The sequence below is a fragment of the Alterinioella sp. genome (assembly GCF_058343375.1).
In genome coordinates this window covers 1-55597 of record NZ_JBTUJH010000021.1, presented here as the reverse complement: position 1 = coordinate 55597, position 55597 = coordinate 1, and the positions used below count along the sequence as shown (strand labels likewise).

56 protein-coding genes (1 of these 56 cut by a window edge) are annotated in these 55597 nt (G+C 62.5%); 38 read left to right on the top strand and 18 right to left on the bottom strand.

Features of this window, described 5'->3' with window-relative positions:
• From ACW8PS_RS04175 to rsmD, 5 genes are all read left to right on the top strand, one after another.
• A protein-coding gene (locus ACW8PS_RS04175) for a GNAT family N-acetyltransferase (RefSeq protein ID WP_491526026.1) crosses the window boundary here: on the top strand, positions 1-630 show its 3' portion. It extends 561 nt beyond the left edge of the window; the window shows 630 of its 1191 coding nt (coding positions 562-1191); its start codon lies beyond the left edge, outside the window; the stop codon is at positions 628-630.
• Positions 627-923 (top strand): 4a-hydroxytetrahydrobiopterin dehydratase, encoded by a 297-nt coding sequence (locus ACW8PS_RS04170; RefSeq protein ID WP_491526025.1) that lies wholly within the window; start codon positions 627-629, stop codon positions 921-923. Before ACW8PS_RS04175 ends, ACW8PS_RS04170 begins: the two co-directional genes overlap by 4 nt.
• A gap of 20 nt (positions 924-943) precedes the next feature.
• Positions 944-1735 carry a mechanosensitive ion channel family protein gene (locus tag ACW8PS_RS04165; RefSeq protein ID WP_491526024.1) on the top strand — a complete coding sequence of 264 codons (792 nt, stop codon included), beginning with the start codon at positions 944-946 and terminating at the stop codon, positions 1733-1735.
• Positions 1736-1843: 108 nt separating this feature from the next.
• Positions 1844-3052 (top strand): NAD(P)/FAD-dependent oxidoreductase, encoded by a 1209-nt coding sequence (locus ACW8PS_RS04160; protein WP_491526023.1) that lies wholly within the window; start codon positions 1844-1846, stop codon positions 3050-3052.
• A complete protein-coding gene (rsmD, locus tag ACW8PS_RS04155; protein ID WP_491526022.1) occupies positions 3049-3609 on the top strand; it encodes a 16S rRNA (guanine(966)-N(2))-methyltransferase RsmD in 561 nt (186 codons plus the stop codon). The genes ACW8PS_RS04160 and rsmD overlap by 4 nt, the downstream gene beginning before the upstream one ends.
• Before the next feature lie 71 nt (positions 3610-3680).
• Here the strand turns inward: rsmD and ACW8PS_RS04150 are convergent, their stop codons facing one another.
• Complete coding sequence (locus tag ACW8PS_RS04150; RefSeq protein ID WP_491526021.1) at positions 3681-4721, bottom strand: TRAP transporter substrate-binding protein; 1041 nt, start codon at positions 4719-4721, stop codon at positions 3681-3683.
• A 201-nt stretch (positions 4722-4922) separates the two neighbouring features.
• Between ACW8PS_RS04150 and recQ the strand changes: the two genes are divergently transcribed.
• Both recQ and yaaA read left to right on the top strand, forming a co-directional pair.
• Complete coding sequence (gene recQ / locus ACW8PS_RS04145) at positions 4923-6974, top strand: DNA helicase RecQ (protein ID WP_491526020.1); 2052 nt, start codon at positions 4923-4925, stop codon at positions 6972-6974.
• Positions 6968-7735: a peroxide stress protein YaaA gene (yaaA, locus tag ACW8PS_RS04140; protein ID WP_491526019.1), complete on the top strand. Its 768-nt coding sequence runs from the start codon at positions 6968-6970 to the stop codon at positions 7733-7735. Before recQ ends, yaaA begins: the two co-directional genes overlap by 7 nt.
• A gap of 144 nt (positions 7736-7879) precedes the next feature.
• Here yaaA and ACW8PS_RS04135 read toward each other — a convergent pair whose 3' ends face one another.
• The 3 genes from ACW8PS_RS04135 to ACW8PS_RS04125 all read right to left on the bottom strand — a co-directional run bounded on the left by ACW8PS_RS04135 (position 7880) and on the right by ACW8PS_RS04125 (position 11557).
• A complete protein-coding gene (locus tag ACW8PS_RS04135; protein ID WP_491526018.1) occupies positions 7880-10207 on the bottom strand; it encodes an MAC/perforin domain-containing protein in 2328 nt (775 codons plus the stop codon).
• 258 nt (positions 10208-10465) lie between these two features.
• Entirely contained in the window at positions 10466-10780 is a 315-nt protein-coding gene (locus ACW8PS_RS04130; protein WP_491526017.1) for a DUF1244 domain-containing protein, read from the bottom strand.
• Positions 10781-10801: 21 nt separating this feature from the next.
• Positions 10802-11557 carry an N-formylglutamate amidohydrolase gene (locus tag ACW8PS_RS04125; RefSeq protein WP_491526016.1) on the bottom strand — a complete coding sequence of 252 codons (756 nt, stop codon included), beginning with the start codon at positions 11555-11557 and terminating at the stop codon, positions 10802-10804.
• A gap of 119 nt (positions 11558-11676) precedes the next feature.
• Here ACW8PS_RS04125 and pyk point away from each other — a divergent pair, with 119 nt between their 5' ends.
• From pyk to rplT, 4 genes are all read left to right on the top strand, one after another.
• Positions 11677-13122: a pyruvate kinase gene (gene pyk, locus ACW8PS_RS04120; protein ID WP_491526015.1), complete on the top strand. Its 1446-nt coding sequence runs from the start codon at positions 11677-11679 to the stop codon at positions 13120-13122.
• Positions 13119-13349, top strand: a complete 231-nt coding sequence (locus ACW8PS_RS04115) for a hypothetical protein (RefSeq protein ID WP_491526014.1) — start codon at positions 13119-13121, stop codon at positions 13347-13349. Before pyk ends, ACW8PS_RS04115 begins: the two co-directional genes overlap by 4 nt.
• 111 nt (positions 13350-13460) lie before the next feature.
• The gene (gene rpmI, locus ACW8PS_RS04110; protein WP_491526013.1) at positions 13461-13661 is read left to right on the top strand and encodes a 50S ribosomal protein L35; all 201 of its coding nucleotides are present in this window, start codon (positions 13461-13463) and stop codon (positions 13659-13661) included.
• Positions 13662-13675: 14 nt separating this feature from the next.
• Positions 13676-14038 carry a 50S ribosomal protein L20 gene (gene rplT, locus ACW8PS_RS04105; protein ID WP_491526012.1) on the top strand — a complete coding sequence of 121 codons (363 nt, stop codon included), beginning with the start codon at positions 13676-13678 and terminating at the stop codon, positions 14036-14038.
• 81 nt (positions 14039-14119) lie between these two features.
• Here the strand turns inward: rplT and ACW8PS_RS04100 are convergent, their stop codons facing one another.
• On the bottom strand, positions 14120-15343 hold the full coding sequence (locus tag ACW8PS_RS04100; protein WP_491526011.1) for an NnrS family protein: 1224 nt from the start codon (positions 15341-15343) through the stop codon (positions 14120-14122).
• Positions 15344-15445: 102 nt separating this feature from the next.
• Between ACW8PS_RS04100 and pheS the strand changes: the two genes are divergently transcribed.
• From pheS to ACW8PS_RS04085, 3 genes are all read left to right on the top strand, one after another.
• Complete coding sequence (pheS, locus tag ACW8PS_RS04095) at positions 15446-16516, top strand: phenylalanine--tRNA ligase subunit alpha (RefSeq protein WP_491526010.1); 1071 nt, start codon at positions 15446-15448, stop codon at positions 16514-16516.
• 36 nt (positions 16517-16552) lie between these two features.
• Positions 16553-16873, top strand: a complete 321-nt coding sequence (locus ACW8PS_RS04090; RefSeq protein WP_491526079.1) for a DUF2513 domain-containing protein — start codon at positions 16553-16555, stop codon at positions 16871-16873.
• Between the two features lie 270 nt (positions 16874-17143).
• Positions 17144-17896, top strand: a complete 753-nt coding sequence (locus ACW8PS_RS04085) for a type 1 glutamine amidotransferase (protein WP_491526009.1) — start codon at positions 17144-17146, stop codon at positions 17894-17896.
• A 100-nt stretch (positions 17897-17996) separates the two neighbouring features.
• Here ACW8PS_RS04085 and ACW8PS_RS04080 read toward each other — a convergent pair whose 3' ends face one another.
• Positions 17997-18623 carry an META domain-containing protein gene (locus tag ACW8PS_RS04080; RefSeq protein WP_491526008.1) on the bottom strand — a complete coding sequence of 209 codons (627 nt, stop codon included), beginning with the start codon at positions 18621-18623 and terminating at the stop codon, positions 17997-17999.
• A 209-nt stretch (positions 18624-18832) separates the two neighbouring features.
• Here ACW8PS_RS04080 and pheT point away from each other — a divergent pair, with 209 nt between their 5' ends.
• From pheT to ACW8PS_RS04065, 3 genes are all read left to right on the top strand, one after another.
• Entirely contained in the window at positions 18833-21253 is a 2421-nt protein-coding gene (gene pheT / locus ACW8PS_RS04075) for a phenylalanine--tRNA ligase subunit beta (RefSeq protein WP_491526007.1), read from the top strand.
• A 95-nt stretch (positions 21254-21348) separates the two neighbouring features.
• Positions 21349-21798 (top strand): YtoQ family protein, encoded by a 450-nt coding sequence (locus ACW8PS_RS04070; RefSeq protein WP_491526006.1) that lies wholly within the window; start codon positions 21349-21351, stop codon positions 21796-21798.
• A gap of 154 nt (positions 21799-21952) precedes the next feature.
• Complete coding sequence (locus ACW8PS_RS04065) at positions 21953-22327, top strand: MscL family protein (RefSeq protein ID WP_491526005.1); 375 nt, start codon at positions 21953-21955, stop codon at positions 22325-22327.
• Here ACW8PS_RS04065 and ACW8PS_RS04060 read toward each other — a convergent pair.
• Together ACW8PS_RS04060 and ACW8PS_RS04055 are read right to left on the bottom strand one after the other, a co-directional pair.
• The gene (locus tag ACW8PS_RS04060) at positions 22324-22656 is read right to left on the bottom strand and encodes an AzlD domain-containing protein (RefSeq protein ID WP_491526004.1); all 333 of its coding nucleotides are present in this window, start codon (positions 22654-22656) and stop codon (positions 22324-22326) included. The genes ACW8PS_RS04065 and ACW8PS_RS04060 overlap by 4 nt on opposite strands.
• Complete coding sequence (locus ACW8PS_RS04055; RefSeq protein WP_491526003.1) at positions 22653-23354, bottom strand: AzlC family ABC transporter permease; 702 nt, start codon at positions 23352-23354, stop codon at positions 22653-22655. The genes ACW8PS_RS04060 and ACW8PS_RS04055 overlap by 4 nt, the downstream gene beginning before the upstream one ends.
• 55 nt (positions 23355-23409) lie before the next feature.
• On the opposite strand from ACW8PS_RS04055, the gene ACW8PS_RS04050 reads away from it, so the two are divergent.
• The 4 genes from ACW8PS_RS04050 to ACW8PS_RS04035 are packed head-to-tail and all read left to right on the top strand — an operon-like array spanning position 23410 to position 27519.
• The gene (locus ACW8PS_RS04050) at positions 23410-24300 is read left to right on the top strand and encodes a formate dehydrogenase accessory sulfurtransferase FdhD (RefSeq protein WP_491526002.1); all 891 of its coding nucleotides are present in this window, start codon (positions 23410-23412) and stop codon (positions 24298-24300) included.
• Entirely contained in the window at positions 24300-24911 is a 612-nt protein-coding gene (gene mobA, locus ACW8PS_RS04045) for a molybdenum cofactor guanylyltransferase MobA (protein WP_491526001.1), read from the top strand. The genes ACW8PS_RS04050 and mobA overlap by 1 nt, the downstream gene beginning before the upstream one ends.
• Positions 24908-25399, top strand: a complete 492-nt coding sequence (gene mobB, locus ACW8PS_RS04040; protein ID WP_491526000.1) for a molybdopterin-guanine dinucleotide biosynthesis protein B — start codon at positions 24908-24910, stop codon at positions 25397-25399. Before mobA ends, mobB begins: the two co-directional genes overlap by 4 nt.
• Positions 25396-27519: a molybdopterin-binding protein gene (locus ACW8PS_RS04035; protein ID WP_491525999.1), complete on the top strand. Its 2124-nt coding sequence runs from the start codon at positions 25396-25398 to the stop codon at positions 27517-27519. The genes mobB and ACW8PS_RS04035 overlap by 4 nt, the downstream gene beginning before the upstream one ends.
• Before the next feature lie 109 nt (positions 27520-27628).
• On the opposite strand, the gene typA is transcribed toward ACW8PS_RS04035, so the two are convergent.
• Both typA and irrA read right to left on the bottom strand, forming a co-directional pair.
• Complete coding sequence (gene typA / locus ACW8PS_RS04030) at positions 27629-29449, bottom strand: translational GTPase TypA (protein ID WP_491525997.1); 1821 nt, start codon at positions 29447-29449, stop codon at positions 27629-27631.
• Positions 29450-29570: 121 nt separating this feature from the next.
• Positions 29571-29990, bottom strand: a complete 420-nt coding sequence (gene irrA / locus ACW8PS_RS04025; RefSeq protein ID WP_491526078.1) for an iron response transcriptional regulator IrrA — start codon at positions 29988-29990, stop codon at positions 29571-29573.
• A 189-nt stretch (positions 29991-30179) separates the two neighbouring features.
• Here irrA and fabA point away from each other — a divergent pair, with 189 nt between their 5' ends.
• The 7 genes from fabA to ACW8PS_RS03990 all read left to right on the top strand — a co-directional run bounded on the left by fabA (position 30180) and on the right by ACW8PS_RS03990 (position 36550).
• Positions 30180-30689, top strand: coding sequence for a bifunctional 3-hydroxydecanoyl-ACP dehydratase/trans-2-decenoyl-ACP isomerase (gene fabA, locus ACW8PS_RS04020; RefSeq protein ID WP_491525996.1), 510 nt, complete (start codon positions 30180-30182; stop codon positions 30687-30689).
• A gap of 22 nt (positions 30690-30711) precedes the next feature.
• Complete coding sequence (locus ACW8PS_RS04015; protein ID WP_491525995.1) at positions 30712-31941, top strand: beta-ketoacyl synthase N-terminal-like domain-containing protein; 1230 nt, start codon at positions 30712-30714, stop codon at positions 31939-31941.
• A 4-nt stretch (positions 31942-31945) separates the two neighbouring features.
• Positions 31946-32734: an enoyl-ACP reductase FabI gene (locus ACW8PS_RS04010; RefSeq protein WP_491525994.1), complete on the top strand. Its 789-nt coding sequence runs from the start codon at positions 31946-31948 to the stop codon at positions 32732-32734.
• 111 nt (positions 32735-32845) lie between these two features.
• Entirely contained in the window at positions 32846-33535 is a 690-nt protein-coding gene (locus ACW8PS_RS04005; RefSeq protein WP_491525993.1) for a haloacid dehalogenase type II, read from the top strand.
• Positions 33532-34368: an alpha/beta fold hydrolase gene (locus ACW8PS_RS04000; protein ID WP_491525992.1), complete on the top strand. Its 837-nt coding sequence runs from the start codon at positions 33532-33534 to the stop codon at positions 34366-34368. Before ACW8PS_RS04005 ends, ACW8PS_RS04000 begins: the two co-directional genes overlap by 4 nt.
• The gene (locus ACW8PS_RS03995) at positions 34365-35351 is read left to right on the top strand and encodes a threonine ammonia-lyase (RefSeq protein ID WP_491525990.1); all 987 of its coding nucleotides are present in this window, start codon (positions 34365-34367) and stop codon (positions 35349-35351) included. The genes ACW8PS_RS04000 and ACW8PS_RS03995 overlap by 4 nt, the downstream gene beginning before the upstream one ends.
• Positions 35348-36550 carry an endonuclease/exonuclease/phosphatase family protein gene (locus ACW8PS_RS03990; protein WP_491525989.1) on the top strand — a complete coding sequence of 401 codons (1203 nt, stop codon included), beginning with the start codon at positions 35348-35350 and terminating at the stop codon, positions 36548-36550. Before ACW8PS_RS03995 ends, ACW8PS_RS03990 begins: the two co-directional genes overlap by 4 nt.
• Here the strand turns inward: ACW8PS_RS03990 and ACW8PS_RS03985 are convergent.
• Genes ACW8PS_RS03985 through pcaD form a run of 3 tightly spaced genes read right to left on the bottom strand, consistent with a single transcriptional unit; the run spans position 36547 to position 39867 of the window.
• The gene (locus ACW8PS_RS03985; protein ID WP_491525988.1) at positions 36547-37752 is read right to left on the bottom strand and encodes a TCR/Tet family MFS transporter; all 1206 of its coding nucleotides are present in this window, start codon (positions 37750-37752) and stop codon (positions 36547-36549) included. The two genes, ACW8PS_RS03990 and ACW8PS_RS03985, sit on opposite strands and share 4 nt — an antisense overlap.
• The gene (locus ACW8PS_RS03980) at positions 37745-39073 is read right to left on the bottom strand and encodes a class-II fumarase/aspartase family protein (RefSeq protein ID WP_491525987.1); all 1329 of its coding nucleotides are present in this window, start codon (positions 39071-39073) and stop codon (positions 37745-37747) included. Before ACW8PS_RS03980 ends, ACW8PS_RS03985 begins: the two co-directional genes overlap by 8 nt.
• Positions 39070-39867, bottom strand: coding sequence for a 3-oxoadipate enol-lactonase (gene pcaD / locus ACW8PS_RS03975; RefSeq protein ID WP_491525986.1), 798 nt, complete (start codon positions 39865-39867; stop codon positions 39070-39072). Before pcaD ends, ACW8PS_RS03980 begins: the two co-directional genes overlap by 4 nt.
• Positions 39868-40038: 171 nt before the next feature.
• Here pcaD and ACW8PS_RS03970 point away from each other — a divergent pair, with 171 nt between their 5' ends.
• Together ACW8PS_RS03970 and ACW8PS_RS03965 are read left to right on the top strand one after the other, a co-directional pair.
• On the top strand, positions 40039-41124 hold the full coding sequence (locus ACW8PS_RS03970; protein WP_491525985.1) for a Zn-dependent alcohol dehydrogenase: 1086 nt from the start codon (positions 40039-40041) through the stop codon (positions 41122-41124).
• A complete protein-coding gene (locus ACW8PS_RS03965) occupies positions 41121-42341 on the top strand; it encodes a mandelate racemase/muconate lactonizing enzyme family protein (protein WP_491525984.1) in 1221 nt (406 codons plus the stop codon). Before ACW8PS_RS03970 ends, ACW8PS_RS03965 begins: the two co-directional genes overlap by 4 nt.
• Before the next feature lie 274 nt (positions 42342-42615).
• On the opposite strand, the gene ACW8PS_RS03960 is transcribed toward ACW8PS_RS03965, so the two are convergent.
• The 3 genes from ACW8PS_RS03960 to ACW8PS_RS03950 all read right to left on the bottom strand — a co-directional run bounded on the left by ACW8PS_RS03960 (position 42616) and on the right by ACW8PS_RS03950 (position 45088).
• Complete coding sequence (locus tag ACW8PS_RS03960; RefSeq protein ID WP_491525983.1) at positions 42616-43383, bottom strand: FCD domain-containing protein; 768 nt, start codon at positions 43381-43383, stop codon at positions 42616-42618.
• A 69-nt stretch (positions 43384-43452) separates the two neighbouring features.
• Positions 43453-44115, bottom strand: coding sequence for a YiaD family glycine zipper/OmpA-like lipoprotein (locus ACW8PS_RS03955; RefSeq protein WP_491525982.1), 663 nt, complete (start codon positions 44113-44115; stop codon positions 43453-43455).
• 118 nt (positions 44116-44233) lie between these two features.
• Entirely contained in the window at positions 44234-45088 is an 855-nt protein-coding gene (locus ACW8PS_RS03950; RefSeq protein WP_491525981.1) for a methylated-DNA--[protein]-cysteine S-methyltransferase, read from the bottom strand.
• A 170-nt stretch (positions 45089-45258) separates the two neighbouring features.
• On the opposite strand from ACW8PS_RS03950, the gene nth reads away from it, so the two are divergent.
• Both nth and ACW8PS_RS03940 read left to right on the top strand, forming a co-directional pair.
• Positions 45259-45903: an endonuclease III gene (gene nth / locus ACW8PS_RS03945; protein WP_491525980.1), complete on the top strand. Its 645-nt coding sequence runs from the start codon at positions 45259-45261 to the stop codon at positions 45901-45903.
• Complete coding sequence (locus tag ACW8PS_RS03940; protein ID WP_491525978.1) at positions 45900-46895, top strand: adenosine kinase; 996 nt, start codon at positions 45900-45902, stop codon at positions 46893-46895. The genes nth and ACW8PS_RS03940 overlap by 4 nt, the downstream gene beginning before the upstream one ends.
• A 7-nt stretch (positions 46896-46902) precedes the next feature.
• On the opposite strand, the gene ACW8PS_RS03935 is transcribed toward ACW8PS_RS03940, so the two are convergent.
• Entirely contained in the window at positions 46903-47322 is a 420-nt protein-coding gene (locus tag ACW8PS_RS03935) for an OsmC family protein (protein ID WP_491525977.1), read from the bottom strand.
• Between the two features lie 62 nt (positions 47323-47384).
• Complete coding sequence (locus ACW8PS_RS03930; protein ID WP_491525976.1) at positions 47385-48203, bottom strand: sulfotransferase family protein; 819 nt, start codon at positions 48201-48203, stop codon at positions 47385-47387.
• Between the two features lie 134 nt (positions 48204-48337).
• Between ACW8PS_RS03930 and ACW8PS_RS03925 the strand changes: the two genes are divergently transcribed.
• The 6 genes from ACW8PS_RS03925 (at position 48338) to ACW8PS_RS03900 (ending at position 55561) form a co-directional block, all read left to right on the top strand.
• On the top strand, positions 48338-49915 hold the full coding sequence (locus ACW8PS_RS03925) for a DUF5928 domain-containing protein (protein WP_491525975.1): 1578 nt from the start codon (positions 48338-48340) through the stop codon (positions 49913-49915).
• Between the two features lie 12 nt (positions 49916-49927).
• Entirely contained in the window at positions 49928-50311 is a 384-nt protein-coding gene (locus ACW8PS_RS03920) for an HIT domain-containing protein (protein ID WP_491525974.1), read from the top strand.
• 135 nt (positions 50312-50446) lie between these two features.
• Positions 50447-50632 carry a zinc-finger domain-containing protein gene (locus ACW8PS_RS03915; RefSeq protein ID WP_491525973.1) on the top strand — a complete coding sequence of 62 codons (186 nt, stop codon included), beginning with the start codon at positions 50447-50449 and terminating at the stop codon, positions 50630-50632.
• Between the two features lie 158 nt (positions 50633-50790).
• Complete coding sequence (gene polA / locus ACW8PS_RS03910; protein ID WP_491525972.1) at positions 50791-53586, top strand: DNA polymerase I; 2796 nt, start codon at positions 50791-50793, stop codon at positions 53584-53586.
• A 164-nt stretch (positions 53587-53750) separates the two neighbouring features.
• Complete coding sequence (gene speB, locus ACW8PS_RS03905) at positions 53751-54716, top strand: agmatinase (protein ID WP_491525971.1); 966 nt, start codon at positions 53751-53753, stop codon at positions 54714-54716.
• 47 nt (positions 54717-54763) lie between these two features.
• A complete protein-coding gene (locus tag ACW8PS_RS03900) occupies positions 54764-55561 on the top strand; it encodes a crotonase/enoyl-CoA hydratase family protein (protein ID WP_491525970.1) in 798 nt (265 codons plus the stop codon).
• Positions 55562-55597 lie beyond the last annotated feature (36 nt).

Sequence of the window (55597 nt, the reverse complement as noted above, 5' to 3'; positions counted from 1 at the left end):
GGATATGCCGATTTTGACGCGTTTCTGGCAAGCCTCGCCTCGCGCAAGCGCAAGGCGATCCGGCGCGAGCGCGCCCGCGCGCAGGGCTTTGGCGGCGATATCATCCGCCTGACCGGCAACGCGCTGCGGCCTGAACATTGGGATGCGTTCTGGGTGTTCTATCAGGATACCGGCGCGCGCAAATGGGGCCGCCCCTATCTGACCCGCGCCTTTTTCGACATCGTGCAGGAAAGGATGCGCGGGGATGTGCTGCTGGTGCTGGCAATGCGCGAAGGGCGCGCTGTTGCGGGGGCGCTGAATTTTCTTGGCCGCGATGCGCTGTTCGGGCGCTATTGGGGCTGCTCTGAGCATCACCCCTGCCTGCATTTCGAGCTTTGCTATTATCAGGCCATTGAGGCCGCCATCACCCGTGGGTTGGCCCGGGTCGAGGCGGGCGCGCAGGGGGATCACAAACTGGCGCGCGGTTATCTGCCGGTGGCCACGCATTCGCTGCACTGGATGGCCGATCCCGGCTTTTCCGATGCCGTGGCGCAGTATCTGGAGGCCGAGCGCGACGCGGTGGAAGATGATATCGAGGTGCTGACGGGCTATGGCCCGTTTCGAAAGGCGCAAGCGGAGGAACAGCAATGACCGAGAAACTGACAAGGACCGAACGGGCCGGCGATCTGGCAGAGCTGCTGAGCAACGGATGGGCCATGGTCGAGGGGCGCGACGCGATCACCAGGACCTATATCTTTCGCAATTTCATCGACGCATTCGGCTGGATGACGCGGGCCGCGATCTGGGCCGAGAAGTGGAACCATCACCCGGAATGGTCAAACATCTACAAGAGCGTCGTGGTAACGCTTGCCACGCATGATGTGAACGGGCTAAGCGCGCTGGATATCAAACTGGCGCGCAAGATGGATGCGCTGGCGGGCTGAAAACAGGAAACCAAACCGACATGACCCAGGAATTTTTCATAGATATCGCGGTCAACGCCGTTACCGCCCTGATCATCTTGATCGTGGCGCTGTGGTTCGGTGGCTGGTTCAAGGCGCGCATCATCCGGCTTTCGGATCTGAACGACCGGTTCGACCGCACGCTGGCCGGTTTCCTCGGATCGATGGCGCGCTATGGCATTCTGGCCCTGGCGGTTGTGTTCATCCTGGGCCGGTTCGGCATTCAGACGACATCGCTGGCGGCCATTATCGGTGCCGCCGGGCTGGCCATCGGTCTGGCCTTGCAGGGCTCGCTGGCAAATCTGGCGGCGGGTGTGCTGCTGGTGGCGTTCCGGCCCTTCAAGGCGGGCGATTATATCAACGCCGGCGGGCAATCGGGAACGGTTGACATGATCACGCTGTTTACCACCGAAATGACCACGCCCGACAACGTCAAGATCATCGTGCCCAATGGCGATATCTTCGCCTCCGCCATCACCAATTATTCGCATTACGATACAAGGCGCTGCGATCTGGTGTTTGGCGTGTCCTATGACACCGATCTGAAGGCGGCCGAGACCGCGATCCTCGCCTGCATCACCGCCGACCGGCGCGCCCATGGCGAACCGGAGCCCTTCGTGAAGGTCTCGAATCTCGGCGACTTCTCGGTCGATTTCACGGTGCGGGTCTGGTGCGACGCCAGCGATTACTGGGGCCTCAAGTTCGACCTCACCCGCGCCGTGAAAGAGGCGTTCGATGCGGGCGGTATCGATATTCCCTATCCGACGCAGACGCAGATTACGGTGCAGGGATAGGGCAGGGGCGCGTGGCCGCTGCCCCCCCATGATTTTCCTCTCGCCAATCGGGGTGTTTCGCAGCCATATAGAGACCAACAGAGGCGTGGTCAGCGGAAGGGGGCTGTGATGTCGCATATTGTGGTGATCGGTGCGGGTCAGGCGGGGTCGTCCCTGGTGGCGAAACTGCGCAGCGAAGGATTTGACGGTCAGGTGACCTTGATCGGAGAAGAAGCCGCCCCGCCCTATCAGCGCCCGCCGCTGTCCAAGAAATACCTGATGGGCGAGATGGATCTGGAACGGCTCTATCTCAGGCCCGAAGCCTATTATGGCGATAACGGGATCGAGCTGATCCTGAGTGCTGCCGCGCTGTCGATTGATCGCGCCGCCAAGACCGTCACGGTGGGAGAACGCACCATCGCCTATGATCAGTTGGCGCTGACCACCGGGTCGGTGCCGCGCCGCCTGCCTGCGGCCATTGGCGGCGCGCTTAAGGGCGTGCATGTGGTGCGCAATCTGGCCGATGTCGATGCGATGGCCCCGCAGGTGGCGAGGGACAAGCGGGTGCTGATTGTCGGCGGCGGCTATATCGGGCTCGAGGCGGCCTCGGTCTGCGCCAGGATGGGCATGCAGGTGACGCTGGTGGAAATGGCCGAGCGCATCCTGCAACGTGTCGCCTGCCGCGAAACCTCGGATTATTTCCGCGCCCTGCACCGGGCCCATGGCGTTGATATCCGCGAAGGCATCGGGCTGGACCGGCTGACCGGTGACACCGATGTCACCGGCGCGGTGCTGTCGGATGGCAGCGAACTGGATTTCGACATGGTCATCGTGGGGGTTGGCATCACGCCGGCAACCGCGCTGGCGGAAGCCGCAGGAATTGCGATTGAAAATGGTATCCGAACCGATGCGCAGGGGCGCACCTCTGATCCTGCGATCTGGGCCGCAGGCGATTGCGCCTCGCTGGTCTATAAAGGCAATCGTATCCGGCTGGAATCGGTGCAGAACGCCATTGATCAGGCGGAATGCGTGGCGTTGAACATGTTGGGCGCAGAGAAGGATTATGCGCCTTACCCGTGGTTCTGGTCCGATCAATACGACAGTAAGCTGCAAATCGCCGGGCTGAATACCGGCTATGACCGCGTCGTGGTGCGGCCGGGCGAGGGCGATAGCCTGTCGCATTGGTATTTTGCGGGCGACACGCTGCTGGCGGTTGATGCGATGAACGATCCGCGCGCCTATATGGTCGGCAAACGCCTGCTTGAAGCGGGCAAAAGCCCTGCCGCAGAGGTGGTGGGCGATGTGGGCGTCGACCTGAAAACGCTTCTGCGCGGATGAGGATCATCGCAGGCGCGCAAAAGGGCAGAACGCTGGCATCGGTGGGCAAGGGCGATGCGGGCGCGCATCTCAGGCCGACCTCGGACCGGGTCCGTGAAAGCCTCTTCAACCTTCTGGTCAATGGCGGCTATGGCGACCCGATCACCGGTGCCCGCGTGCTGGATCTTTTTGCAGGCACCGGGGCCTTGGGGCTCGAGGCGCTGTCACGCGGGGCCGGGTTTTGCTGTTTCGTTGATGACGGCATCGCGGCGCGGGCGCTGCTGCGCGAAAATATCGGGCTATGTTCGGCGCAGGGCGCATCGCGGATCTTTCGCCGCGATGCCACCCGTCTGGGCGCGGTTCAAAAGGCCCCGTTCGATCTGATCTTTCTTGATCCGCCCTATGGCAAGGGGCTGGGGGAAAAGGCGCTGGCCTCCGCTCTGGCGGGGGGATGGATCGCGCCGGATGCGCTGATCATCTGGGAGGAAAACACCGCTCCGGTGGTGCCGGATGGCTGCATGATGCAGGACCAGCGCCGCTATGGCGACACGCTGATCACCCTGCTGCGGGCCCCGTGACCCGGGAGGCCCGCGCGGCGTAAAAAATGACCGCCCGGCAAGGGGCGGTCATTCGCTGCCGGCAGGGGGCGTCAGTTGCTGGCACCGCCCCGCGTGGCCGCGACGGCGGCGCGCGCATCGGCCACCAGGCCGTCGCCATCCAGACCGCGCCCATTGGCCTCGATGATCCAATCGGCGATCACCTCATCGCCCAGGGCCCGTATTTCGGCGGTGACCTCGGGCGACAATTCGGCGATCTCATTGCCCGAGGCGGCCATCACTTCACGGCCGACAATATCGCCCTGATCATGGGCGCGCCCGGCCCAGGCCGAGGCCATCATGCCGGAATTGGCGTCGATCACGGCGCGCAGATCCTCGGGCAGACCCTCATAGACATCGCGGTTCATCGCCCAGATGAAATAGAGGTTATAGAGTGAATAATCCCCGGCCACATCGGTATGGCTGTCGGTCAACTCATCCAGCCGCAGCGATGGGGCCATTTCCCAGGTGATGACCCCGCCATCGACAATCCCCCGGCTCAGGGCTTCGGGAAAGGCCGGCACCGGCATTCCAATCGGCGTCGCGCCAAGCCGTTCAAGCAGCAGATTGGCCGGGCGCGAGGGCCCGCGCAGGCGCAGCCCGTCGAAATCATCCACGGTTTCAATTGCCGGGCCGATCTTGTGCACCAGGCCACGGCCATGCATATGCGCGGCGATCACCTGCACATCGGCGAAATCATCCATCAGGTTCTGCTCGGTGAACAGCCACGCCGCGCGGCTGGCCTCCTCGGCCGATTTCGTGGTCATGAAGGGCAGTTCCAGCGCCTCGACCTCGGGGAAGCGACCGGGCTGATAGCCGGGGATCACCCAACCGCCATCAATCACGCCGTCACGGATCAGATCATATTGGCTGGGGGCCGTGCCGCCAAGCTGCATGAAAGGGTAGATCTCTACCGCGATGCGGCCGTTTGACTGTTCTTCGATGGCGCGTGCCCAGGGTTCCATGAAATAGCTCGGATTGGCCGATGCAGGCGAGACGAAATGCTGGAACCGGAGGGTGATTTCCTGCGCCCCGGCGACGGTTGACGTTACGGAAACCACGGCGGATATTGCGAGGGTCTTCAGCAGGGGCATATTCGGCCTCTTGTTTGATTGCAGGGGGAGCCTTCATATGTAGTGCAGCGCGCAAAGAGGTTACAGGCACAGGTGGTCGATAATGCACCGCATTCACAAGACATGATGCCGCAGCGCGCATGCTGTGTTGCTTGTGCCTGCCGCCGCGATATGCGACCGTCCGGGCAATCAGAAAACAACGCATAAATGCATCCACAGGCCATGCCGGACCCCCGTTCCCTTTTGTCTTCCGTCTTCGGATTTTCCGCCTACCGCCCCGGGCAGGAGGAGATCGTGGAGGCCGTGGTTGCAGGCCGCAACGTGTTGGCGATCATGCCCACGGGCGGCGGCAAATCACTGTGTTTTCAACTGCCCGCGCTTTGCCGTGAGGGCGTCACCGTGGTGATCTCGCCCTTGATTGCGCTGATGCGTGATCAGGTGCGCGGGTTGCGCGAAGCGGGGGTCGAGGCGGGGGCGCTGACCTCGGGCAACACCGAAGAAGAAACCGATGCGGTCTGGGCGGGGCTTGAGGCGGGCACGTTGCGGCTGCTTTACATGGCCCCCGAACGGCTGGCCTCGGGCGGCACCGAACGCATGCTGCGGCGCGCCGGCGTGTCGTTGCTGGCGGTCGATGAGGCCCATTGCGTCAGCCAGTGGGGCCATGATTTCCGGCCCGATTACCTGCGCATCGGGGCGCTGCGCCGGGCGCTGGACGTGCCGCTTGCCGCCTTTACCGCAACGGCGGATGCCGAAACCCAGGCCGAGATTGTCGAACGCCTGTTTGATGGTGTCCCACCGGTCCGTTTCCTGCACGGTTTTGACCGGCCCAATCTCAACCTTGCCTTCGAGGTCAAGAACCAGCCGCGCACCCAGATCCTGAGCTTTGCCGCCGCCCGCAAGGGCCAATCCGGCATCGTCTATTGCGGCACCCGTGCCAAGACCGAAACGCTGGCGCAGGGGCTGCGCGAGGCCGGGCATAATGCCTGCCATTATCATGGCGGGATGCAGGCCGAGGACCGCCGCATCGTCGAGCGTCGCTTCGCGGTCGAGGATGGCTTGATCGTGGTCGCCACCGTGGCCTTTGGCATGGGCGTGGACAAACCCGATATCCGCTGGGTGGCGCATGCCGATCTGCCCAAATCCATCGAAGCCTATTATCAGGAGATTGGCCGTGCCGGCCGCGACGGGGCCCCCGCCGATACGCTGACCCTGTTTGGCCCCGATGACATTCGCCTGCGCCGCAGCCAGATCGACGAAGGCCTGGCCCCGGCGGATCGCAAGGTGGCCGATCACGGGCGGCTCAATGCGCTGCTGGGGCTGGCCGAGGCGCTGGAATGCCGCCGCAAGGTGCTGCTTGGCTATTTTGGCGAAACTCCTGGCCCGTGCGGCAATTGCGATCTCTGCGCCACGCCGCCCGATACGTTCGAGGCCGGGGTTGCGGTGCAAAAAGCGCTCAGCGCCATCCTGCGCACTGGCGAATATTTCGGGGCCGGGCACCTGATCGACATCCTGCTGGGCAATGCCACCGACAAGGTTCGCCAACGCGGCCATGACAGCCTGCCCACCTTCGGTGTTGGAACTGAATTTGACAAACGCGGCTGGCAGGCGGTGTTCCGGCAAATGGCGGCGCATGATCTGGTGCGCCCCGATCCCGACCGCTTTGGCGCCCTGCGCATGACAGATGCCGCGCGGCCCATCCTGAAGGGGGAGGTCGGCATCACCCTGCGCCGCGACACCATCACCAAGGCCCCGCGCCGGCCGGCCGTGAAAATGCTGGTTTCCGAGGATGACGCGCCGCTGCTTTCCGCCCTCAAGGCCAAACGACGCGCCTTTTCCGAGGCCGCGGGCCTGCCCGCCTATATGATATTCACCGACAAGACGCTGATCGAAATGGCCGAAACCCGGCCGCAAGACATGGATGCGATGGCGCAGGTGAACGGTGTCGGGGCCACCAAGCTGGAGCGCTATGGCGCGGATTTTCTGGCCGTGATCACCGGCAACGCGCCCGCCCCCGATCATCCCGCGCGGCGCAAACTGGCCGGGCGCGAGGCGGGGGCGCTGTTTGATCGGTTGATGGCGGCGCAGGTTGATCTGTCGCGCGGGCCGATAGGGACAGAGAAATACCTGTCCTGCACCCATGCCACATTGCGCCAGATCGCCGAACGCCGCCCCGGATCGCTGGAGGATCTGGCCCGCATATCGGGGATGGGCGAATTGAAGGTTGAAAGGTTCGGCGCGGCCTTTCTTGACGTGTTGCAGGGGGATATATGCTGATTGTCATTTCACCGGCCAAGCGGCTGGACTGGTCGCCGCGCGACGTTGCGATGTCGGAGCCGATGTTTCAGGCCGATGCCGACCGGCTGGCCACGACCGCCAGGCAGCTTAGCGCCAGTAAATTGCAGGCGCTGATGGGCATCAGCCCCGATCTGGCCCGGCTGAACCACGACAGGTTTCAGCGCTTTGCCGAGGGGCAGAGCAAACGCCCCGCCGCGCTGGCTTTCGCGGGCGATACCTATCTGGGGCTTGAGGCCGGGTCGCTGGACCCTGATGAACTGGCCTTCGCGCAGGATCACCTGCGCATCCTGTCGGGGCTTTACGGGCTGCTGCGCCCGCTGGATGCGATGCAGGAATACCGCCTGGAAATGGGCAGCCGGCTGAAAACCCGACGCGGGGCCTCGCTCTATGAGTATTGGGGAGCGCAGATCGCCAAGGCGCTGAACGCGCAGGCGGCGGCGCTTGGCACCGATACGCTGATCAATTGCGCCTCGGTCGAATATTTCACCGCCGTGCAGCGCCAGGCGCTGAAACTGCGCGTGATCACGCCGCAATTTCTGGAGGAAAAACCCGGCGGCCCCAAGATCGTCAGCTTCTTCGCCAAGAAGGCGCGCGGCGCCATGGCGCGGTTCATCATTTCGCGGCGGCTGACCGACCCGGCGGCGATACTGGAGTTCGACACCGGCGGCTATGAATACGCGCCAGAGCTGAGTGCTGAGGGAAAGCCTGCGTTTCTGCGACCCGCGGGTGTGGATGCATGAAAGGCGATTGGGCCTCCGGACAGCCCGGGCGCTTCAGGACGCTGACATTTGCCAAAACCGGTGGATATCGCTTTGGACAAATATCCCAGGCAGAACCAGGCGATGCGAACCATCGCGCCCGGCTTCAGACGCGCATCGGCCCGGTCAGGGGGTTCTCTCGCCAAGACGCTTGGCAATCTCGAGCCGCTTGTAGTCAGGCAACTGGTCGAAGGTGAGCTCTTCCGTCGCAATCTTGAACTGAACATTGTTGACCCAGAAATCTGGCCCTGCGCCTGTGCGCAGCTTCAAGAGGTCGAGGTCGTTCGAATGGTTCGTGACAACAACATTTCCTCGCGAAAAATCCTCCAGATAGACAGTCGCCGTCACCCTCGGGTTCTCTGAGGGGGTTTCGGCGATCAGGTAAACCGTTCGCGCGAACTTGTCCTTTCCGGAACTCTCGAAATGCTCCGGCCCCCTATGGACGACCCGCTGGCCCGCAGCTTTGGACCTGCGCCAGAGATAGAAGCCTCTGCCTGCTTCCTGCGGCGAGTCGATTCCATCTGGGTCTGGTGTCTGCAGGCCCTGAGGTGACCGGTTTAGTTTTATTGCGCCATGGATCTGGCGTGGAGGCTTCAAAAACGGGATGACGGCGAAACTTTCGAACCTGACGCGCCAGATCTCCAGCCCCTGCAACAATGGGTAGAGGTCCGTATTGCCCAGAAGCACATCGATCGCGAGATCGAGCCGATCCCGGAACACCTCGAAGTCTGGCCGCCAGTCGGTTTCGAAATGCCGCGGCTGTATCAACTCTGAAAGAGGCCTCAGGTCGATCTGGATCGGCTCAGCACTGCCCATGTCGCCGCCGCCGATCTGGCTTTGCTTGACGCGCTCGTTCTGCGTCATGCTGGAAAACTCTTTCCGGCGACTGTAGCCGAACTCGACGCCACCGCCAACGTCCACGCCCTTGATGTTGCCTTTCGCTTCCAACCCGACCTTGACGCCCATCTCATGCATCGTCTGTAGCTCTTCAATCAAAAATCGGGCGGTTTCGTATTTTGCCTGCCCGAACACCATTTCTCGCGCGTAATGGGTCCCCCAGGATTCGATGAATCTACCGATTCTCTCTGCCTCGATTTTCGCAAGCAGTTCCGACTGCGCAGTTTCGATCTGTTTGATGCGCTCGCGAAGGGCTTTGACGCGCTCCTGTCTGGCCTCCTCATCCAGCGCCTTGTCATTTGCAAGATCGGCAATGTCGACATTGAGTTGCCTCTTCCTCTCCGCAAAGGTTTTCAGTTCCGGATCTATGCTTGCCTTGTCCCCGCTGGCCAAACGAACCGCCTCGCGGAATTCCGGCGAAAATTTGAGCCCGTCCGTCTCAAGGGTCAGCCGGTAGTGGCTCGTCTGTTGCCAGGCAAAAGTGTACCCGGCGGTGCTTGAACGGGTTTCGCCCCACGACTCGCCGTATTCGAAGCTCAAGCTGCCACCCACAGGCATTTTTGTTGTTGTGACCTTGTTGGACTCGGTGCTCTTTGTCGGCGCACCGGCGCTGAGCGTGACGCCCACATTGAAGGCTTCCATGTATTCGTTCGTCGTTGTTATGACCCGCGAATGGCTTTGGCCCTGCAAGGTATTGATTGTGTTGAACGCCATTCCATTCTGCACGATATAATCACCATCGGCGATAGTGTAATTCCGGCTGTCATCGGTCAAACGCTCGAAGATCAACTGCCGGATGCCATTCTTGATATTGTCGGCAAAGGTTCCTCTTGGGTCGTAGGAACTCAGAACCGGGTCTACATTGGGCAGGCGCTTGGTCGGCGGGCGCAAGTCCCCAACACGGTCTTTTTGCGGCGCGATCTCGACCCGGGTTTTGCCCCCATGAACGTCAAGGCTCGTGTCGGTGTAACCCGTTTCTTCCGCCAAGCCCGGCAATCCGAATACTATAAATGTCACGCCGGCTTTCAAGGGCAATATGATCTCTTCGGCTTCACCGCGCCGCTTCAGTGCAACCCCGCCTTTGACCGTGCGTTGCGTTTCAAAGTCTACTCCTCTGCTATGTTGCCAGAGGCGATCGCCAATCCGTTTATAAACCCCACTTTGGCACATGACAGTTTCGGGAAGCACTGTGATTGACTCGACATATTCTTTGTCATGGTCGTCGCGGACCAGGAGTTCGGACCCGATCGGCAGGGTCAGAGTGGCGATCTCCTCAGCGCGGCCTCCCTTACGTGGAACGACGGCAAGTATCTGCTCCTGCCCGTCAATTAACTGCGTGACCCGCAAAGCCCTGCTTGCAGAAAGGTTGACGATCTCTATGGTCGAATTCGGGGTGGATGGATGTTCAGTCATGATTGCAACTTTTCCTCGGCATGTGCCCTCACGGTAGCACAATCCACGGGTTGGCCATAAGTTCGTTCTTTCTTGTTTTTCTTCGTCAGAGCGACGTCGTTGATGCTGATTGAGGTGAAGACCCGCCTCTTCGGCATCGATCATTTCAATAGCCCATATGTAGGATCGCTGTGCCAAAACCGGTCGGTTTTGGCACCGGCACGGAAGGCGCTGAACACACGAGGAAACCCAAGGCCGCAAACCCTTGGCAAAACCCAGTTTGATTTGGCCGGTTATTGACCGATCAACAGGAGGCCGTCCGTCATCCCATCAGGGGTGGCGAAAAGCACCCGCCGCCCCAACGCTGCCCGCTGCCCGCTGCCCCATCCGACACGCATATGCACAGGATGTGCGCGGTGAATTTCAGCCTTTCCCCTCGACATTCTCGGCGAATGCCACCTTGAACGCGGCCTGTTTTTCGGGGCTGGCTTCGGTCTGATATCTGGCCTTCCATTCGGCCATCGGCATGCCGTAAAACGCCTCGCGGGCTTCATCCTTGGTCATCTCGATCCCCCGCGCGCCGGCGGCTTCCTGATACCAGCGGGCCAAGCAGTTGCGGCAAAAGCCGGCCAGGTTCATCAGGTCGATATTCTGCGCATCGGGGCGGTCGGCCATCAGGTGCTTCTGCAGGCGGCGAAAGGCGGCGGCCTCGATCTCTATGCGGGTCTGGTCATCCATGAAAATTCTCCTCTTGCCCTGTCATACCTGCGCATCGCTCAGCGCGCCGTCAAGGATCGGTGCCAGCCGCAGGGCCCAGTGTTTTTGTTGTTCGGGCGTCTCAATCAGGTCATTGCGCAGTTCGATCAACACATGCGGGCGGCCCATCTCGACGCCATGACGGTCCATCGTGTCCCCCGGCAGATGGCCGGAATAGGGCTCATTATCGCCGACATATATATCGGCCTCGGCGCGCAAACGGTCCAGCAAAGGCAGGGCCAGCCGGTCATCCTCGGCATAGAGCACACCGACATGCCAGGGCCGCATCGCGCGGCCCCGAAATTGCGGCGTGAAGCTGTGGATTGCCAAAAGCACGCGGTCGTCGCGCGTGGCCGCCAGACCGGCCAGAGCCTTGTGGTAGGGGCGGTGGAACGCGGCCAGGCGGCGCTCGGTCTCGGCCTCGTCGGCATCGCGGTTGGCCGGGATGATCGAGCCGTCATAGAGCCGCATCAGCACGGTCGGGTCTTGCTCGCCCCGGTTCGGATCAATCACCAGACGCGAATACCGCGACAGGATCAGCGGCGCGTCCAGCTCGGCCGCCAGAAACCGCGACAGGCCCGCCGCCCCGACATCATAGGCGATATGGCGCATCATATCCGCAGGCGGCAGGCCAAGATCACCGCCATTCACGCAATCGGGCACAAGGTTCGAGGCGTGATCGCAGGTCAGCAGCCAGCGCGCCGGGCGCGTTTGGCCGTCGATCTCGAAGGGGGGAATGCTTTGGGGCTCGTCTCTCATTGCAGAATGTCACATACGCCAGCTTGCACCCAAGTGCCAGTTGTCCTGTAATGGGTTTTGGGACATAACGGCGCCGATGCAGATGTGAGCGCTAACATGAGATTGGATAACGGGCTGATATGAGACGTCAACGCAATGTGAAGATCGTGGCAACCCTTGGCCCTGCTTCGAATGATTATGAGATGATCCGGGCCCTCTTTGAGGCCGGTGCCAATGTGTTTCGCCTCAATATGAGCCATGGCGACCATGACGAGATCCGCGCCCGCCATGCCATCATCCGGCAGATCGAACAGGATCTGGGCGAACCGATCTGCATTCTGGCCGATCTTCAGGGGCCGAAACTGCGCTGTGGCACCTTTGCCAATGGCCCCCATGATCTGAAAGATGGTGCGCCGTTCCGGTTTGATCTGGACATGGCCGAGGGCGATGCCACCCGCGTGAGCCTGCCGCATCCGGAAATTTTCGCGGTGCTGGAACCCGGCGCGACATTGCTGGTCAATGACGGCAAGATCAAGTTGCGGGTGGAAAATTGCGGCGCGGATTTCGCCGATTGCAGCGTCGTTGCGGGCGGTGTGATATCGAACCGCAAGGGCGTGAATGTGCCCGATGTGGTGTTGCCGCTGGCGGCGCTGTCGGACAAGGACCGGGCCGATCTGGAGTTTGTTTGCGAGTTGGGCGTGGATTGGCTGGCGCTGAGTTTCGTTCAGCGCGCGGCGGATGTGACCGAGGCACGTGATCTGGCGCGCGGCCGCGCGGCGATCCTGTCGAAGATTGAAAAACCGGCCGCGGTGACCGCATTCGAGGAAATTCTGGCGGTGTCCGATGGCATCATGGTGGCGCGCGGTGATCTGGGTGTCGAACTGCCGGTGCAGAATGTGCCACCGATCCAGAAACGTCTGGTGCGGCGCTGCCGGGCGGCGGCAAAGCCGGTGATCGTGGCAACGCAGATGATGGAATCAATGATCGAGAGCCCGGTGCCGACGCGTGCCGAGGTGTCGGATGTGGCCACCGCCATCTATGAGGGGGCCGATGCAGTCATGCTCAGCGCGGAATCGGCGGCGGGCGGCTATCCGATCGAGGCGGTCACGACGATGAACAATGTGGCGCTGGAGGTCGAGGCTGACCCGACCTATCGCGACATCATGGACAACACGCGCAAGGTAAAGCGGTCCTCGGTGGCTGATGGCATTGTGGCCTCGGCCCGTGAAATTGCGGAATCAACCGATATCAAGGCGATCTGCTGTTTCACCCAATCGGGCACCACCGCGTCGCTGGTGGCGCGCGAACGCCCGCGGGTGCCGATCATCGTGTTGACGCCGCTGATCGATGTCGCCCGGCGCATGTGTCTGACCTGGGGCACCAATTGTGTGCTGACCGGCGAAATGACGCGCTTCAAGATGGCGGTGATTTCCGCCGCGCGGGCCGCGCGCAGCACCGGCATCGCCACCTCGGCCGATCAGATCGTCGTCACTGCCGGCGTGCCGTTCAATGTGCAGGGCACCACGAATATCATTCGCGTGGCACCTTGCGCCGAACATCTGATTCTGTCTACGGATCTGGAATGATCCTGCCGCTGGATATCCTTTTGTCCGTTTCCTCGCTGATCGTGGGGTTTGCCACTGCCTCGGCGCTGGCATCATGGTCCGAAAAGGTGTTTCCGACCATCGCACTGGCCGTTATGACAATTGGCCTTGGCGTGTTCATCTACGCGTATAATTCGCTACCCGATCCGCAGGGCTGGCGTGAGCTGCCGAATGCCTTTATTTCGGTTGCGGCGCGGATCCTGAACTAGGCTCTTGCCTAGCCCCTCATTTGCCGCTACCTAGCGCGCTTTAACCGATGCGTCCGGCCCAGGTGGCATGCCGAGATGCGTCAGAACCGACCCAGAAAATTGGAGACGGAAATGCCCAAGATGAAGACCAAGTCGAGCGCCAAGAAGCGCTTCAAGGTTACGGCCTCGGGCCGTATCAAGGCAGGCCAGGCAGGCAAACGCCACGGCATGATCAAACGGTCAACCAAGTTCATCCGCACTGCACGTGGAACCACCGTCCTGTCCGCCCCTGATGAGAAAATCATCAAGGGCTACATGCCCTACGCCCGCTAAGGAGGCCTTGAAAAATGTCCCGAGTCAAAGGTGGGGTTGTTACCCACGCCCGTCACAAGAAGATCATCAAGGCCGCCAAAGGGTATTATGGTGCCCGGTCGACCAATTATCGCACCGCCACGCAGGCGGTCGACAAGGCCAATCAATACGCAACCCGTGACCGCAAGAACCGCAAGCGCCAGTTCCGCGCCCTGTGGATCCAGCGGATCAATGCGGCGGTTCGTGCCAATGACGCGACCCTGACCTATTCGCGTTTCATCAATGGCCTGTCGCTGGCCGGTATCGAGGTTGACCGCAAGGTTCTGGCCGATCTGGCCGTGCATGAGCCCGACGCGTTCGGTGCGATTGTGACCCAGGCAAAAGCCGCGCTGGCCTGATCCGACCGGATCAGCGAATATTATCAAGATTATCAAGGGCTGCCCGGTTCGGGCGGCCCTTTTTGCATTTGCGGCGCGTGTTCAGGCCGGGGAACCGGGTTTGGTCCTGAACATGACCGGCCCATATCGCAGCGCAAACAGCGCAAAACCCAGGATCCACAGACTTGCCGACAGGTGCAGCATCCAGACCGGGCTGCCCGGAAAGGTCGATGCGATTCGGGCCAGGGCGGCCAGCGGCAGGGCCGCAAGGAACACGGTCTCCACCCATCCCGCCACCAAAGCCCGGCCGGAATGGCCCAATGTGGCCCGGGTCATCACCGTCAGGGTCATGGTGCCGATCGCGCCCACGGTCCAGCCATGGATCGCGGCCATCGGCGGCACGGATGGCAGAAACGCCGCCAGACCCGCCAGAGCGAACCCCAGGGCGATAAAGCCATAGCCCACGTGCAGGGCCAGCAGCAAAGGCTCGCGCCGGGTGGCCAAACCGCGCCAGCGTGCCAGCCGGGCAATATGAGCCGCGCCAAGCATCAACCCGGCCAGACCGCTCAGACCATTTTGCGGCAGTGCCACCCATAGCGCCAGCCCTGCAACCGTTCCGGCCAGCACCGCCTTGTCCAGAAGGCCAAATTCGGCTGGCAAGTCTGCGGCACCCTTGGCCTTCAGCCAATTGCGTGTGAATGCCGGGATGATGCGTCCGCCGATCAGGCAGATCAGCCCGATCAGCACCGCGATGCCAAGGCGCGGACCATACAGGGCAGCCCCTGCCCATACTTCCCAATAGAACAGAATATTGGCGAGCAGAAACAGCACCACAATACCAAGCACCGGCAGATTGCGCTTGTTGCCGCCGGCGATGATCTCACGCCCTGCAAACGCGCTGAAGAGCACCGGAAAGGACAGATCCAGCGCAATCAACGCGCCAAGCGGCAGCCCGGTGTCGAACAAAAACCCGATCCGCGCGGCCAGCCATAATGCGGCCAGCCCGGCCAGCGGCGCGCCGGACAGGGCCGGGCGCTTGGTCCAGTTCGGGATCGCCGTCAGCAAAAACCCGCACAGCACCGCGCCGCCATAGCCAAAGATCAGCTCATGGCTGTGCCAATCGACCGGCAGCAACGGCCCGGGCAGGGCGATGCCCCCGGCCCAATAGGTGATCCAGAGGGTCATCGAAACTGCGGCCCAAATGGCGGCCATCAGGAAAAATGGGCGGAAACCCAGGCTGAAGAATGGCATGGCGCGCGCTTTCTGAGTGATTTGCCTGGGAATGTAGCGGTCCTTGGCGCGGGCGCTATGCGGCGAATTGGTCATGCGCTTCGCGATCCCGGGGCCTGCGTGCAAACGGCCACCGGCTTGCGTTCAGGCAAAGTTCTGCTAGCACGGCGTCGAAACGAGACAAGAGGCACCGGGGTGATGGACGATCTGCGCGAAAAATATCTGGCGGCAATTGCGGGCGCGACCGATGAGGCCGGGCTTGAGGATCTGCGGGTCAGGGCCGTCGGCAAGAAGGGCGAGATCAGCCTGAAGATGCGCGAACTTGGCCGCATGAGCCCCGAGGAACGCAAGGTCGCGGGGCCGGCGCTGAATGCGCTCAAGGATGAGGTGAACTCGGCCCTGGCCGCGCGCAAGGCAGCACTTGGCGATGCCGCGCTGGAGCAACGCTTGCGCGCCGAATGGCTGGATGTGACGCTGCCCGCGCGGCCGCGCCGGATGGGCACGATCCACCCGGTCAGCCAGGTCACCGAAGAAGTCACCGCGATTTTCGCCGATATGGGGTTTGGCGTGGCCGAAGGCCCGCAGATCGAGACCGACTGGTATAATTTCGACGCATTGAACATCCCCGGCCACCACCCGGCGCGGGCCGAGATGGACACGTTCTATACCCATCGCGCGCCAGGCGATGAGCGCCCGCCGCATGTGCTGCGCACCCATACCAGCCCGGTCCAGATCCGCCATATGGAGGCCCATGGCGCGCCCTGCCGGATCATCTGCCCGGGCCGCGTCTATCGCGCCGATTATGACCAGACCCACACGCCGATGTTCCATCAGGTCGAAGGGCTGGCGCTGGACAGGGACATCTCGATGGCCAACCTGAAATGGGTGCTGGAAGAATTCTTTTCCGCCTTTTTCGGGGCCAAGGTCAAAACCCGGTTCCGGGCCTCGCATTTTCCCTTCACCGAACCCTCGGCCGAGGTCGATATCCAGTGCTCCTGGGAAGGCGGCACCGTGAAGGTCGGCGAAGGCGATGACTGGCTGGAGGTGCTCGGCTCGGGCATGGTGCACCCCAAGGTGTTGCAGGCGGGCGGGATTGATCCGGCCCAGTGGCAGGGCTTTGCGTTTGGCATGGGCATCGACCGCATCGCCATGCTGAAATACGGCATCCCCGATCTGCGCGCATTCTTTGATTCAGACCTGCGCTGGCTGCGCCATTACGGATTTTCGGCGCTGGATGTGCCGACGATCCATGGCGGGTTGAACGGGTGAGCTTTGCCAAATAGGGATGATGAATATTTGCGTTAACTGCTCTTCAAATTTGAAGAGTCTGAAAAATATCAGATCTTGATACACCCTGTGCTGAATCCAAGCGCGGAACAACAAAAAGAACACTATCACATTCTGCTTGCGTGTGATGCGGGCTTGATGTGCCAGGAAAGCGAAAGGGCTTTTCGCCTCACTTCTCAAGGCCATGATTACATCGCGAGCATTCGCTCCGATACGATTTGGAAGAAAACCAAGGATGGGGCAGCGAGAATTGGTGGCGCGTCTCTTGGTGTCATGAAAGACCTTGCCCTTGTATATGTAAAACAAGAACTCTCGGAGAAACTCGGCGTCGATCTGTAGTCACTCGGAATCAATCCCCCTCCGCCCGACCTGAATATGCACAGCTTTATATGACCTGCGTGCCGGATGTGCCCTCGATTCCGCTTCTGCGGCGTCGCGCCGGAACCGTTTGACGACGCAACCGGGCCATGCGGATATTGGCGCATTGCGCTACGCTTCTTTCGTTCCATAGGAGGCGTCCAGATGCTCAAATCCCTTTCCAACTTCCTTACCCTGACGCTTGGCAATTGCTTTGATGCGCCCGGCACCATCCGGGCCGAGGCGCGTTGAATGACAACCATCCTGATCGTCGAATCGAACCCGCCCGATTATCCGCAGGACGCGCCTCTGTTTCAGGCGGCGCTGGCTCAGATCGCACCGGGCGCGGAAACACGGGTGGCGCGCCCGCTTGCGGCACCCGTTTTGCCCGACATGCTGGATGGTGCGGAGGGTGTGATCTTTACCGGCTCGGCTGTTGCCTGGCGCGTCGATACCCCCGAGGGCGCGCCGCTCTGGGCCGCGATGGAGCAAGTATTCGCCAAGGGACTGCCGACATATGGCTCGTGCAACGGGATGCAACTGGCGGCCTGCGTGCTTGGCGGGGCCTCAGCGGCGTCGGCCAACGGGCAGGAACGCGGGTTGGCGCGGGGCATCACCCTGACCGGGGCGGGCCTGACGCACCCGTTTCTGGCCGGGCGGCGGCAAGGTTTCAGCGTGCCCTGCATCCACAGCGATGAGGTGACGGCCCTGCCCACGGGGGCGGTGCTACTGGCGGGCAACGCGCATTCGCCGGTGCAGGCATTTGCCTATGACCAGAACGGGGTCAGCTTCTGGGGTGTGCAATACCACCCTGAGATGCCGCCTGCCCATATGGCCCAACTGCTGATCCGGGCCGGCGAAACGGACGCGGCGATGATCGCCGATCTCAGGCTTGCCGAAACCGATGCAGGCGCGGCCCGCCGTCTGGGGGCCACGCCTGATGATCTTGCGCCCGCAACCCGGGCGACCGAGCTGCGCAACTGGGTGGCGCATATCCGCGCTTAGAGCATGTCGCTCAAAAGCGGGAACCGGTTTTGAGCTTCTCGGACATGCGAAAACAAGGCGTTAGAGCGTCTCGCGTGAATGCGAATGAACGCGACAGGCCCTAGTCGTTCTTGGCGGCAAACCGGGCCAGCGGGCGGCCTTCTGCGTCGAGAAACACCAGCCGGTCAAGCCCATGCGCAAATAGCGCAGCATCCGCCAGGCTGCCGATCAGGGCGCGTTCCAGGCGCATTGTAGGCTCGTCACAGGCCATCAATGTGGCCATGACCTCACCGGTTTCGACCATGCCTGCGGTCTGTTCCATCTGGCCAAAGATGCTGTTGCACCCGGCTGTGGCATTGAACCCGCCATCGGGCGCAATGTTCAACCCGGCCTCGGCGATCAGAATATCGGCAAAGCGCAGCGTTCCGGCATTTGCGTCAAAGATCTCGATCAGGCTCCAGCGCCCGGCAAAGGCAATCGGGTCGGCGGGCGGCGCGATGATGGGGGGGGCGTCAATCGCATCCATCGCGTCCATGTCCGGGATCTCGAAGCCGGGCATGCGGGCGGCGGCCATATCGCGGATAAAGGCCGAGGCAATGTCAAAGCCCGAGCCTTGCATGTTCATCTGCGGCATAACGGCAGAGTGGCCAGGCATCGGGCCGGATTGAATGATCGTGATATCCGCCTGAACAGCAGTGCCAAGCAGAGAGGCAGCCACAAGGGCCGCAGAGAGGGTCTTCAGGGTCATGTCATGTCCTTTCAATACATGCACGTCCCCACAACATCGCCTTCATATGTAGCATGGCCCCCGGCTTGGTTCAAATATAAAGTGTAGTATAGACACAAAATGGCGAAAAACCGCCCCGCCCAGGCCCCCTTTGCCCTGCCGCCCCGGCTTTTCAACCGGCCGCACATGGGGTAAGCGCTTGGCTGCAAAGACGCAAAGGGACGCGAGACATGAAATTCACCCTTTCCTGGCTGAAAGACCATCTGGAGACAGAGGCCACGCTGGACGAGATCTGCTATGCGCTGAACGATCTGGGGCTTGAGGTTGAGGACCTGATCGACCGCAGCGCCAAACTGGCGGATTTCACCCTCGGCAAGGTTTTGAGCGCGGAAAAGCATCCTGATGCCGACCGGCTGCGGGTCTGTCAGGTTGAAACCGATGCGGGCGTGCAGCAGATCATCTGCGGGGCCCCCAATGCGCGTGCGGGTATCACCGTGGTGATCGCCAAACCTGGCACCTATGTGCCCGGCATCGACACCACCATCGGCGTCGGCAAGATCCGCGGCATCGAAAGCTTTGGCATGATGGCCTCCGAGCGCGAGATGGAATTGAGCGAGGAACATGACGGTATCATCGAGCTGCCCTCGGGCGAGGTCGGGGACCGGTTCGTCGATTGGCTGGCCGCGCATGACCCGGCCAAGGTCGATCCGGTGATCGAGATTGCGATCACGCCCAACCGTCAGGATGCGCTTGGCGTGCGCGGTGTGGCGCGCGATCTGGCGGCGCGCGGGCTGGGGCGGTTGAAACCGCTGGACGCGGTCGAGGTGGCGGGAACTTTCGCCAGCCCGATCGGGGTGACGATTGATACGGATACACTGGCGGATTGCCCGCATTTTACCGGCCGCGTGATCAAGGGCGTCCGCAATGGGCCGTCGCCCGCGTGGTTGCAGGACCGGCTGCGCGCCATCGGGCTGCGGCCAATATCGGCGCTGGTCGATGTGACCAACTTCTTTACCTATGACATGAACCGCCCCCTGCATGTTTTTGATGCCGACAAGGTCAAGGGCAATCTGCGCATTCACCATGCGGCGGGCGGCGAGGTTCTGACGGCGCTGGACGACAAGGAATACAGGCTGGCCGCGGGGCAGGTGGCGATTTCTGACGATGCCGGGGTCGAAAGCATTGCCGGTATCATCGGCGGGTTGCCGACGGGCTGCACCGGTGAGACGGTGAATGTGTTTCTGGAAAGCGCCTATTGGGATCCGATCCGCACCGCCCTTACCGGGCGCGATCTCAAGATCCATTCCGACGCGCGGTATCGGTTCGAAAGGGGCGTCGACCCTGATTATACCCGCGCCGGGCTGGACGCGGCGACAAGGATGATCCTGGAGATTTGCGGCGGCGAGGCATCGCAGGTGGTGGAGGCCGGGGCCGCATTGCCGACCGCGCGCAGCTATACGCTGGATACGGCCCGCGTGATCAGCCTTGTCGGCATGGAGATCACCAGGGATGAGCAGGCCCGCATCCTGACCGCGCTCGGGTTTTCGACCAGCGGGGCGGGCGATGTGCTGCAGGTCGGAGTGCCAAGCTGGCGGCGCGATGTGCAGGGCGAGGCCGATCTGGTCGAGGAGGTGGCGCGGGTCGCTTCGCTGACCAGGCTGGAAGGCAAGCCTTTGGCGCGTCTTGTGGCCGGTGTGCCAAAGCCGGTTCTGACACCGATGCAGCTGCGCGAACGCGCCGGGCGGCGGATGCTGGCGGCATTGGGCTATAATGAATGCGTGACCTACAGTTTCATCGACCGGGCCAGCGCAGAATTGTTTGGCGGCGGGTCTGACGCCACCATGCTGGAAAACCCGATCTCCAGCGAGATGAGCCATATGCGCCCGGCGCTGTTGCCGGGTTTGTTGCAGGCGGCGGCGCGCAATCAGGCGCGTGGCATGATGGATCTTGCCCTGTTCGAGGTTGGCACCGCCTTTCACGGCGGTGAGCCGGGCGAGCAACATATCCAGGTCGCGGCGCTGCTGGTCGGGCATGCCGGCGCGCGCGATCCGCATGGAACGCGGCGGGCGGTGGATCTTTATGATGTGAAAGCCGATGCCGAGGCGGCGCTGGCGGCCATGGGCGCGCCCGCCAAGGTGCAGATCCTGCGCGGTGCACGCGAATGGTGGCATCCCGGGCGCCATGGCATGATCTGTCTTGGACCGAAAAAGGTTCTGGGGGTCTTTGGCGAAATACATCCAAAGGTGCTGGCGGCGATGGGCGTGAAGGGACCGGCGATGGCGTTGACGCTGTTTCCCGAGGAGATCCCGATGGCGCGGGCGAAAACGGTATCTCGCGGGGCGCTTAATATCAGTGATTTGCAGGCTGTAGAGCGCGATTTCGCCTTTGTGGTCGATGCCGGCGTCGAGGCGATCAACCTGGCCAATGCGGCGGCTGGCGCGGATCGGAAACTGATCGAGGAGGTCCGGATCTTCGATGAGTTCGCCGGTGCGCAGGCCGAAGCGCAGATGGGCGCGGGGAAGAAATCAATCGCTCTGTCAGTGCGGATACAACCGCGCGAGAAAACCCTGACCGAGGAAGAAATCGAGGCGGTCGGGGTGAAGATTGTCGAAAAGGTTGCGAAAGCCACCGGTGGCGTGCTGCGCCGATAGGGGGTCGCCGCGCGTTTCGCGCGTCGATCCGTGTGGGGGGCCAGCCCCCCACGCCCCCCGAGGTATTTGAGCCAAGATGAAAGGGAGGAAGATTTATGGGGATGCAGGTTTATCTGTCGGGCGAGATCCATACGGATTGGCGCGAGCGGATTGTTGCGGGTGCCGAGGGGCTGGATGTTCAGTTCATGTCCCCGGTGACGGATCACGATGCCAGCGATGATTGCGGCGTGGCGATCATGGGGGCGGAGGAAAACAAGTTCTGGCATGACCACAAGGGGGCCAAGCTGAATGCCATCCGCACCCGCAATGCCATCGAGGCCGCCGATATCGTGGTTGTGCGCTTTGGTGAGAAATACAAGCAGTGGAATGCGGCTTTTGATGCAGGCTATGCGGCCGCTCTTGGCACACCATTGGTGGTGATGCACGGGCCCGAGCATCAGCACCCGTTGAAAGAGGTGGACGCCGCCGCACTTGCTGTGACTGAAACGCCCGAACAGGTGGTGCAGATCCTGCGCTATGTGCTGACCGGCACCTTGCCGGGATAGGATGGCGGCGGGGCTTTTGCCGCCACATCCGTGCCGCCAGACACGTGGCGGGCACGCGCTCTAGTGACGCTGCATTTTTATCAGGTAGCAGCGACAGGACCGGGAAAATCCACAATGTTGAAAGAATTCAGGAATTTCGTCGCGCGGCAATGTCATGGACATGGCCGTGGGCATCATCATTGGCGCGGGTTTTGCGGCCATTGTCAAATCACTGGCTGATGATCTGATCCAGCCCTTTATCGGGCTGTTCACCGGCGGTATCGACTTCACAAACCGTTTCTTCACGATGGACGATGGTGAGTTTGCCACGCTGGCAGCGGCGCGGGAGGCGGGGGCGTCGACCTTTGCCTATGGGGCCTTCATCATGGCGATCATTGCTTTTGTCGTGTTCATGCTGCTGCGCTCGATCAACAAGATCAAGGCAGCATCCGAAGCCACGAAAACCGAAGCGGCACCCGAGGCTGATCCCGGCCCGAGCGAGCTGGATATCCTGATCGGGATCAGGGGCGGCCTGAAGGCACAGGTCTAACCGGTTGCAAATTGCACAAGGTAGAGCGTGGCCATCCCGCACAGGATGGCCACGATCGCGTTTCGGGTCAGGTAGCCGCCAATAACAGCTGTCGCCGCGGCCGCAAGGCGTGCGGGATCGGTCTGACCGCCGGTGGCTTCGGGCCAGAGCACCATGGGCGTGATCAGCGCCGGCAGAATCGTGACGGCGGTATAACGCAGGTGGCGCAGCACCCAGGCCGGAAATGTGCGATTGCCCAGAAGGCCAAGAAACGAGAACCGGATCACGTAAGTGCCGATACCGAGTGCTGCGATGATGCCCCAGATCGCGGGGTCGGGCCAGTTGGTCATGGCGTTGTCCGCCGTTCGATCTCGGCCCCGACCATCATGCCGCCAAGTGCCGCCACAAGGATCCACAGGTTATGCGGGATCCAGCCCAGGGACAGCGCCAGCACGATCGAGCTCAGCGCCGCCGCGACATGGGCCAGGGTCCGCAGGCCGGGCGCGACAAGCGCGATGAAGGTGATGGGCACCGCGAAATCCAGCGCATATTCGGGCGGAATGGCGGTCCCAAGAACGGCACCCGCAAAGCTGGCCGCGATCCAGGCCGGCAGAATCGGTGTCGCACAGCCGAAAAAGAACGCAACCCGCTCCGGGATCGGCATCTTGGGGCGATCCTCGAATTGCTGATGCGACAGGGCATAGGTCTGGTCGACATTCAGATAGGCGATCACGGCACGCTGCCAGAGCGGGGCCGGGCCCAGATAGGGGGCAAGGGCGGCGGCATACATCGCCATGCGCAGATTGACCGCAAGCGCCGAGACGATGACCACGATGGTCGGGGCCTCGTCCAGCATCAGCTGAATCGCGGTGAACTGCGCCGCACCGGCAATGACCAGCGTGCTGAACCCCATCACCTGCGCAAGGTTCAGCCCGGCCTCGGTTCCGACAACGCCAAACAGCATGCCAAAGGGGATAACCACCAGCAAAAACGGAAACGCGCCGGTGACGCCCCTGAGATAGGCGCTTTTTGCGGTGGAGATTGCCATGGCGGCCCCTTACCCTGTCGACTCAAAAGCCTCGCTTAGGCCCCTGCGCGCGGAGATGCAATTGAGTGTGCTTGACGACATCGCATCACGATATGTGATTGCCCCGGATCCAAAGGCCGCGGGCCTGTCGCGTGCCGTGGCGGGTTTTGATGAAAACGGCAATGCGGTTCAGACCCGCGTGGTCGAGGAACGCCCGCTGACGATCTATCTGAACGCGCGTGAGATCGTGACCGCGATGACCATCGGCGACCATCCGGAGTATCTGGCGCTTGGGTTTCTGCGCAATCAGGGCATGCTGTCGGATGCTGACCGGGTCACGGGCATCGATTATGACGCGGAGCTTGAAACCATCGTTGTGCGCACCGAGTCCGAGACCGATCACGAGGCCAAGCTGGCGCGCAAGACCCGCACCAGCGGCTGTGCCGTGGGCACTGTCTTTGGCGATATGATGGCGGGGCTGGAGGGGCTGACACTGCCGCAGGCGGAGCTGCGCAGCTCGTGGCTCTATGGGCTCAGCCATCAGATCAACCGCACGCCGAGCCTGTATCTTGAGGCCGGTGCGATCCATGGCACGGTTCTGTGTCACCGCGACCGGCCGCTGGTCTATATGGAGGATGTCGGGCGCCATAACGCGGTCGATAAAGTGGCGGGCTGGATGTATCGGACCGGGGCGGAACCGGCTGACAAGATCCTCTATACCACCGGCCGGCTGACCTCGGAAATGGTGATCAAGACGGCGCTGATGGGCATTCCGGTGCTGGTCTCGCGGTCGGGCTTCACGGCCTGGGGGGTGGAGATTGCGCAGCAGGTCGGGCTGACCCTGATCGGGCGGCTCAAGGGGCGGCGCTTCATCTGTCTGGCGGGCGAAGACCGTTTGTTGCGCGACGCTGATCCGGGCGCGGTACCTGATGAAGCGCGCGGCCACCGCCGCAAAGGGGCCGGCTGATGCAGCACCCTGTCGGAGTGATCCTTGCAGGTGGGCGGGCCACGCGCATGGGCGGCGGTGACAAGGGCCGGCTGATGCTTGGCGGGCAATCCTTGTTCGGGCGCGTGATCGACCGGTTTGAACCGCAGGTGGCGGGGCTGGCGCTGAATGCCAATGGCGATGCGGCCCGCTTCGCCGATCTGGGTTTGACGGTGCTGCCCGACAGCGTGGCGGAATATCCCGGTCCGCTGGCGGGGGTCCTGGCGGGGCTCGATTGGGCCGCGGCAACCGGGGCCACCCATATCGTGACCGCCGCCGCCGACACGCCGTTCCTGCCGCCCGATCTGGTGCCGCAACTGTTGCTGGCCACCGAACGGGAGGGCCGCCCGATTGCTCTGGCCGCCACCCGGGATCCGGCACGCGGGGTGCTGCGCCACCCGACCTTCGGTCTCTGGCCGGTCGATCTGCGCCACGATCTGCGCGCGGCGCTGGCGGGCGGGCTGCGCAAGGTCGTGCTCTGGGCCGACCGGCACGGGGCCGCGACCGCGGTGTTTCCCGACACGCCCTTCGATCCGTTCTTCAACGTCAATACGGGCGAGGATCTGGCCCGTGCCGAAAGGATGCTGGCATGAAGCTCTGGGGTATCGCGGGGTGGAAGAATTCCGGCAAGACCGGGCTGATGGAACGCCTGGTGGCGGAATTTACGGCGCGCGGGCTGCGGGTTTCGACCGTCAAACACGCGCATCATTCCTTTGATGTGGATCACCCCGGCAAGGACAGCTATCGCCACCGCGCGGCAGGGGCGGCGCAGGTGATGCTGAGTTCGGCCAACCGCTGGGCCCTGATGACCGAATTGCAGGGCGCGCCCGAGCCACCCCTGGCCGATTTGCTGGCGCAGATGGCAACGGTTGATCTGGTGCTGGTCGAAGGGTTCAAGCGCGAGGGTCACCCCAAGCTAGAGGCGCATCGCGCCGCTACCGGGCAGGGTCTGCTGGCCCCGGGCGACCCGACCATCCGGGCGGTGGCATCCGACAGCGCGCCGGTGACCGACAGGCCGGTGCTGGATCTCGATGACACTGGTCGCATCGCCGATTTCATCGCGGCGGAGCTGGGGCTGTGACCCGGTTCGATACTATCGTGATGGTGGATTGGTCGGGCGGCAATGACCGGGGGCCGACGCCCAAAAAGGATGCCATCTGGGCCGGGGTTGTGCGGCATGGGGTCAGCGATGCGCCGGTCTATCTGCGCAACCGCCAAGTGGCCGAGGCATGGCTGATTGATCTTCTGGAGGCCGAACGGGCGGCCGGGCGGCGGGTGCTGGCGGGGTTCGATTTTCCGTTTGGCTATCCGGCGGGCGTGGCCGAGGCGATCACCGGGCAGGCCGATCCATTCATGCTGTGGGATTGGCTGGAGGCACGGATCGAAGATGCGCCCAAATCCAATAACCGCTGGCAGGTGGCGGCTGATATCAACGCGCTTTTCCCCGGTATCGGGCCGTTCTGGGGCAATGCCGGCACAACCGATATCACCGGGCTGCCACGCAAGGGATCGGCGCGGTCTGGGCATGGCTGCGCGGAACTGCGCGCGGTTGAGCGGGCCGCCAAGGGCGTGTTTTCCGTCTGGCAATTGGCCGGGGCGGGGGCGGTGGGATCGCAGGTCTTGATGGGCCTGCCGGTGCTGGCGCGGTTGCGAAAGCGATTTGACGGCGCGCTGTCGGTCTGGCCGTTCGAGGCCCCTGAAGGCCAGATCGTGCTGGCCGAGATCTGGCCCTCGCTGATCAACCCGGCGGTCAGGGCCGATCCTGACCCGATCCGCGACCGCGCGCAGATGCGCTTGCTGGCGCAGGCCATCGCCGGGCTTGAAGCGGAAGATCTGGCAGCCTGTCTTGAACCGAGATCGGCCGAAGAGGGCTGGATATTGGGGCTTGGGCAGGCGGCAAAGCTGCTCTCGGTGCTGGCCGCGCCGCTCAGCCCGCCGGTTCTGAAGGATGATTGTTTCGCGCTGCCTCCGGGCGTGGACTGGACCCCGGTGCCCGAAGCCTTGGCCCGGCTGCGCGCCATCCTGCATCCGGTGGTGGGTCAGGATCGGGTGCGGCTTGCGCAGGCGGCGGGCCGCGTGCTGGCCGAAGATATGCGCGCCCGCCGGTCAAACCCGCCCACGGCCAATGCCGCCGTCGATGGCTACGGCTTTGCCCATGCCGCGACCGGTGCGGGTCCGCAGATTCTGCCGCTGGTCGCGGGCCGGGCGGCGGCAGGGCAGGCGTTTTCCGGCATTGTCCCCCATGGTCATGCAATCCGTATCCTGACTGGCGCGACCCTGCCGGGTGGCGTGGATAGCGTGGTGATGGAGGAGGATTGCCGCTCGGACGGGCGCTGCGTGGCCTTCAACGGGCCCGTGAAACCCCGGACCAATACCCGCAAGGCGGGCGAGGATGTGGCCGCCGGTCAGGTGATCCTGACGGCCGGTCAGTGCCTGCGCCCGCCCGATCTGGCGCTTTTGGCAGCGACCGGGCATGGCGAAGTTCCGGTTTTCCGGCGGCTGAAAGTGGCGCTGATCTCGACCGGGGATGAATTGCGCGAGGCCGGGGACGCGGCAGATGATGGCCGGATCTACGACGCCAACCGCCCGATGTTGGCGGCGCTGCTGGCGGGGTGGGGCTATGAGGTGATCGACCTCGGCCGCCAGCCCGATGATGCCGACACCATCCGCACCGCGCTGGATGCCGGGGCCGAGGCCGATGCGATCATGACCTCGGGCGGGGCGTCAGCGGGGGATGAGGATCATATCTCGCGGCTTCTGCGCAGCGAAGGCAGCCTGTCCAACTGGCGCATCGCGTTGAAACCGGGGCGGCCTCTGGCGCTGGCGCAATGGCGCGGCGTGCCGGTCTTTGGCCTGCCGGGCAATCCGGTGGCCGCGCTGGTCTGCGCGCTGATATTCGCGCGCCCCGCGCTGAGCCTGTTGGCAGCTGCGCGATGGGTTGAGCCGTTGCGGATGCAGGTGCCGGCGGGGTTTGCGAAATCGAAGAAACATGGCCGCGCCGAATACCCGCGTGCCCGGATCGCAGCGGATGGAAGGGTGGAGCTGTTCGCATCGGAAGGCTCGGGCCGGATATCGGGGCTGTCATGGGCCGATGGGCTGTTGGAGCTGCCCTTTAGAGCCCAGGAGATCGCGCCGGGGGATCTGGTGACATTCCTGCCCTATGCGGGGTTCGGAATGGGGGCGGGGTTCGGAATGAGGTAGGTCTTGGCGGCCTGTTGGAACAGGCGGTCATCGCGCCCCGGCCCGGCTGCGGTTTCGAACGACCCCGTGGACCACATGAGGCCAGGCACCACCGGGTGGCCCTCTCAATTCACCCCGCGGCGCGGGATTGGCGTTTGCGCTCATGCGGATCCAAATACCGCTTGCGCAACCTGATGGCGGTTGGTGTGACCTCGACCAGTTCATCATCGTCGATATAGGCGATGGCCTGTTCCAGCGACATGGTAATGGGCGTGGTCAGGCGAACCGCCTCATCGGTGCCCGACGCGCGCACATTGGTCAGCTTCTTGCCCTTCAGCGGGTTCACTTCCAGATCATTGTCGCGGCTGTGTTCGCCGATGATCATGCCGGTGTAGATCGGGGCCTGCGGGCCGATGAACATCTTGCCGCGATCCTCCAGGTTCCACAGCGCATAGGCCACGGAAACGCCGTTTTCCATCGAGATCAGAACACCCTGGCGGCGGCCGGGGATCGGGCCCTTGAAGGGTTCCCAGGCGTGGAAAACGCGGTTGAGAACGCCGGTTCCGCGCGTGTCGGTCAGAAATTCACCATGATACCCGATCAGCCCGCGTGACGGGATATGCGCGATGATCCGTGTCTTGCCGGCCCCGGCCGGTTTCATCTCGGTCAGTTCACCCTTGCGGGTGCCGGTCAGTTTCTCGATCACGGCCCCGGAATATTCGTCATCGACGTCGATGGTGACCTCTTCGATCGGCTCCAGCCTGGTTTCGCCGTCATCGCGGAACAGAACCTGCGGCCGGGAGATGCTGAGTTCAAAGCCTTCGCGTCGCATGTTTTCGATCAAAACGCCCATCTGCAATTCGCCGCGGCCTGCGACTTCGAAAGCCTCACCGCCGGGGGTGTCGCTGACCTTGATGGCGACGTTTGATTCCGCCTCTTTCATCAGACGTTCGCGGATGACGCGGCTTTGCACCTTTTTGCCGTCGCGCCCCGCCAGCGGGCTGTCATTGATGCCGAAAGTGACGGTTATGGTGGGCGGGTCGATCGGTTGCGCTTTCAGCGGCACATCAACGGCCAGCGCGCAGATCGTGTCGGCGACCGTGGCTTTGGACATGCCCGCAAGGCTGACGATATCGCCAGCCTGGGCTTCGGGGATGTCTTGCTGTGCCAGCCCCCGGAAGGCCTGAATGCGGGTGACGCGGAACTGTTCGACCTTTTCGCCGACACGGCTGAGCGCCTGCACGGTCGCGCCCACCTTGAGCTTGCCCGATTCGACCCGGCCGGTCAGCAGACGGCCCACGAACGGGTCGGCACCGAGCGTGGTCGCCAACATACGGAAATCTTCGTCCTGGCGGCTGATCTGGCGTGGTCTGGGGACATGATTGACGATCAGGTTGAAAAGCGCGTGCAGGTCTTTTCGCGGCCCATCAAGCTCGTGATCGGCCCAACCGGCCCGGCCCGAGGCATACATATGCGGGAAATCGAGCTGATCTTCATCGGCATCGAGCGAGGCGAAAAGGTCAAAAACCTCATCCAGAGCGCGGTCGGGTTCGGCGTCGGGTTTGTCGACCTTGTTCAGCACCACAATGGGGCGCAGGCCAAGCGCCAGCGCCTTGGAGGTCACGAATTTGGTCTGCGGCATCGGGCCTTCGGCGGCATCGACCAGCAGGACAACGCCATCGACCATCGACAGGATGCGTTCGACCTCGCCGCCGAAATCGGCGTGGCCGGGGGTGTCGACGATGTTGATGCGGATGCCTTTCCACTCGATCGAGGTCGGCTTGGCAAAGATCGTGATACCACGCTCGCGCTCGATATCGTTCGAATCCATCGCGCGTTCGGCCACGGTCTGATTTTCCCGGAACGCACCGGATTGTTTCAGAAGCTCGTCCACCAGTGTGGTCTTGCCGTGATCAACATGTGCGATAATCGCAATATTGCGAAGGTCCATGAGGGGAAGCCTTAAAAAAACAGGAGTTGGCCCGGCGTTACAGTGGGCGGGCGGCAATGGCCAGAGCAAAACTTCCCTGACGGGGTTTTGCAAAATCCATGTGCGGAATTTGGCGCGCCGGTTACCCGGTCCGGCGCAACCGCATGACGACATCGACCTTGGCGACCTCGTAGCCTTCGGGCGGGGTTGGCAGACCCGCGATCTTCAACTCGGATTTGGCGGCATCGATCAGGGCACCGTCTTCTTCGAAATAGAAATGCGGGTGGTCATCCATCCTTGTATCGAAATAGGATCTTGTGCCATCAACCGTCACCTCCTGGACCAGCCCGGCCTCGCAAAAGGCGCGCAGCGTGTTGTAGACGGTTGCCAGCGACACTTTTTCACCCGCCGACACGCTGGCGGCGTGCAACCCTTCGGCCGTGACATGCCGATCACGCCCGTCACCAACCAGCAGCGTTGCCAGCGACAGACGCTGACGGGTCGGGCGCAGATCGGCCTGGGCCAGCCATTTGGTGCTGCGTTCAAGCGCTTCGGGTGTCATCGGCAAGGTCATCCTTTATGTCCTGACATGAATATAGTGGTCAGATGCAGCAGTTTTCAATTGGAATCGCGTTCCGGGTGCTTAGATTTGCAGCCATGCTCACCTTGCGTCTGCACCGCCACGGGTGCTAGGTGAGGACGGATTTCGGGTGGCAACACCCAGGGCTGCGATAGGAAGGGCAGGGGGCTAATGGCTGGATATCCCACAAGTTTCGACCGGGACGATCTGTTGAAATGCGCACGCGGAGAGCTGTTTGGCCCCGGCAATGCGCAATTGCCGGAACCGCCGATGCTGATGATGGACCGGATCACCGATATTTCGGGCGATGGCGGCGCGCATGGCAAGGGCCATGTGGTGGCCGAGTTCGACATCAATCCCGATCTGTGGTTTTTCGGCTGCCACTTTCCCGGCAATCCGATCATGCCCGGCTGCCTCGGGCTTGATGGGTTGTGGCAACTGACCGGGTTCAACCTGGGCTGGCGCGGCTGGCAGGGGCGCGGCTATGCGCTTGGGGTCGGTGAGGTCAAGCTGACCGGCATGGTGCGGCCCGACCGCAAGATGCTGACCTACAAGATTGATTTCACCAAAGCGCTGCAAACCCGCCGTCTGACGATGGGGGTTGCCGATGGCATCGTCGAGGCCGATGGTGAGGTGATTTATCAGGTCAAGGATATGAAGGTCGCGCTGTCGGCCAATTGACCCGAACAAAGGGAGTGCGTGGATGCGTCGAGTAGTTGTCACCGGATTGGGGATCGTGTCCTCGATCGGAAATAACGCAGAGGAAGTCACGGCAAGCCTGCGGGCGGGAAAATCGGGTATCGTGACCAGCCCCGAGATGATCGAGCACGGGTTCCGCAGCCGGGTTGCGGGCACGCTCAAGATCGACCCCAAGGATCATATCGACAAACGCACCCTGCGCTTCATGGGGCCGGGGGCCGCCTATGCCCATATCGCCATGAGCCAGGCCATTGCCGATGCCGGCCTGACCCAGGATGACGTGGTGAACCCGCGCACCGGGCTGGTGGCGGGATCGGGCGGGCCATCGACCAGTGCCATGTTGGTGGCGCATCAGGCGGTTCTGAAATCAGGGGCCACCAAGCGGATCGGGCCCTTTGCGGTGCCCAAATGCATGTCCTCGACGATCTCGGCCAACCTGGCGACGGCCTATCGGATCAAGGGCATCAATTATTCCATCACCTCGGCCTGTTCGACCAGCCTGCACTGTATCGGAAATGCGGCCGAACAGATCATGATGGGCAAACAGGATGTGATGTTCGCCGGCGGCGGCGAGGAACTGGACTGGACCCTGTCCTGCCTGTTCGACGCCATGGGCGCGATGTCATCCAAGCGCAACGACCAGCCTGAAGCCGCAAGCCGGGCCTTCGATGCGGATCGCGACGGGTTTGTCATCTCGGGCGGTGGCGGTATCGTGGTGCTGGAAGATCTGGACCATGCCCGCGCGCGCGGGGCCACGATCTACGCCGAGGTCACCGGCTTTGCCGCAACATCGGACGGGCATGATATGGTCGCGCCCTCTGGCGAAGGTGGCGAACGGGCCATGCGCCTGGCCTTGCAGACCCTGCCCCAAGGCCGCAAGGTCAGCTATATCAACGCGCATGGCACTTCGACGCCGGTGGGCGATGTCGGTGAGGTCGAGGCCGTGCGCCGGGTCTTTGGCGAAGGCCATGTGCCGCCGATCAGTTCCACAAAATCCATGACCGGCCACGCCCAGGGAGCCGCCGGTGCGTTGGAGACGATTTTCTGTCTGCTGATGCTGAAGGGCGATTTCATCACCCCGTCGATCAATGTCGATACCCTGGCCGAGGGCATCAACCCCGGCGAGGTCGCCACCGATCTGGTGACCGATGCCGGGCTCGATACCGTCATGACCAACAGTTTCGGTTTTGGCGGCACCAATGGCTCGATGCTGCTTTCCAGGGTTGACGGGTAATTTGATGGCAAATTTGATGAACGGAAAACGCGGGCTGGTGATGGGAGTCGCCAATGACCGCTCGATCGCCTGGGGCATCGCAAAGGCGCTGCATGGCGAAGGCGCGGAGCTGGCCTTTTCCTATCAGGGCGACACGTTTGGCAAACGGGTGAAACCGCTGGCCGAACGTTTGGGCGTCGATCTGCTGGTCGATGTCGATGTGACCGATGATGCCAGCCTTGACGCCTGTTTCGACAAGATCGGCGATAGCTGGGGCAAGCTGGATTTCGTCGTTCATGCCATCGCGTTTTCTGACAAGACCGAACTGGCGGGCCGCTTCATCAACACCTCGCGCGAAAATTTCCGCAACTCGCTGACCATCTCGTGCTATTCACTGATCGACGTGGCGCGCCGCGCCGAACCCCTGATGCGCGATGGCGGCACCATCCTGACGCTGACCTATATGGGGTCAAACCGGGTGACGCCGTTCTACAATGTGATGGGTGTGGCCAAGGCGGCGCTGGAAAGCACGGTGCGCTATCTGGCCAATGATATGGGGCCGAACGGCATCCGGGTGAATGCAATCTCGCCGGGGCCGATGAAGACCCTGGCCGGGGCCGCAATCTCGGGCGCACGGCGCACCTTCAACACCGCGCGCGACAATGCCCCCCTGCGCAGCAATGCCACGCTGGAGGCGATCGGCGGCACCGCCGTCTATCTGGCCTCGGATCACGGGCGCTGCACCACCGGCGAGATCATCAATGTCGATGGTGGCTATCATGTGCTGGGAATGATGCAGCCGGAAAACCTCTGACCCATCAGCCGCATCGCCGCCGCGCGGTTTTGGCCTGCGACCGCGCGCGATTGCGAATTGTGACGCGCCTTGCCTTGTGCAACTCTGCGCCGGGTAAAAGCGGAGGGGCCAATGCCGATCACGACCTGTATTTTCGATGCCTACGGAACACTGTTTGACGTCAACGCCGCCGCCCGCGCCGTGGCCGAGGCACCGGGACAGGAAGGCTTTGCCGCCGTCTGGCAGGATGTTTCCGCCCATTGGCGCGCCAAGCAGCTGCAATATACCTGGATCCGGGCGCTGAGCGGGCATCACATTGATTTCTGGCAGGTCACCCAGGACGGGCTGGATTGGGCGCTGGAACGCTGCGGCCAAAGCGACCCGGAATTGCGCGAACGGCTGTTGGGGCTCTACTTCACCCTGGCCGCTTATCCTGAAGTGCCGCAGATGCTGGCGGATCTGAAATCGGCCGGGATGGCCACCGGCATCTTGTCGAACGGCTCGCCCGCGATGCTGCAAGGTGCCGTCGAAAGCGCCCTGATCGGCGATCATCTGGATGCGGTCTTGAGCGTCGAAGCCGTGGGCATCTTCAAGCCCGATGCGCGGGTCTACGGCTTGGTGACACAGCATTTCGGCTGCACGCGCGATGAGGTGCTGTTCGTGTCCTCCAACGGTTGGGATGCGACCTGCGCCAAGGCCTATGGCTTCCGGGTCTTGTGGGTGAACCGGGCGGGCGAACCGATGGACAGGCTGCCCGATCCGCCCGACCATGTGGCGGATGATCTGGTATCAGTGCCTGCCATCGCGAGACGTTTTTCGTGAAAAACTTTCGCACCATTGATGGGTTGCAGCTTGCCTATGACGATCAGGGCCGCGGGCCGCCCTTGCTCTGCCTGGCGGGCCTGACCCGGAACATGGATGATTTTGAACCGGTGGTCGAACATTTCGCCACCCGCGCCCGGATCATCCGGTTGGACAGTCGCGGCCGCGGGGCCTCGGAATTCGCGCCCGACCCGATGACCTATTCGGTGGGGCAGGAGGGTGCCGATGCGCTGGCGCTGCTCGATCATCTGGGGCTGGACCAGGCCGCCATCTTGGGCACCTCGCGCGGCGGTCTGATTGCCATGACGCTGGCCTTTGCGCATAAATCGCGGCTGTCGGGCGTGTTGCTGAACGATATCGGCCCCGATATCGACGCCGCCGGGCTGGGTTTCATCATGACCTATCTGGGTGCGCCGCCGCCCTTTGCGACGCTGGCGGATGCGGTGGCCGGCCTGCCGGCGCGCATGGCCCCCCGGTTTCGCAACGTGCCCGCCGCGACCTGGGCGCAATTTGCCCGCCGCTGTTGGTCGGTGGCCGAGGATGGCGCGCTTGGCCTGCGCTATGATCCCCGGCTGCGCGACGCGATCGAGGCGCAATCGGAAGGGTTGGAACCGCCCGATCTGTGGCCGCTATTTGGCATGTTGGAGGGGCTGCCGCTTGGCTTGATCCGAGGTGCGAACTCCGACCTTCTGACGCCGGAAACAGCGGCCAGGATGCGCGATCTGCGCCCCGATATGGATTATGCCGAGATCCCTGATCGGGGCCATGTGCCCTTTCTGGATGAACCCGGCAGCCTGGCCGCAATCGCCCGATTTCTGGAAAGACTGACATGACCGATATCGCCATGATCGAGGCTGCAGCCGCGCGCCTTGATGGCCACGCAAGGCGCACGCCGCTGCTATCCTCGCCATTCCTCGATGACATCGCCGGGCGGCGGGTGCTGGTCAAGGCCGAGGCGCTGCAACATACCGGATCGTTCAAGTTTCGCGGCGGCTGGTCGGCGCTGTCGGGCCTGGCACCGGATGTTCGCAAACGCGGCGTGGTGGCATTTTCATCGGGCAATCATGCCCAGGGCGTGGCGCTGGCGGCAAAGCTGCATGGCGTGAAGGCAGTCATTGTGATGCCTGCCGATTCGCCGGCGACCAAACTGGCCAATACCCGCGCATTGGGCGCTGAGGTGGTGACCTATGATCGCAACGACGCCACCGCGCGGGATGCCATTGCCGCCGAGATGGTGACGGCGCGCGGGTTGACGCTGATCAAGCCCTTTGACAATGCCCAGGTGATTGCCGGGCAGGGCAGTGTCGGGCTGGAGATTGCCGAACAGGCTGCCGCGGTCGGTGTGGATGCCGGCGATGTGCTGGTCTGTTGCGGCGGTGGCGGGCTGACCTCGGGCATCGCGCTGGCGCTGGAGGCCAAAGCGCCCGGCCTGCGCGCCCGCCCGGTGGAGCCTGAAGGGTTCGATGATGTCACCCGATCGCTGGCATCTGGCCGGATCGAGGAGAACGCGCGGCATTCCGGCTCGCTTTGTGACGCGATCCTGACGCCCCGGCCCGGGCAGATCACCTTTCCGATCATGGCCCGGCTCTGCGGGCCCGGCATTGTGGTGCCTGAGCGCGATTGCCTGCGGGCGATGGCGCTGGCTTTCTCACGGCTCAAGATCGTGCTGGAACCGGGCGGGGCGGCGGCGCTGGCGGCAGCACTTTTCCAGCCCGATACCGTGACCGGCCCCGATGTCATCGTTGTGGCCACCGGCGGCAATGTCGATGCCGCGCTGTTTGCCCATGTCTTGGCCGAATTCGGAGATGCAGCATGACCGACATCACCATTGCCAGTTTCAACGTCAAGAACCTGATCGGGGCCGAACAGGAATATTACCGGTTCGAGACATACACCGATGAGGAATATGCCTGGAAACGCGATTGGTTGGCCGAACAGGTGCTGGCGCTGGATGCCGATGTGATCGGGTTTCAGGAAATATTCACCGAAAGCGCGCTGGCCGATGTGATGGCCGAGGCCGACCGGCGCGGCCAGGAGTTGAACGATGTGGCGCAACCCAATCCGCGCCGCCGCTATGCCCGCAAGGCCATTTTCCGGTGCCTCAAGGTCGAGGGATATGCCGAGGCCGCGCTGAGTTTCGCGCCCAACCTCAATGATGGCGGCCCCGGCGATCGGCGCCCCGGTCTGGCGCTGGTGTCCCGGTTCGGCTTTGTCGGCGAACCGGAGGTCATTCAGGCGGTCACCCCGGCGCTGGAGATTCCGTTCTCGGCGCTTGGCGGCGATGCGGGGGCGGGCAGTTTCACCCTTGCCCGCCTGTCGCGCCCGATTCTGAAGGCCCGGATCAAGATGGGCGGCAAGGTGGTGACGGTTTTCAACTGCCATCTGAAATCCAAACTGGGGGAATTTGATCGCCCCGCAGGTGCCGATTTTGCGCCCGCCGCCGATCTGACCAATTACGACCCTGTGGGTCGCGCCATGGGCAGCCTGCGCGCCGCGCTGCGGCGCATGGCCGAGGCGTTTATCCTGCGCCGAAATATTGTAGAAGAACTCAATGCCGGGCAGCCCGTCATCGTGCTGGGCGATTTCAACGACCATGAGAACGCGGTGGCCTCCGAGATCATCGCGGGCGAGGTGCCGTTCAAGAATTACGCCTGGATGCGCCGCCATGATGCGACCCATGCCGGCGACCGCTATACAAAGATCGAGGCGGAACAGATCCTGGCCGATGTCGAGGCCGCGCGGCTGCATTCAGCCGAACGCCTCTTTGTGCGGAAATCCCTGCGCGACATGGTCTATACCGCCGCTTTTGGTGGCAGGTTCGAAAGCATCGACCAGATATTCCTGTCGCGCCATTTCCTGCCCGAGACACCGGGTGCGATTGGTGAAATGACCTATTTTTCGGTTCTGAATGACCATCTGACCGACGGCTCGCACCCCGAAGCGCCCTATAACAAGCTGGCCTCGGATCATGGTCAGATCATGGCCCATATCCGCATCGGCGCGGCGCAGGATTAACCGTCGCGGCGCAAAGAGCCGAGAAACATTGCCAGCGCCGCGACCATCAGGATCATGGCCAGAAGAAAGGGGGCACCGGGCAGATAGAGGCTGGTGCCATCGCGGGTGAACCAGAAAAAGGCCTGCGTCATGATCAGCGGCGAAATGGTCATCGACATCGCGTTGATCGAGCCGAGCACACCCTGCAACTCGCCCTGCTGGTCAGCGCTGGCACGCCGGCTCATCAATGCCGTGATCGCCGGTGTGGCGATGGAGCCGAGCGCTGCAAAGGGAATCAGCGCCCAGATCATCCAGGCCTGACTGGCAAAGCCGAAGGCAAGCAGCGCAGCGACATCGATGATCAGCCCGTAGATGACCGCGCGCGCCTCGCCCAACCAGGGTATGACAATGCGGACAAGCCCGCCCTGCACGATGATCATGCCGGCACCATACAGCGCCAGCGACAGCCCCACCATGCGCGCATCCCAGCCAAAGGCCTCTTGCGTGTAATAGGCCCAGATGGCGGGGTAGACATAGCCCGCGACCGAATAGAAGAACATCGCCACCAGCATCCATTTCAGGCCCGGCAATCTGCCGATCTGCAAAAGCCCGCCCAAAGGGTTGGCGCGGCGCCACTGAAAAGCGCGGCGTTTTTCGGGTGGCAGGGATTCGGGCAGAACAAAATAGCCAAGCGCGAAATTTGCGGCGGCAAAAAGAGCTGCGGCAACAAAGGGCGCGCGCGGATCAAACCCCGCCAGCAAGCCGCCGATCACCGGGCCGATGATGAACCCGATGCCGAACGCGGCCGAGATCAGGCCAAAGTTCTGCGCCCGTTTATCGGGGGCGGATATGTCGGCAATAAAGGCCGAGGCAGTGGCATGCGTCGCCGACGTGACGCCGCCAAGCAAGCGCCCGATCAACAGCCACCATATGGTGCCCGCCAGCGCCATGATCACGTAATCGACCGCCATCATCGCCATTGATATCAGCAGGATCGGCCGCCGCCCAAAGCGGTCTGACAGGTTTCCCAGCATCGGGCTGAACAAGAACTGCGTCACCGCGAAAGAGGCCACCAGAATGCCGCCCCAAACGGCGGCGTCAGACAGCGAAACCCCCTGCACCTCGCGGATCAGATCCGGCATCACCGGCATGATCAGCCCGATGCCCATCGCATCCAGCACTATGGTGATCAGGATGAACGTCAGCGGCAGCCGGTCAGGCATCCTTGACTAGCCCAGAGACAGCGGCAGCGAAATCGCGTGCCTCAACCGGGGCCTGGCCGAGAGGATCCGCATGTGTCAGCTCCAGCCCCGGATGATCACGCGCCAGGAGCGCGGTCAGCGGCGTGCCGGTCTGCATCGCCTCGTGACAGAGGGTTTTCACGATTGCAACCGCATCGGGGCGGGGCATATGGGCGGCCAGCGCAAAGCTCAGCGCTTCGGCCCGGATCAGATCCAGCGGATCGGCAAGGTTTTTCGCCATCCGGTCGGTCTGCGGCTGCAGCGTCTCGATCAGATCGGCGGCCAGCGACAGCCCCCTGGCCACGCCCATCACCATCGCGGGCAGGCTTAGCCATTCGGTAAACCAGGCCGCGCCATCGCGTTGCTGGCGGTGCAATGCCGCCGCCTGCATCGCCCCGTTCAGGGCCATGATGTGGCGCGACAGCGCCACCAGCACCGCCGCCCCCACCGGGTTTTGTTTCTGCGGCATGGTCGAGGAGGCCCCGGCCGCCGCGAACCGAACCTCGCCGCTATCGCTTTGCGCCAGCAGGCCCAAATCTTCGCCCAATTTGCCGAAACTGCCCGCGACCAGCGTGAGCCACCCGGCCAGTTCCGCAATGCCATCGCGGGCGCTGTGCCAGCTATGGCCGGGATCGGCCAGGCCAAGCGCCTCGGCCATGGCCCGGCGCAAATCCGGGGCGGCGTCTCCGAATATTGCACCGGTGCCCGCAGCCCCCGATAGCGAGACCCGCAACAGGCGCGGGCGCAATTCATGCAACCGGTCGCGATGGTTCAGATGCGGCCAGCCCCAGGACGCCACCACCGCGCCGAAACTGGTGGGGGTGGCCGTCTGCCCATAGGTTCGCCCGGCCATCGGTGTCTCGGCATGGGTCCGGGCCAGATCGGCCAGACCGCGCAGCAGCCGGGCCTTATGTGCCTCGATCAGGGTCAGGGCCTGGCGCAGCCGCAATACCAGCCCGGTGTCGATGATATCCTGGCTGGTCGCGCCCCAATGCAGATATTGCGCATGTTCGGGGGCCTCCAGCGCCCTGCGCATCGCCGCCACCAGCGCCGGGACCGGGACGCCGTTTTGCCCGGTCTCGCGCGTCAGCCCGGATGGATCGATCTGGATCTCCATCATCGCGCGATGCAGGAATGCGCCGCTTGCCTCGGGGATCATGCCAAGCTCGCCCTGCGCTTTGGCAAGGCAGCCCTCGACCAGCATCATGGCGCGGATCTCGGCGCTGTCGGTGAATAGCCGGGCAATTTCAGGCTCTGCAAAAAGATCGCGGTACAGCGCGCTGTCGAAGGGGCTGATGCTCATGATGTGCTCCGATGTCCGATGGAGGTCAGAAAATCGCTCAGCAAAGCGGCATAGTCGCGGGGCTGTTCGACGCAAGGCAGATGGCCCGCGCCGCGCATCAGTTCAAACCGCGCGCCGGGGATAAGAGCGGCCAGTTCGCGCACCAGATCGGGCGGCGTCGCGCCATCCTCGGATCCCGCAATCACCATGGCGGGCAGGCGCAGCCCGCTGGTCGGGGTGATGAAATCGGCCCCCGCAATGGCAGCGCAGACCCCGGCATAGCCAACGGCCGGCGTGGTCTCCACCATGCGTTTCCAGGGGGCCATCGCGCCGCTTTCGCGAAACTTGCGCGAAAACCAACGTTCCATGATTGCGTCCGACATTGCGGCCAACCCTTGCGCGGCAACCATGTCGATCCGGTCCTGCCACATCGCCTTGGTGGCGATTTTGACGCCGGTATTGGACAGCACCACCGCCCGGATCTGATCCAGCCGCTTGGCCGCCAAACCTTGCGCAATCATGCCGCCGACCGACAGGCCCACCAGCACCGCGTCGCGCACGCCAAGCGCATCCAGAATGGCCTCGAGATCATGCACCATCGCCCCCATCGAGTAAGGCGCGGGCGGGCAATCCGACAGGCCATGGCCGCGCATGTCATAGCGGATGATGCGCAGGCCGGGCGGCAGCAGCGCGACAACATCGTCCCACAGCCGCAAATCGGTGCCGAGCGAATTGGAAAACACCACCGGTGCGCCACCCGGGTCGCCATCGTCGCGGATATGAAGGCTGTGGTCGCCGATTTTGAGGGTCTGCATGGATCTGTGGCCCGGATAGGAGAATGCCCCGTCTTTGTCGGTCACTTGCAACCGATGCGCAACTGCCGCGTTTTCATGTCGCAACGAAACCCACCACAGGGCGCGTTATGGCTTGCAGGCTCGGCACGCGCACCGCATCCTGTGGCGAAAGACAACAGGAAACCCCTGCCGATGACCACAGTCAAAGCCGCCGTGTGCCATGCTTTCGGGCAAGATCTGACGATAGAAGAAATCACCCTGCGCGCGCCCTTGCAGGGCGAGGTCGAGGTGCGGCTGGAGGCGGTGGCCATCTGCCATTCCGACATTTCCTATATCGACGGTGGCTGGGGTGGCAGCCTGCCTGCGGTCTATGGCCACGAGGCGGCAGGCCGGATCACGGCCCTGGGCGCAGGCGTGACGGGTTATGCGATTGGCCAGAAAGTGTTGGTGACGCTGATCAAATCCTGCGGCAGTTGCGGCTCCTGCGCGTCCGGGGCCCCGGTTTACTGCGATGGCAATTCCGACGCCGCCCCGACGATCACGCTGGCCGATGGCAGCCCGGCGGCGAAGGCGATGGAATGCGGTGCTTTTGCCGAGGCGGTGGTTGTGCATCAAAGCCAGCTTGCCCCGTTGCCCGATGATATGCCCGCCGATGTTGCCAGCCTGCTGGCCTGTGGGGTGATCACCGGCATCGGTGCCGTGGTCAACACCGCCAAGGTGCGGCCCGGGCAGAATGTGGTGGTGATCGGCGCGGGCGGCGTCGGGTTGAACACCATTCAGGGGGCCCGGATCGCCGGGGCGGCGCGGATCATCGCGATGGATCTGTCGGTCGAAAAACTGGCCGATGCCCGCGCCTTCGGGGCCACGGATGGCGTTCTGGCCAGCACTGAAAAACCCTGGAAAGAGATTGCCAGACTGACCAATGGGCGCATGGCTGATGCGGTGTTTGTCACTGTCGGTGCCATCGCGGCCTATGATCAGGCGCTGCGGCTTCTGGGGCGCGGCGGCATGGTCTATGCCGTCGGCATGCCGCATTCGGGGGCCAGGGCAGGCTATGAACCGGTGATCCTTGCCGCCATGGGGCAGGGCATTCGCGGCACCAAGATGGGCGATACCGTGCTGGCGCGCGATATTCCCTGGATGGTCGATATGTATGCGCAGGGGCGGTTGCATCTGGATACGCTGATTTCGCGGCGCTGGCGGCTGGATCAGATCAATGAGGCCATCGCCGATACCCGCGCGGGCAATGCCCGGCGCAACGTGATCATGCTGGCATGAAGATCGCGGGCCTTGAGATCTTCATCGTTGCCCCGCCCGATCCCGGCCAGGGCGGGCGCTATTGGATCTTCACCAGGCTGACCACCGCCTGCGGCATTACCGGCTATGGCGAATGCTATGCGTCCACCATTGGCCCCATTGCGATGCAGGCCGTCATCGCGGATGTGTTTCAGCGCTATTTCGAGGGCGAAAACCCCGAGGATCTGGAGCGGATGTTCCGCCGCAGCTATTCCAGCGGCTTCACGCAACGGCCCGACCCCACCGTCATGGGGGCGTTTTCGGGGCTGGAGATCGCCTGTTGGGATATTCTGGGCAAGGCGCGTGATCGCCCGGTCTGGGCGCTGATGGGCGGGCGGATGAATGCAAGCCTGCGCGCCTATACCTACCTTTATCCGCTGCCGCATCATGACAGGGATGCGTTCTGGATCTCGCCGGACATGGCGGCAGAAGCTGCCCTGGCCAGGGTGGATGCAGGCTGGACCGCGGTAAAATTTGACCCGGCCGGTCCCTATACGATGCGCGGCGGCCATATGCCCGCAATGTCGGATATCACCCGGTCGGTTGCCTTCTGCAAGGCGATCCGCGCGGCCGTGGACGACCGCGCCGATCTGCTGTTCGGCACCCATGGGCAGTTCACGCCGGGCGGGGCCATCCGGCTTGGGCAGGCGCTGGAACCCTATTCCCCGCTCTGGTTCGAGGAACCGACACCGCCCGACAATCACCATGCCATGGCCGAGGTCGCGCGCGCCCTGCGCATCCCGATCGCGACCGGCGAGCGGCTGACCACAAAGGCTGAATTTGCCGCCGTTCTGCGCGCCGGGGCCGCCAGCATATTGCAACCGGCACTGGGCCGGGCGGGGGGGCTTTGGGAAGGCAAGAAGATTGCCATTCTGGCCGAAGGTTTCGGGGCCCAGATCGCGCCGCATCTCTATGCCGGTCCGGTGGAATGGGCCGCCAATATCCATCTTGGCGTGACCTGCCCGAACCTGTTGCTGGTCGAGACCATCGAGACTGATTTTCATGCCCGGCTGATCGGCGCGACCATCAAGGTGGAAAACGGGTTCATCGCTGCGCCGGAGCGGCCGGGGCTGGGAATTGATTTCGACGAGGATCTGGCGCGGGCACATTCCTTTACAAGATCTGGGCTGCATCTGGAGATGCAGGATGCGCCCTGTGACTGGCAGAACGGCAATGCCTTTACGGGCGGGTCACCCTAGGGTCAGGACCCATTAATCCTGCATCACTGGTTTGGCAGATTTTTTCGCTGACAAGGCGCAGGGCGCAGGTAAATCTGGTTGATTTTCAAAGCCCTGGAACGCAGTCAGCGGGAAAATCTGCCAAATCCAAGGGACGCTGATTTGCCATCATCTCAGCATCTCGGCGCGCTTGCAAATGGAGCCACCATGGGCGGCGCGCGCCAAACCACTGATATTTCGGCAGATCAGCGCCAGTGGCGCAGGGTTAATGGGTCCTGACCCTAGGGGCAGGGCCCTAGCGTTCCTGCTCATGCGCGTAACGCAGGCGGGCGATGCTTTCATTGCGTTCAACCTTTTTTTCCTGAGTCAGCGCTTCTTTTACAAAGCCCAGATGCACCTCGATCGCGGCGCGCGCGGCATCGGCATCGCGGGCCTGAATGGCCTGATTGATGGCGCGGTGATGGTCCAGCAATATATCGCGGGTATTGCGCTGCCGGAACATGACGGAGCGATTGTAGAACACGCCCTCTTGCAGAAGATCATACATGGACCGCATCATGTGCAGCATGATCACGTTATGGCTGGCCTCGATAATGGCAAGGTGGAATTGCGCGTCCAGTTCGGCCTCATCTGCCGGGTTCCGCTTGCCATGCGCGGCCTCCATCTTTTCAAACAGCTTGTTGATCACTTTCAGGTCGGTTGTCGTGGCCGACACCGCCGCGCGCGCGGCGGCCAGCCCTTCCATGTCCTGACGAAAGGCGAGATAGTCGAACACCGCCTCGTCATGGGCCGCAAAAAGCCGGATCAGGGCCGGTGAAAAGGCGCTGCCCAGAACCTCCGCCACATAGATGCCGGCCCCTGCGCGGGTCGTCAGCAGGCCCCGATCCTGCAATTTAGAGATTGCTTCGCGCAAGGATGGGCGCGACACGCCAAACCGTTCAGACAGTTCGCGCTCTGAGGGCAGGCGTTCGCCGGGGCGCAGAATGCCGCGCAGCACCAGCTCCTCGATCTGGCGCACCACGGAATTTGACAGCTTTTCAGAATCAATACGTTGGAACGGCATGACACGAACCCCCTCTAATTGGTCAGATTAGATGACCAGATCGAAGGAAGTCCAGAGAAAGACCTGAGATCAGCTGTTTGGCCGGATGATAATTTCGACCCGGCGGTTCAATGAACGCCCCTCGGGCGTCAGGTTGGTGGCAACCGGTTCACTTTCGCCGCGACCAAAGCTGCGCACCCGCGACGGCGCGACGCCTTCTTCCAGGATCACCCCGGCCACCGCACTGGCGCGCCGCGCCGACAGATCCTGATTGTATTCGGCCGAGCCGACATTATCGGTATGGCCGATCACATCAACGGTGCTGTCACGATATTGCCGCAGGTTCAGCGCCAGCGCCCGGATATCGGCCTGCAGACTGGCATTGATGGCGGCGCTGTCGGTGGCAAACAAAATCCCGTCCGGCATGGTCACCAGCAGATGATCGCCGCGGTTGTCGATCCGGATCTGGTCATTGGCCATCGAAGCGCGCAGATCGGCGGCTTGCTGATCCAGCGAATAGCCGATGGCCCCGCCCAATGCAGCCCCCGCAGCCGCCCCGAGAACCGCATTGCGGCCCCGGTTGTCATCATCGGCAATCGCCCCCAGAAAGCCGCCGAAAATGCCGCCCATTATCGCCCCGTCAAGGGTGCGGTTCTGGTTCGGGTCGGCTGGCTGAGTATAGAGAGGCTCACAAGCCGCCAGGCCCAATGAGGCGATAGTTCCAATCATGACAAGACGAAGACGGGTATTCATAATGCTGCCTTTCCCAAAATATGACCCGACTTTCGCGGGTCTTTCGGGCGGGACTATAACAGCCCTTATCGGTTACGGCAGAGCGAAATCTTGTCTCTGGCGGAATTTTGCCGGATCATCAGGCCGAGCGCGCCATGTCAGTCTCGGCACTTTCCCAGGCCAGCATGGCGCGTTTGACCGGCAGACCCCAGTGATAGCCGCCAAGCCCGCCCGATTTTCGCAAGGCCCGGTGGCAGGGAATAAGCCAACTGATCGGGTTGCGCCCGATGGCGGTGCCAACAGCACGCGCCGCCTTGGGGCTGCCGATGGCCCGGGCAATCTCGGAATAGGTGGTGACATGGCCCGACGGGATCCGCAGCAGCGCCTCCCATACCTTGATCTGAAACGGCGCGCCGATCAGGTAAAGCTGCGCCGGATCGGGACTGGCTCCAAAGGCGGCCTCGACCCAGGGCCTCAGCGCGGCACCATCCTGTGCAAACCGCGCCTTTGGCCAACGCGCCCGCAGGTCGGCCATGGTCGCATCCGGCCCGGTTTCGGCCGCAAACCCGATGCCGCAAATGCCTTTTTTGGTGCCCATGACCAGGGCCGGGCCAAACGGGCTGTCGAACCAGCCCCAGACTATCCGCAAGCCCTTGGCACCGCCGGCATAGTCACCGGGGCTCATCGCTTCCCATCTGACGAACAGGTCATGCAACCGCCCCGAGCCTGACAGGCCCACCGCGTCGGCGGTGGCAAGCGTGGTGAATTTTTTCCGCAGCAGCGTCCTGGCGTGATCCAGCGCCAGATATTGCTGGTAGCGCTTGGGCGACACGCCTGCCCAGCGTGAAAACACCCGTTGCAGATGCGCCGGGCTCATATCAAGACCGGCGGCAAGCGCCTCCAGCGAGGGGCCGGGCGCAGGGGCCGCGTCAATGATATCCAGCGCGCGGCGGATGACATTGTAATGATAGGCGGTTTCGGTCCGGGGCGGCATGGCAGATGTCTCCTTGGGGTTCAGATGTAAGGCTTCGGCCCATGTCACGCGACCCGAATCTTGCGCCAAAATGAGACCGTATCCCGGCCCGGAATGGCCACATCGCGTTGATCTTCGCCCGCTCTGCCTCTAGTGCAGGGGCTGACCCGCCCCAGACCCGGCAAAGCGTTATGGCCAAACAGCTTCCCTATTCCACGATCCACCAGATTTTCACCCGGTTTCAGGCTGCCGAGCCCGAGCCAAAGGGCGAATTGCACCATACCAACGCCTATACGCTGCTGGTGGCCGTCGCGCTGTCGGCGCAGGCGACGGATGTGGGGGTGAACAAGGCCACGGCGGCCCTGTTCAAGATCGCCGACACACCGCAGAAAATGCTCGATCTGGGTGAAGAACGCCTGATCCAGCATATCAGGACCATCGGACTTTATCGCAACAAGGCCAGGAATGTCATCAGGCTGAGCCGTATTCTGGTCGAGGAATATGGCGGCGAAGTGCCCTCCAGCCGCGCGGCGCTGCAATCGCTGCCCGGTGTCGGGCGCAAGACCGCCAATGTGGTTCTGAACATGTGGTGGCACATGCCCGCGCAGGCGGTGGACACGCATATCTTTCGCGTCGGCAACCGGTCGGGCATCTGCCCCGGCAAGACTGTCGATGCGGTCGAACGCGCCATCGAGGATAATATCCCGGCGGAATTTCAGCTCCATGCGCATCACTGGCTGATCCTGCATGGCCGCTATAAATGCAAGGCGCGCCGGCCGGGCTGCGCCACCTGTCTTATCAATGATCTCTGTGCTTTTGAGGATAAAACCGAATGAACAAGAAATACGACGTCGTCGGCATCGGCAACGCAATCGTCGATGTGATCTCGCATGGGGATGATGATTTTCTGGAAAATATGGGCATCACCAAGGGCATCATGCAGCTGGTGGAACGCGAACGCGCCGAATTGCTCTATGCCGCGATGAAGGATCGGGTTCAGGCCCCCGGCGGGTCGGTCGGCAACACCCTGGCGGGGATCGGCTCGCTTGGTCTTGCCACCGCCTTCGTGGGCCGGGTGCGCGATGACACATTGGGCCGGTTTTATGCCGAACGGATGCAGGCGGAAGGCACCGATTTCCCCAATCCGCCGGTGGAGGGCGATGAACATCTACCAACCTCGCGCTCGATGATTTTCGTCAGCCCCGACGGCGAACGCTCGATGAATACCTATCTCGGCGTCGGCGCGGAACTGTCCGATGAGGATGTCGACCCGTCCGTCATGGAAAATGCCCGCATCCTGTTTCTGGAGGGCTACCTTTACGACAAGGACAAGGGCAAGGAGGCCTTTGCCGTCTCGGCCGCGGCCTGCCGTCGCGCCGGTGGGCTGGCCGGTATCTCGCTATCCGATCCGTTCTGCGTCGACCGCCACCGCGACAGTTTTCGCGCCTTGATCGAGGATGAGATGGATTTCGTGATCGGCAATGAGGCCGAATGGCTGTCGCTCTATGAAACCCATGATCTGGATATCGCGATGCAGGAGGCGGCCCTGGTCTGCCCGATCGTCGTCTGCACCCGGTCCGGCCAGCCGGTGATCATCCGGCAGGACGACCAGGGCATTCATGTGCCGGTAACCGCAGTCACGCCGGTGGATGCCACCGGTGCCGGCGATCAGTTTGCGGCCGGCTTCATCTTTGGCATGGCCACGGGCCGCGACCCTGAGACCTGCGGCAAGATGGGGGTTGCGGCCGCGGCAGAGGTGATCGGCCATATCGGGCCGCGCCCGAAGCGGCCCCTGAAGCTGATCTTCGCCGAGCTGGGGTTGATCTGAGGCGGGCTTACACCGCGCTGTCCACCAGCTCGAAATCATGCGTGATCTCGGCGGTCTTGGCCATCATCGCCGAGGCCGAACAGTATTTCTCGACCGACAGGTCAATGGCGCGGGCCACTTTTTTCGGGTTCACGCCCCGGCCGGTGACGATGAAATGCATGTGGATGCGGGTGAAAACGGCCGGCGTGGCATCGGCGCGCTCGGCACCAAGCTCCACCACCACATGCTCGACCGGCTCACGCCCCTTTTCGAGGATCGAGACCACATCATAGGCCGAACAGCCCCCGGTTCCGATCAGCACCAGCTCCATCGGGCTGGGGCCGGGCGTGGTGCCGTCCTCTTCCTTGGTGCCAAACACGAAATTATGGCCGGTTTCGGATTTGCCGATAAAGGTCCGGTTTTCGACCCAGGTCACGCGTGCTTTCATCTGCTGTCTCCTGCTGTGGTCGGGGGCTGCAATGCAGAAGGGCGCGCCGCAACAGCCTGCCCTCAATCGCCCAGTTTGGCGTGCACCTCATCGAGGTCAATCTCGCCGATCGGCATCTTGTTGCCCGGATTTTCGAAATCATACTTGAACAGCTGAAAATCGCGTTTGTAGATTTCATAGGTCAGATGCATCGACAGATCGTCAAAATACTCCTCCACCGGATGCGCCCGCTTCGGCCCGTGACCTTCTGATTCGTTGAAGCGCGGGATGGTTTCCAGGTCGATCGGGTGCCTGGTCTCGATCGAATCGAGCACGCCCTGCATCCCCTCATTGAAGTTTTCGGTCCAGAAAATGCGGTCATAGCGCCCGCCATTGACGATAAAGGTCGAAATATGGCCCGACATCGCCGACCAATGGATATCGGGGTCCATCGGGCGCCGCCAGCGGATGGTGTCACGCGTAAACAGCAAAAACCGGCGAAAACTGGCGATCTGGTCAAATTCGCCCTTGCCATCCTCACCGCCCACCTCGATGCCGTATTTCTGGATCAGCAGCGGCACAAGATTGCCGCGATAGCGTTTTCCGTTGCGCTGGATGCCACAGATCTTGTCAAAGAAACTGGACAGAATCCGGGTATAGGGATTGCGCACACAGGTGAAGGCAAAGGATTTATGCGCGCGCACATTGGCCTCGATCAGGGGCTGCGAATCTTCCAGGGCCCATTTGTGCATACCGGCCTTGGCATCGTGGATATCGCCATCGAAAAATTCGCCCGAATCCGTGTAATACATGATCTGCCCGATGGTCGAGCAGGCGCATTTCGGGACCACGCGATAGACGACGCTTTCGCTCTCGGTCATCCAGGTTCCGGGAAACCCCATCGTCACTTGCCTCCAACACTTTTTTGCCAGATGTGCGCATTGAACGGAAAAGGTCAAACATCTAGGCTGTCTTTAACCACTATTAGGCCTTATTGGCACAACAATAAGGAAAGTTTGAGGCTTCTGTTTCGCTAATGGCAAAAATTGCCTTCATTTTATTGTGCCACAAGGACCCTGAGGCGGTCATCCTGCAGGCGCGTCGCCTGACGGCCGCGGGCGACTGTATTTCGATCCATTTTGATGCCCGATCGGGCAATGACAAGTTTACCCAGATCACAACCGCATTGGCCGACAACCCGTCGGTCACCTTCGCCCGCAAACGCATCAAATGCGGCTGGGGCGAATGGAGCCTGGTGCAGGCCACGCTGGGCGCGGTTCAAGCGGCGATCGAGGCTTTTCCCGACGCCAGCCATTTCTACATGCTGTCAGGCGATTGCAATTCGATCAAATCGGCGGCCTATGCGCATGATTTTCTGGATGCCAATGACAAGGATTTCATCGAAAGCTTTGATTTTTTCGCCTCGGACTGGATCAAGACAGGCATGCAGCGCGAACGGCTGGTCTATCGGCATTTTGTCAATGAACGAAAGCACAAGACGCTCTTTTACGCGCTGATGAACCTGCAAAAAAGGCTCGGGCTGGAACGCGCCATCCCCGAGGATATCCAGATCATGATCGGCAGCCAGTGGTGGTGTCTGCGGCGCAAAACCATCGAGGCCATTCTCGAACTCTGCCGTGCCCGCCCCGATGTGCCGCGGTTTTTCCGCAGAACCTGGATCCCCGATGAGACGTTTTTCCAGACCTTGGTGCATCATCTTGTCGCCTACCGCGAGATCGAGAACCGCACGCTGACCTTCCTGATGTTCACCGATTACGGCATGCCGGTGACCTTCTATAACGATCACTACGATATGCTGCTGAGCCAGGATTTCCTGTTCGCACGGAAAATATCCCCTGAATCGTCGGAACTGAAGGAAAGGCTGGGGCAGCTCTGGGCCTCGGACCAGAGGGAGTTCGCAATCTCCGGCGAGGGCAAGACGCTGTTCAGGTTTCTGGCTGGCCGGGGTCGGATCGGGCGGCGTTTTGCGCCCAGATTCTGGGAAAACGAAAGCACATTGGGCCCGGAGCGAGAGCTTTTGATGATCGTGTGCAAGAAATGGCATGTGGCCAAACGCCTGCTGGAAACCGCCAAACGCGTCACCCGCACGCGCGGGCTGGAATACATGTTCGATGAAGCCTCCTGCGAGATCCCGCATCTGGGCGGGCTGGAACGCACGCTGGAAAAACGCAACCGCCACCGGCGCGCGGTGATGCGGCTCCTGTTCGATTTCTACCAGGTCGACCGGCTGATCATCTGTCTGGACCCCAACAATGTGGATCTTATGCGCGATTTCATGAACGATCAGTCAACAGCGCGCATTCTGGAAATCCAGTGCAGCTTTAACGACGATTACCTGATCGGCCACGCCCAGCGGGTTGGGCTGGCGCGTGAGGGCACCCCCAATGGCGTGGTCGAGCGCCTGCTGCCAACGCTGCGGCATGAGTTTGACTACGAGGCGACCCGCATACGCGAGGCGGGCTTTTCCAGCCATTGGCGCGTGCGCCAGGATCGCAGCGTTGAAGAAAACGCGGCCGCGATTGCGGAATGTTTCGGAATCAGCAGTGATGCCGCGCGCGAGATTGCAGAAACCCCCTATCTGTTTGACGACTGAGGAGCGGCCGCAATGGCTTATATGTATGACGATCAGAATATCTTCGCCAGGATCCTGCGCGGCGAGATCCCCAATGACACGGTGCTGGAGACCGAACATGCGCTGGCCTTCAACGATATCGCGCCGCAGGCCCCGCACCATGTGCTGGTGATCCCGAAAGGGGCTTATGTGAATTTCGATCATTTCGCGGCCCAGGCCAGCGATGCCGAAATCGCCGGCTTCACCCGCGCGGTGGGCCAGGTCTGCGAGATGCTGGGGCTGGTGCCCGGCGCGGGCGGTGCCGGGTATCGCCTGCTGTCGAATGCGGGGGATGATGGCGTGCAGGATGTGGCGCATCTGCATGTCCATGTTCTGGCCGGTCGCCCGCTTGGCCGGATGCTCGCCAAAGCAGATTGATGCGCCCGGGCGCGCCTCGGCCGCGCCGCGGCCCGGCTTGCTCGCTCTGGCACGCGGGGCCTCTTGCCGGGCGGCAGTGAATTTGTAATATCAGCGTCAGGTTCTGCTCTCAGGCCATGCGAAAGGTTGCTCCAGATGACGATCGAAGCCCCGGAAACGGAAATTGTGGATGCCTGGCGGGTGTCCTGCGATGGCGGCGAAGGGCCCTTGGGTCATCCGCGGGTGTGGCTGTCGCTCGACCGTGCAACCGGTCAGGTCGAATGCGGCTATTGCGACAAGAAATTCATCCACAGCTCATTTGCCGCCAGATCCGAAACCTGAGCTTTGCCGCCCCCGTGGTTCGGCGGGGCAGTGTGGCACGACGCGCATGCGGTCTTGATCGGCAGGCCGGTTCCGCGCATCGGCATCATTCCTGACTGGCGGGCCGCGGCGCGTCATGGCACAGATTATGAACATGCGCGACAGGGAAGGGCTGCATCATGGCATTCGGCAAAGGGCATCATCTGCATCTGGTTGACGGATCATCCTTCATCTTCCGCGCCTATCACGCGCTGCCGCCGCTGACGCGGAAATCGGATGGCTTGCCGATCGGGGCGGTCGCGGGCTTTTGCAACATGCTGCACAAATTCATCGAGGATAATCACGGCCCCGATGCGCCAACCCATGTTGCGGTGGTGTTCGACAAGGGCAGCCACACTTTCCGCAACGACCTCTATGCGCTCTACAAGGCCAACCGCGAGGAAATGCCCGAAGATCTGCGCCCGCAGATCTCGCTGACGCGGGATGCGACGCGGGCCTTCAACCTCGCCTGTCTCGAAATGGAGGGCTATGAGGCCGATGACATCATCGCCACCCTGGCCCGGCAGGCCCGCGAGGCGGGCGGGCGCTGCACCATCATCAGCTCGGACAAGGACATGATGCAGCTGGTCGGCGGCGGCGTCGAGATGCTGGATGCGATGAAGAACCTGCGCATCGACCGTGAAGGGGTGGAAGCCAAGTTCGGCGTCGGCCCGGAACGGGTGATCGATGTGCAGGCGCTGGCCGGCGACAGCGTTGACAACGTGCCGGGCGCACCGGGGATCGGCATCAAGACGGCGGCGCTGTTGATCAATGAATATGGCGATCTGGAAACGCTGCTGGCGCGGGCGGGGGAAATCAAACAGCCAAAGCGGCGCGAAACCCTGCTGACCCATGTCGATCAGATATTGCTGTCGAAAAAGCTGGTGACGCTGGATGAAAACACGCCCGTGGAGGTGACATTGGACGATCTGGAGCTTCACGATCCCGATCCGGAGGTGTTGCTCGGGTTTCTGGCCGAGATGGAGTTTCGCACCCTCACCAAACGCGTCGCCGCGAAAATGGGGGTCGATGCGCCCGAGATCGAGAGCGTGACGCGGCCAGATGACACCGGCATGGACGCGCCCGAAGAAGTGCCGTTCGATCCCGCCAATTACCAGATCGTGCGCGACGCGGAGGCCCTGCAAGGCTGGCTGGATCAGGCCTATGCCCGCGGCTATGTCGCGGTCGATACCGAAACCACCGGGCTGAATGAAATGCAGGCCGGGCTGGTGGGCGTGAGCCTGTCGGTCGAACCGGGTAGCGCCTGCTACCTGCCGCTGACCCACAGCCAGGGCGGCGATGACCTGTTTGGCAGCGACAGGCTGGAGGATGGGCAGATGCCGCTGGAACAGGCCCTGGCGATGCTGAAGCCGATGCTGGAGGATGCCAGCGTTCTGAAGATCGGTCAGAACATGAAATACGACGCCAAGATCCTGAAACGCCATGGCATTGATATCGCACCGATTGATGACACCATGCTGATGTCCTACGCGATGCATGCGGGCGAACATAATCACGGCATGGATGGCCTGTCGGAACGCTATCTGGGTCACAGCCCGATCCCGATCAAATCGCTATTGGGCAGCGGCAAATCCAGGGTCACCTTCGATCAGGTCAAGATCGAGGATGCCGCGCCCTATGCGGCCGAGGATGCCGATATCACGCTGCGGCTCTGGCAGACCTTCAAGCCGAAACTGCACATTAGCCGCGTCACCACCGTCTATGAAACGCTGGAGCGGCCCCTGGTGCCGGTTCTGGCGCGGATGGAGATGCATGGAATCAAGGTCGACCGCGATACACTGAGCCGGATGTCAAACGCCTTTGCCCAGAAGATGGCCGGGCTGGAGGCCGATATTCACGCATTGGCCGGGCGGCCCTTCAATGTCGGCAGCCCGAAACAGCTTGGCGAAATCCTGTTTGACGAAATGGGGTTGGAGGGCGGCAAGAAGGGCAAGGCAGGGGCCTATGCCACCGGTGCCGATGTGCTGGAGGATCTGGCCACCGAACATGACCTGCCCGCACGCGTGCTGGACTGGCGGCAATTGTCCAAGCTCAAATCAACCTATACCGATGCGCTGCAGGACCATATCGACCCCGATACCGGCCGGGTGCACACCTCCTATTCCATTGCCGGGGCCAGCACCGGACGGCTGGCCTCGACCGATCCGAATTTGCAGAACATCCCGGTGCGCACCGAAGAAGGCCGGCGCATTCGCGAGGCATTCGTGGCCGAACCCGGCAATGTGCTTGTCTCGCTTGATTATTCACAGATCGAGCTGCGCATTCTGGCCCATATCGCGGGCATTGATGCGCTGAAACAGGCGTTCAGGGACGGCATCGACATTCACGCGCTGACCGCGTCGCAGATGTTCAACGTGCCGCTGGAAGAAATGACGCCAGAGGTGCGGCGCAAGGCCAAGGCGATCAATTTCGGCGTGATCTACGGCATTTCCGGCTTCGGTCTGGCGCGCAACCTGCGCATTCCGCGCAGCGTCGCGCAGGATTTCATCAACACCTATTTCGAACGCTTCCCCGGCATCCGCACCTATATGGATGAAACAAAAGAGTTCGCGAAATCAAACGGCTATGTGCAAACGCTGTTTGGCCGCAAGATCCACACCCCCGAGATCAACGCCAAGGGGCCACGCGCAGGCTTCGCGCATCGGGCCGCCATCAACGCGCCGATCCAGGGCAGTGCGGCGGATGTGATCCGGCGGGCCATGATCCGGATGGATGCGGCCATCGACGGGCTGCCGGCAAAGATGCTGTTGCAGGTGCATGATGAATTGCTGTTCGAAGTGGCCGAAGATGCCGCCGATACGCTGATCGCACGCGCCCGCGACGTGATGGAAAACGCGGCCGAACCGGCGGTGAAGCTGTCAGTGCCGCTGACGGTCGATGCCGGCCAGGGGGCAAACTGGGCCGAAGCGCATTGAAACGCCGCCATGCACAGCTCGTGCATACACGTGGGTCTCAGCCACCCGGCGCGGGGAACCTTTTTCGAAAAAGGTTCCAAAGCCCTTTCGAAAGGGCTTTGCCGCGCTTGCCTTGAGGTCGTGAACAGGGTCAGCTGACAGGGGTAATTCGGGGAGCGTCAGACATGAGCCACGGACAGGAACGCGGCGGGATCAACCTGCCATTCACCGGCATCGCCACCTTCGCCAAGAACCCCTACCTCGCCGATTGGCAGACGCTGGACGCCGATGTCGCCATCCTCGGCGCGCCGTTCGATTTCGGCACCCAATGGCGCCCCGGTGCGCGGTTCGGGCCGCGTGGCATCCGCGAGGCCTCGACCCTATTCGCCTTCGGCCATGGCGGGGCCTATGACCATGAGGATGACGTGACCTATCTGGGGCCTGACACCAGCATCGTCGATCTGGGCGATGCCGATATTATCCACACCGATACCCAAGGCAGCCACGCCAATATCGAGGCCGCGGTGCGGCTGATCCTGAACAAGGGCGCGCTGCCGGTCATTCTGGGCGGCGATCATTCGGTGAATATCCCCTGCATCCGCGCCTTTGCCGGCCGTGCCCCCATTCATATCGTCCAGATCGACGCGCATCTGGATTTCGTCGATGAACGCCACGGCGTGCGCCATGGCCATGGCAACCCGATGCGCCGCGCCGCCGAGCTGGACCATGTCACCGGCATCAGCCAGCTTGGCATCCGCAATGTCAGCTCCACCGCCAGGGAAGGCTATGACGCGGCCCGCGCTATGGGGGCCGATATTCTTTCGGTGCGCCAGATAAGGGCCTTGGGCACCGATGGCGTTCTGGCCCGCATTCCCGAAGACGCGGATCTGTATTTCACCATCGACATTGACGGCTTTGACCCCTCCATCGCACCCGGCACCGGCACCCCCAGCCATGGCGGGTTTCTCTATTACGAGGTGCTGGAACTGCTGGCGGCGCTGGCGAAACGGCAGCGCGTGGTGGGGATCGATCTGGTCGAGGTCGCGCCCGATTATGACCGCAGCGGCACCACCGCGATCCTGGCCGCGCAACTGTTGCTGAACCTGATTGGCCGTATCCTGCATGCGCGGCAAATGCCGGGTCAGGCTTGACCTGATTGGCCGGTCCGCGTCTGATCGGGCAAAGCAAAGGGGCCGGTATGGATGATCTGATCAAGGTTTTGAATGCGCAAGGCCCGGTGGCCGAGATCCGGCTGAACCGGCCCAAGAAAAAGAACGCCGTGACGCTGGAGATGCTGGAGGCGCTTGTTTCGGCTTGCGAGGCGCTGGCCAAGGAGCCCGGATTGCGGGCGGTCGTGCTGTCGGGGGAGGGTGGCGATTTCAGTGCCGGGATAGATATTTCCGTGCTGATGGGCTTTGCCGGTGATCTGGAGGCGGTAAAGGCCGAAATGCTGGCCCCGCCCGATGGCATTGCAAACCGGTTTCAGGCCCCGGCCAAGGCGGTGATGGATCTGCCGGTGCCGGTGATCGCCGCACTTGACGGGGTCTGTTTCGGGGCCGGGTTCCAGATCGCGCTGGCGGCCGATTTCCGCATTGCGGCCCCCGAAGCGCGGCTGACGATCATGGAAGCCAAATGGGGCCTCATTCCCGATATGGGCATCAGCCTGTCCTTGCCACGCCTGATGGCGGCGGACCGGGCCAAGGCGCTGATCATGACGGCGCGGGTGATGTCGGGAACCGAGGCATTGACCGAAGGGCTGGTGACCCGCGTGGCCGATGACCCTCATGCCGCCGCGATGGCATTCGCCCATGAACTGGCAGCGCGGTCGCCGGCCGCGATCCGGGCCGCGAAAGCTCTGGTCGACGGGCTGTGGGAGGGGCGTTTGATCGATGGCTTGCGGCTGGAGGCGGAATTGCAGGCGGCGCTGATCGGCGCGCCGGACCAGGTTGAGACCGTGATGGCGCAGATGCAGAAACGCGACCCGGTCTATAAATAGACGGGCGCAGCGGCGAGGATGCAAAGGAATGACAGG

Excerpts from the sequence above, each read along its gene's own strand:
- ACW8PS_RS04170 (WP_491526025.1), top strand. The coding sequence starts at position 627 with ATGACCGAGAAACTGACAAGGACCGAACGGGCCGGCGATCTGGCAGAG.
- ACW8PS_RS04165 (WP_491526024.1), top strand. The coding sequence starts at position 944 with ATGACCCAGGAATTTTTCATAGATATCGCGGTCAACGCCGTTACCGCC.
- ACW8PS_RS04160 (WP_491526023.1), top strand. The coding sequence starts at position 1,844 with ATGTCGCATATTGTGGTGATCGGTGCGGGTCAGGCGGGGTCGTCCCTG.
- rsmD (WP_491526022.1), top strand. The coding sequence starts at position 3,049 with ATGAGGATCATCGCAGGCGCGCAAAAGGGCAGAACGCTGGCATCGGTG.
- ACW8PS_RS04150 (WP_491526021.1), bottom strand. The coding sequence starts at position 4,721 with ATGCCCCTGCTGAAGACCCTCGCAATATCCGCCGTGGTTTCCGTAACG.
- recQ (WP_491526020.1), top strand. The coding sequence starts at position 4,923 with ATGCCGGACCCCCGTTCCCTTTTGTCTTCCGTCTTCGGATTTTCCGCC.
- yaaA (WP_491526019.1), top strand. The coding sequence starts at position 6,968 with ATGCTGATTGTCATTTCACCGGCCAAGCGGCTGGACTGGTCGCCGCGC.
- ACW8PS_RS04135 (WP_491526018.1), bottom strand. The coding sequence starts at position 10,207 with ATGATCGATGCCGAAGAGGCGGGTCTTCACCTCAATCAGCATCAACGA.
- ACW8PS_RS04130 (WP_491526017.1), bottom strand. The coding sequence starts at position 10,780 with ATGGATGACCAGACCCGCATAGAGATCGAGGCCGCCGCCTTTCGCCGC.
- ACW8PS_RS04125 (WP_491526016.1), bottom strand. The coding sequence starts at position 11,557 with ATGAGAGACGAGCCCCAAAGCATTCCCCCCTTCGAGATCGACGGCCAA.
- pyk (WP_491526015.1), top strand. The coding sequence starts at position 11,677 with ATGAGACGTCAACGCAATGTGAAGATCGTGGCAACCCTTGGCCCTGCT.
- ACW8PS_RS04115 (WP_491526014.1), top strand. The coding sequence starts at position 13,119 with ATGATCCTGCCGCTGGATATCCTTTTGTCCGTTTCCTCGCTGATCGTG.
- rpmI (WP_491526013.1), top strand. The coding sequence starts at position 13,461 with ATGCCCAAGATGAAGACCAAGTCGAGCGCCAAGAAGCGCTTCAAGGTT.
- rplT (WP_491526012.1), top strand. The coding sequence starts at position 13,676 with ATGTCCCGAGTCAAAGGTGGGGTTGTTACCCACGCCCGTCACAAGAAG.
- ACW8PS_RS04100 (WP_491526011.1), bottom strand. The coding sequence starts at position 15,343 with ATGACCAATTCGCCGCATAGCGCCCGCGCCAAGGACCGCTACATTCCC.
- pheS (WP_491526010.1), top strand. The coding sequence starts at position 15,446 with ATGGACGATCTGCGCGAAAAATATCTGGCGGCAATTGCGGGCGCGACC.
- ACW8PS_RS04085 (WP_491526009.1), top strand. The coding sequence starts at position 17,144 with ATGACAACCATCCTGATCGTCGAATCGAACCCGCCCGATTATCCGCAG.
- ACW8PS_RS04080 (WP_491526008.1), bottom strand. The coding sequence starts at position 18,623 with ATGACCCTGAAGACCCTCTCTGCGGCCCTTGTGGCTGCCTCTCTGCTT.
- pheT (WP_491526007.1), top strand. The coding sequence starts at position 18,833 with ATGAAATTCACCCTTTCCTGGCTGAAAGACCATCTGGAGACAGAGGCC.
- ACW8PS_RS04070 (WP_491526006.1), top strand. The coding sequence starts at position 21,349 with ATGGGGATGCAGGTTTATCTGTCGGGCGAGATCCATACGGATTGGCGC.
- ACW8PS_RS04065 (WP_491526005.1), top strand. The coding sequence starts at position 21,953 with ATGGACATGGCCGTGGGCATCATCATTGGCGCGGGTTTTGCGGCCATT.
- ACW8PS_RS04060 (WP_491526004.1), bottom strand. The coding sequence starts at position 22,656 with ATGACCAACTGGCCCGACCCCGCGATCTGGGGCATCATCGCAGCACTC.
- ACW8PS_RS04055 (WP_491526003.1), bottom strand. The coding sequence starts at position 23,354 with ATGGCAATCTCCACCGCAAAAAGCGCCTATCTCAGGGGCGTCACCGGC.
- ACW8PS_RS04050 (WP_491526002.1), top strand. The coding sequence starts at position 23,410 with ATGCAATTGAGTGTGCTTGACGACATCGCATCACGATATGTGATTGCC.
- mobA (WP_491526001.1), top strand. The coding sequence starts at position 24,300 with ATGCAGCACCCTGTCGGAGTGATCCTTGCAGGTGGGCGGGCCACGCGC.
- mobB (WP_491526000.1), top strand. The coding sequence starts at position 24,908 with ATGAAGCTCTGGGGTATCGCGGGGTGGAAGAATTCCGGCAAGACCGGG.
- typA (WP_491525997.1), bottom strand. The coding sequence starts at position 29,449 with ATGGACCTTCGCAATATTGCGATTATCGCACATGTTGATCACGGCAAG.
- irrA (WP_491526078.1), bottom strand. The coding sequence starts at position 29,990 with ATGACACCCGAAGCGCTTGAACGCAGCACCAAATGGCTGGCCCAGGCC.
- fabA (WP_491525996.1), top strand. The coding sequence starts at position 30,180 with ATGGCTGGATATCCCACAAGTTTCGACCGGGACGATCTGTTGAAATGC.
- ACW8PS_RS04015 (WP_491525995.1), top strand. The coding sequence starts at position 30,712 with ATGCGTCGAGTAGTTGTCACCGGATTGGGGATCGTGTCCTCGATCGGA.
- ACW8PS_RS04010 (WP_491525994.1), top strand. The coding sequence starts at position 31,946 with ATGGCAAATTTGATGAACGGAAAACGCGGGCTGGTGATGGGAGTCGCC.
- ACW8PS_RS04005 (WP_491525993.1), top strand. The coding sequence starts at position 32,846 with ATGCCGATCACGACCTGTATTTTCGATGCCTACGGAACACTGTTTGAC.
- ACW8PS_RS03995 (WP_491525990.1), top strand. The coding sequence starts at position 34,365 with ATGACCGATATCGCCATGATCGAGGCTGCAGCCGCGCGCCTTGATGGC.
- ACW8PS_RS03990 (WP_491525989.1), top strand. The coding sequence starts at position 35,348 with ATGACCGACATCACCATTGCCAGTTTCAACGTCAAGAACCTGATCGGG.
- ACW8PS_RS03985 (WP_491525988.1), bottom strand. The coding sequence starts at position 37,752 with ATGCCTGACCGGCTGCCGCTGACGTTCATCCTGATCACCATAGTGCTG.
- ACW8PS_RS03980 (WP_491525987.1), bottom strand. The coding sequence starts at position 39,073 with ATGAGCATCAGCCCCTTCGACAGCGCGCTGTACCGCGATCTTTTTGCA.
- pcaD (WP_491525986.1), bottom strand. The coding sequence starts at position 39,867 with ATGCAGACCCTCAAAATCGGCGACCACAGCCTTCATATCCGCGACGAT.
- ACW8PS_RS03970 (WP_491525985.1), top strand. The coding sequence starts at position 40,039 with ATGACCACAGTCAAAGCCGCCGTGTGCCATGCTTTCGGGCAAGATCTG.
- ACW8PS_RS03965 (WP_491525984.1), top strand. The coding sequence starts at position 41,121 with ATGAAGATCGCGGGCCTTGAGATCTTCATCGTTGCCCCGCCCGATCCC.
- ACW8PS_RS03960 (WP_491525983.1), bottom strand. The coding sequence starts at position 43,383 with ATGCCGTTCCAACGTATTGATTCTGAAAAGCTGTCAAATTCCGTGGTG.
- ACW8PS_RS03955 (WP_491525982.1), bottom strand. The coding sequence starts at position 44,115 with ATGAATACCCGTCTTCGTCTTGTCATGATTGGAACTATCGCCTCATTG.
- ACW8PS_RS03950 (WP_491525981.1), bottom strand. The coding sequence starts at position 45,088 with ATGCCGCCCCGGACCGAAACCGCCTATCATTACAATGTCATCCGCCGC.
- nth (WP_491525980.1), top strand. The coding sequence starts at position 45,259 with ATGGCCAAACAGCTTCCCTATTCCACGATCCACCAGATTTTCACCCGG.
- ACW8PS_RS03940 (WP_491525978.1), top strand. The coding sequence starts at position 45,900 with ATGAACAAGAAATACGACGTCGTCGGCATCGGCAACGCAATCGTCGAT.
- ACW8PS_RS03935 (WP_491525977.1), bottom strand. The coding sequence starts at position 47,322 with ATGAAAGCACGCGTGACCTGGGTCGAAAACCGGACCTTTATCGGCAAA.
- ACW8PS_RS03930 (WP_491525976.1), bottom strand. The coding sequence starts at position 48,203 with ATGGGGTTTCCCGGAACCTGGATGACCGAGAGCGAAAGCGTCGTCTAT.
- ACW8PS_RS03925 (WP_491525975.1), top strand. The coding sequence starts at position 48,338 with ATGGCAAAAATTGCCTTCATTTTATTGTGCCACAAGGACCCTGAGGCG.
- ACW8PS_RS03920 (WP_491525974.1), top strand. The coding sequence starts at position 49,928 with ATGGCTTATATGTATGACGATCAGAATATCTTCGCCAGGATCCTGCGC.
- ACW8PS_RS03915 (WP_491525973.1), top strand. The coding sequence starts at position 50,447 with ATGACGATCGAAGCCCCGGAAACGGAAATTGTGGATGCCTGGCGGGTG.
- polA (WP_491525972.1), top strand. The coding sequence starts at position 50,791 with ATGGCATTCGGCAAAGGGCATCATCTGCATCTGGTTGACGGATCATCC.
- speB (WP_491525971.1), top strand. The coding sequence starts at position 53,751 with ATGAGCCACGGACAGGAACGCGGCGGGATCAACCTGCCATTCACCGGC.
- ACW8PS_RS03900 (WP_491525970.1), top strand. The coding sequence starts at position 54,764 with ATGGATGATCTGATCAAGGTTTTGAATGCGCAAGGCCCGGTGGCCGAG.